The organism is Streptomyces sp. NPDC043685, assembly GCF_056436585.1.
Map to the genome: position 1 here is coordinate 635760 of NZ_JBWKCH010000004.1, position 54574 is coordinate 690333.

The 54574-nt window shown below is 72.3% G+C and carries 58 protein-coding genes, 5 tRNA genes and 1 other RNA gene (2 of these 64 only partly in view); 31 read left to right on the top strand and 33 right to left on the bottom strand.

Annotation, left to right across the window (positions count from 1 at the left end; all coding sequences use genetic code 11):
- The 3 genes from AC0665_RS16390 to AC0665_RS16400 form a co-directional block, all read left to right on the top strand.
- Positions 1-103, top strand: the final stretch of a protein-coding gene (locus AC0665_RS16390; protein WP_478705219.1) for a mannosyltransferase YkcB-related protein. Its footprint begins 2063 nt before the window's first position; the window shows 103 of its 2166 coding nt (coding positions 2064-2166); its start codon lies off the left edge, out of view; the stop codon is at positions 101-103.
- Between the two features lie 106 nt (positions 104-209).
- Positions 210-1706 (top strand): MFS transporter, encoded by a 1497-nt coding sequence (locus tag AC0665_RS16395; RefSeq protein ID WP_478508495.1) that lies wholly within the window; start codon positions 210-212, stop codon positions 1704-1706.
- 120 nt (positions 1707-1826) lie between these two features.
- A complete protein-coding gene (locus tag AC0665_RS16400; protein WP_478705220.1) occupies positions 1827-2651 on the top strand; it encodes a TetR/AcrR family transcriptional regulator in 825 nt (274 codons plus the stop codon).
- A 1-nt stretch (position 2652) separates the two neighbouring features.
- Here AC0665_RS16400 and AC0665_RS16405 read toward each other — a convergent pair whose 3' ends face one another.
- Entirely contained in the window at positions 2653-3123 is a 471-nt protein-coding gene (locus AC0665_RS16405; protein WP_363121290.1) for a PPOX class F420-dependent oxidoreductase, read from the bottom strand.
- A 10-nt stretch (positions 3124-3133) separates the two neighbouring features.
- Positions 3134-3496, bottom strand: coding sequence for an STAS domain-containing protein (locus tag AC0665_RS16410; protein ID WP_468407847.1), 363 nt, complete (start codon positions 3494-3496; stop codon positions 3134-3136).
- A gap of 208 nt (positions 3497-3704) precedes the next feature.
- Between AC0665_RS16410 and AC0665_RS16415 the strand changes: the two genes are divergently transcribed.
- Positions 3705-4427, top strand: a complete 723-nt coding sequence (locus tag AC0665_RS16415) for an ANTAR domain-containing protein (protein ID WP_468407845.1) — start codon at positions 3705-3707, stop codon at positions 4425-4427.
- Between the two features lie 56 nt (positions 4428-4483).
- Positions 4484-5185: a GAF and ANTAR domain-containing protein gene (locus tag AC0665_RS16420; protein WP_478705221.1), complete on the top strand. Its 702-nt coding sequence runs from the start codon at positions 4484-4486 to the stop codon at positions 5183-5185.
- On the opposite strand, the gene AC0665_RS16425 is transcribed toward AC0665_RS16420, so the two are convergent.
- From AC0665_RS16425 to AC0665_RS16435, 3 genes are all read right to left on the bottom strand, one after another.
- Positions 5168-5989, bottom strand: coding sequence for a YceI family protein (locus AC0665_RS16425; RefSeq protein WP_478705222.1), 822 nt, complete (start codon positions 5987-5989; stop codon positions 5168-5170). The two genes, AC0665_RS16420 and AC0665_RS16425, sit on opposite strands and share 18 nt — an antisense overlap.
- 90 nt (positions 5990-6079) lie before the next feature.
- Positions 6080-8539, bottom strand: a complete 2460-nt coding sequence (locus AC0665_RS16430; RefSeq protein WP_478705256.1) for an MFS transporter — start codon at positions 8537-8539, stop codon at positions 6080-6082.
- 97 nt (positions 8540-8636) lie between these two features.
- Entirely contained in the window at positions 8637-9125 is a 489-nt protein-coding gene (locus tag AC0665_RS16435; protein WP_468407839.1) for a MarR family winged helix-turn-helix transcriptional regulator, read from the bottom strand.
- A 214-nt stretch (positions 9126-9339) separates the two neighbouring features.
- Here AC0665_RS16435 and AC0665_RS16440 point away from each other — a divergent pair, with 214 nt between their 5' ends.
- Positions 9340-9537 (top strand): hypothetical protein, encoded by a 198-nt coding sequence (locus AC0665_RS16440; protein ID WP_363121283.1) that lies wholly within the window; start codon positions 9340-9342, stop codon positions 9535-9537.
- 160 nt (positions 9538-9697) lie between these two features.
- Here AC0665_RS16440 and AC0665_RS16445 read toward each other — a convergent pair whose 3' ends face one another.
- The 8 genes from AC0665_RS16445 to AC0665_RS16480 form a co-directional block, all read right to left on the bottom strand.
- Positions 9698-10600, bottom strand: a complete 903-nt coding sequence (locus tag AC0665_RS16445) for an RNA polymerase sigma factor SigF (RefSeq protein ID WP_352114340.1) — start codon at positions 10598-10600, stop codon at positions 9698-9700.
- A 268-nt stretch (positions 10601-10868) separates the two neighbouring features.
- On the bottom strand, positions 10869-11831 hold the full coding sequence (locus tag AC0665_RS16450; protein WP_478602908.1) for an RNA polymerase sigma factor SigF: 963 nt from the start codon (positions 11829-11831) through the stop codon (positions 10869-10871).
- 189 nt (positions 11832-12020) lie between these two features.
- The gene (locus AC0665_RS16455) at positions 12021-12314 is read right to left on the bottom strand and encodes a Dabb family protein (protein WP_234848528.1); all 294 of its coding nucleotides are present in this window, start codon (positions 12312-12314) and stop codon (positions 12021-12023) included.
- Positions 12314-12490, bottom strand: a complete 177-nt coding sequence (locus AC0665_RS16460) for a hypothetical protein (RefSeq protein ID WP_363121281.1) — start codon at positions 12488-12490, stop codon at positions 12314-12316. The genes AC0665_RS16455 and AC0665_RS16460 overlap by 1 nt, the downstream gene beginning before the upstream one ends.
- 115 nt (positions 12491-12605) lie before the next feature.
- Positions 12606-12690 (bottom strand) — tRNA-Ser (locus AC0665_RS16465).
- 45 nt (positions 12691-12735) lie between these two features.
- On the bottom strand, positions 12736-13167 hold the full coding sequence (gene tadA, locus AC0665_RS16470; RefSeq protein ID WP_478602906.1) for a tRNA adenosine(34) deaminase TadA: 432 nt from the start codon (positions 13165-13167) through the stop codon (positions 12736-12738).
- 56 nt (positions 13168-13223) lie between these two features.
- Complete coding sequence (locus tag AC0665_RS16475; RefSeq protein WP_478603649.1) at positions 13224-13769, bottom strand: tRNA adenosine deaminase-associated protein; 546 nt, start codon at positions 13767-13769, stop codon at positions 13224-13226.
- Positions 13770-14045: 276 nt separating this feature from the next.
- Positions 14046-14279: a hypothetical protein gene (locus tag AC0665_RS16480; RefSeq protein ID WP_363121279.1), complete on the bottom strand. Its 234-nt coding sequence runs from the start codon at positions 14277-14279 to the stop codon at positions 14046-14048.
- Positions 14280-14408: 129 nt separating this feature from the next.
- Between AC0665_RS16480 and upp the strand changes: the two genes are divergently transcribed.
- Entirely contained in the window at positions 14409-15044 is a 636-nt protein-coding gene (gene upp / locus AC0665_RS16485) for a uracil phosphoribosyltransferase (protein WP_363121278.1), read from the top strand.
- A 22-nt stretch (positions 15045-15066) separates the two neighbouring features.
- Here upp and AC0665_RS16490 read toward each other — a convergent pair whose 3' ends face one another.
- From AC0665_RS16490 to AC0665_RS16515, 6 genes are all read right to left on the bottom strand, one after another.
- Positions 15067-15684, bottom strand: a complete 618-nt coding sequence (locus AC0665_RS16490; protein ID WP_468635127.1) for a LytR C-terminal domain-containing protein — start codon at positions 15682-15684, stop codon at positions 15067-15069.
- 123 nt (positions 15685-15807) lie between these two features.
- Complete coding sequence (locus AC0665_RS16495) at positions 15808-16104, bottom strand: type II toxin-antitoxin system VapB family antitoxin (protein ID WP_003999914.1); 297 nt, start codon at positions 16102-16104, stop codon at positions 15808-15810.
- Between the two features lie 293 nt (positions 16105-16397).
- The gene (locus tag AC0665_RS16500) at positions 16398-16538 is read right to left on the bottom strand and encodes a hypothetical protein (protein WP_468407832.1); all 141 of its coding nucleotides are present in this window, start codon (positions 16536-16538) and stop codon (positions 16398-16400) included.
- A 73-nt stretch (positions 16539-16611) separates the two neighbouring features.
- On the bottom strand, positions 16612-16950 hold the full coding sequence (locus tag AC0665_RS16505; protein ID WP_478602904.1) for a hypothetical protein: 339 nt from the start codon (positions 16948-16950) through the stop codon (positions 16612-16614).
- Between the two features lie 822 nt (positions 16951-17772).
- Positions 17773-18366, bottom strand: coding sequence for an HhH-GPD-type base excision DNA repair protein (locus AC0665_RS16510; protein WP_366049360.1), 594 nt, complete (start codon positions 18364-18366; stop codon positions 17773-17775).
- 59 nt (positions 18367-18425) lie between these two features.
- Positions 18426-19148: a siderophore-interacting protein gene (locus AC0665_RS16515; protein WP_478705223.1), complete on the bottom strand. Its 723-nt coding sequence runs from the start codon at positions 19146-19148 to the stop codon at positions 18426-18428.
- Positions 19149-19231: 83 nt separating this feature from the next.
- Here AC0665_RS16515 and AC0665_RS16520 point away from each other — a divergent pair, with 83 nt between their 5' ends.
- From AC0665_RS16520 to AC0665_RS16535, 4 genes are all read left to right on the top strand, one after another.
- On the top strand, positions 19232-21319 hold the full coding sequence (locus tag AC0665_RS16520; RefSeq protein WP_478705224.1) for a penicillin acylase family protein: 2088 nt from the start codon (positions 19232-19234) through the stop codon (positions 21317-21319).
- Positions 21312-21926 carry a GNAT family N-acetyltransferase gene (locus AC0665_RS16525; RefSeq protein ID WP_478705225.1) on the top strand — a complete coding sequence of 205 codons (615 nt, stop codon included), beginning with the start codon at positions 21312-21314 and terminating at the stop codon, positions 21924-21926. The genes AC0665_RS16520 and AC0665_RS16525 overlap by 8 nt, the downstream gene beginning before the upstream one ends.
- Positions 21916-22389 (top strand): cupin domain-containing protein, encoded by a 474-nt coding sequence (locus tag AC0665_RS16530; RefSeq protein WP_478705226.1) that lies wholly within the window; start codon positions 21916-21918, stop codon positions 22387-22389. The genes AC0665_RS16525 and AC0665_RS16530 overlap by 11 nt, the downstream gene beginning before the upstream one ends.
- A gap of 122 nt (positions 22390-22511) precedes the next feature.
- Entirely contained in the window at positions 22512-24395 is a 1884-nt protein-coding gene (locus tag AC0665_RS16535) for a copper resistance CopC/CopD family protein (protein WP_478705257.1), read from the top strand.
- Here AC0665_RS16535 and AC0665_RS16540 read toward each other — a convergent pair.
- Complete coding sequence (locus tag AC0665_RS16540) at positions 24295-25260, bottom strand: DUF72 domain-containing protein (protein WP_478705227.1); 966 nt, start codon at positions 25258-25260, stop codon at positions 24295-24297. The two genes, AC0665_RS16535 and AC0665_RS16540, sit on opposite strands and share 101 nt — an antisense overlap.
- Positions 25261-25407: 147 nt before the next feature.
- On the opposite strand from AC0665_RS16540, the gene AC0665_RS16545 reads away from it, so the two are divergent.
- Genes AC0665_RS16545 through AC0665_RS16555 form a run of 3 tightly spaced genes read left to right on the top strand, consistent with a single transcriptional unit; the run spans position 25408 to position 28854 of the window.
- Positions 25408-27885: a SpoIIE family protein phosphatase gene (locus AC0665_RS16545; protein WP_478705228.1), complete on the top strand. Its 2478-nt coding sequence runs from the start codon at positions 25408-25410 to the stop codon at positions 27883-27885.
- Between the two features lie 13 nt (positions 27886-27898).
- A complete protein-coding gene (locus AC0665_RS16550; RefSeq protein WP_468407815.1) occupies positions 27899-28351 on the top strand; it encodes a DUF4383 domain-containing protein in 453 nt (150 codons plus the stop codon).
- 17 nt (positions 28352-28368) lie between these two features.
- Positions 28369-28854 carry an MSMEG_6728 family protein gene (locus tag AC0665_RS16555; RefSeq protein WP_363121267.1) on the top strand — a complete coding sequence of 162 codons (486 nt, stop codon included), beginning with the start codon at positions 28369-28371 and terminating at the stop codon, positions 28852-28854.
- A gap of 12 nt (positions 28855-28866) precedes the next feature.
- Here the strand turns inward: AC0665_RS16555 and AC0665_RS16560 are convergent, their stop codons facing one another.
- Entirely contained in the window at positions 28867-29034 is a 168-nt protein-coding gene (locus AC0665_RS16560) for a hypothetical protein (protein WP_468407813.1), read from the bottom strand.
- A gap of 91 nt (positions 29035-29125) precedes the next feature.
- Positions 29126-29347, bottom strand: a complete 222-nt coding sequence (locus AC0665_RS16565; RefSeq protein ID WP_363121266.1) for a hypothetical protein — start codon at positions 29345-29347, stop codon at positions 29126-29128.
- Positions 29348-29469: 122 nt separating this feature from the next.
- On the opposite strand from AC0665_RS16565, the gene AC0665_RS16570 reads away from it, so the two are divergent.
- The 3 genes from AC0665_RS16570 (at position 29470) to AC0665_RS16580 (ending at position 30439) form a co-directional block, all read left to right on the top strand.
- A complete protein-coding gene (locus AC0665_RS16570) occupies positions 29470-29703 on the top strand; it encodes a hypothetical protein (RefSeq protein WP_468407811.1) in 234 nt (77 codons plus the stop codon).
- Positions 29704-29747: 44 nt separating this feature from the next.
- Positions 29748-29972, top strand: coding sequence for a hypothetical protein (locus AC0665_RS16575; protein ID WP_366049369.1), 225 nt, complete (start codon positions 29748-29750; stop codon positions 29970-29972).
- 65 nt (positions 29973-30037) lie between these two features.
- Positions 30038-30439 carry an amphi-Trp domain-containing protein gene (locus tag AC0665_RS16580; RefSeq protein ID WP_478602889.1) on the top strand — a complete coding sequence of 134 codons (402 nt, stop codon included), beginning with the start codon at positions 30038-30040 and terminating at the stop codon, positions 30437-30439.
- Positions 30440-30482: 43 nt separating this feature from the next.
- On the opposite strand, the gene AC0665_RS16585 is transcribed toward AC0665_RS16580, so the two are convergent.
- Both AC0665_RS16585 and AC0665_RS16590 read right to left on the bottom strand, forming a co-directional pair.
- A complete protein-coding gene (locus AC0665_RS16585; RefSeq protein ID WP_478705229.1) occupies positions 30483-31763 on the bottom strand; it encodes an MFS transporter in 1281 nt (426 codons plus the stop codon).
- A 17-nt stretch (positions 31764-31780) separates the two neighbouring features.
- Positions 31781-32320, bottom strand: coding sequence for an ArsR/SmtB family transcription factor (locus AC0665_RS16590; RefSeq protein ID WP_478602885.1), 540 nt, complete (start codon positions 32318-32320; stop codon positions 31781-31783).
- Between the two features lie 157 nt (positions 32321-32477).
- Here AC0665_RS16590 and AC0665_RS16595 point away from each other — a divergent pair, with 157 nt between their 5' ends.
- On the top strand, positions 32478-33080 hold the full coding sequence (locus AC0665_RS16595) for a hypothetical protein (RefSeq protein ID WP_468407803.1): 603 nt from the start codon (positions 32478-32480) through the stop codon (positions 33078-33080).
- 190 nt (positions 33081-33270) lie between these two features.
- Here AC0665_RS16595 and AC0665_RS16600 read toward each other — a convergent pair.
- A tRNA-Ser gene (locus AC0665_RS16600) sits at positions 33271-33358 on the bottom strand.
- Positions 33359-33431: 73 nt separating this feature from the next.
- Here AC0665_RS16600 and ffs point away from each other — a divergent pair.
- The 6 genes from ffs (at position 33432) to AC0665_RS16630 (ending at position 42357) form a co-directional block, all read left to right on the top strand.
- Positions 33432-33526, top strand: an RNA gene (gene ffs / locus AC0665_RS16605) — signal recognition particle sRNA small type.
- A gap of 62 nt (positions 33527-33588) precedes the next feature.
- Positions 33589-36012: a DNA polymerase III subunit gamma and tau gene (locus AC0665_RS16610; protein WP_478705230.1), complete on the top strand. Its 2424-nt coding sequence runs from the start codon at positions 33589-33591 to the stop codon at positions 36010-36012.
- A gap of 224 nt (positions 36013-36236) precedes the next feature.
- Positions 36237-37487: a phosphoribosylamine--glycine ligase gene (purD, locus tag AC0665_RS16615; protein WP_478705231.1), complete on the top strand. Its 1251-nt coding sequence runs from the start codon at positions 36237-36239 to the stop codon at positions 37485-37487.
- Between the two features lie 377 nt (positions 37488-37864).
- The gene (locus AC0665_RS16620) at positions 37865-39697 is read left to right on the top strand and encodes a hypothetical protein (RefSeq protein WP_478705258.1); all 1833 of its coding nucleotides are present in this window, start codon (positions 37865-37867) and stop codon (positions 39695-39697) included.
- Between the two features lie 215 nt (positions 39698-39912).
- A complete protein-coding gene (locus AC0665_RS16625) occupies positions 39913-41388 on the top strand; it encodes a N,N-dimethylformamidase beta subunit family domain-containing protein (protein ID WP_468407797.1) in 1476 nt (491 codons plus the stop codon).
- A 69-nt stretch (positions 41389-41457) separates the two neighbouring features.
- Positions 41458-42357, top strand: coding sequence for a phosphoribosylaminoimidazolesuccinocarboxamide synthase (locus AC0665_RS16630; RefSeq protein ID WP_478705232.1), 900 nt, complete (start codon positions 41458-41460; stop codon positions 42355-42357).
- Positions 42358-42399: 42 nt separating this feature from the next.
- Here the strand turns inward: AC0665_RS16630 and AC0665_RS16635 are convergent.
- The 8 genes from AC0665_RS16635 to AC0665_RS16670 form a co-directional block, all read right to left on the bottom strand.
- Positions 42400-42475: transfer RNA gene (locus tag AC0665_RS16635), tRNA-Gly, on the bottom strand.
- 22 nt (positions 42476-42497) lie between these two features.
- Positions 42498-43118: a response regulator transcription factor gene (locus tag AC0665_RS16640; protein ID WP_363121253.1), complete on the bottom strand. Its 621-nt coding sequence runs from the start codon at positions 43116-43118 to the stop codon at positions 42498-42500.
- Positions 43115-44392 (bottom strand): sensor histidine kinase, encoded by a 1278-nt coding sequence (locus AC0665_RS16645; protein WP_478602877.1) that lies wholly within the window; start codon positions 44390-44392, stop codon positions 43115-43117. The genes AC0665_RS16640 and AC0665_RS16645 overlap by 4 nt, the downstream gene beginning before the upstream one ends.
- A 24-nt stretch (positions 44393-44416) precedes the next feature.
- Positions 44417-45217: an ABC transporter permease gene (locus tag AC0665_RS16650; protein ID WP_478705233.1), complete on the bottom strand. Its 801-nt coding sequence runs from the start codon at positions 45215-45217 to the stop codon at positions 44417-44419.
- Positions 45214-46185, bottom strand: a complete 972-nt coding sequence (locus AC0665_RS16655; protein ID WP_468634342.1) for an ABC transporter ATP-binding protein — start codon at positions 46183-46185, stop codon at positions 45214-45216. Before AC0665_RS16655 ends, AC0665_RS16650 begins: the two co-directional genes overlap by 4 nt.
- Before the next feature lie 130 nt (positions 46186-46315).
- A tRNA-Gly gene (locus AC0665_RS16660) sits at positions 46316-46388 on the bottom strand.
- A gap of 109 nt (positions 46389-46497) precedes the next feature.
- Positions 46498-46569, bottom strand: a tRNA-Gly gene (locus AC0665_RS16665).
- A 134-nt stretch (positions 46570-46703) separates the two neighbouring features.
- Positions 46704-47021, bottom strand: coding sequence for a histone-like nucleoid-structuring protein Lsr2 (locus AC0665_RS16670; protein ID WP_478603641.1), 318 nt, complete (start codon positions 47019-47021; stop codon positions 46704-46706).
- 267 nt (positions 47022-47288) lie between these two features.
- Here AC0665_RS16670 and purS point away from each other — a divergent pair, with 267 nt between their 5' ends.
- From purS to purM, 7 genes are all read left to right on the top strand, one after another.
- On the top strand, positions 47289-47552 hold the full coding sequence (gene purS / locus AC0665_RS16675) for a phosphoribosylformylglycinamidine synthase subunit PurS (protein WP_359633082.1): 264 nt from the start codon (positions 47289-47291) through the stop codon (positions 47550-47552).
- The gene (purQ, locus tag AC0665_RS16680; protein ID WP_468407786.1) at positions 47549-48229 is read left to right on the top strand and encodes a phosphoribosylformylglycinamidine synthase subunit PurQ; all 681 of its coding nucleotides are present in this window, start codon (positions 47549-47551) and stop codon (positions 48227-48229) included. Before purS ends, purQ begins: the two co-directional genes overlap by 4 nt.
- Positions 48226-50484, top strand: coding sequence for a phosphoribosylformylglycinamidine synthase subunit PurL (gene purL, locus AC0665_RS16685; RefSeq protein WP_468634340.1), 2259 nt, complete (start codon positions 48226-48228; stop codon positions 50482-50484). Before purQ ends, purL begins: the two co-directional genes overlap by 4 nt.
- A 175-nt stretch (positions 50485-50659) precedes the next feature.
- Entirely contained in the window at positions 50660-51457 is a 798-nt protein-coding gene (locus tag AC0665_RS16690) for a maleylpyruvate isomerase family mycothiol-dependent enzyme (protein WP_478602872.1), read from the top strand.
- A 71-nt stretch (positions 51458-51528) separates the two neighbouring features.
- The gene (locus AC0665_RS16695; protein WP_468634336.1) at positions 51529-52302 is read left to right on the top strand and encodes an META domain-containing protein; all 774 of its coding nucleotides are present in this window, start codon (positions 51529-51531) and stop codon (positions 52300-52302) included.
- A gap of 63 nt (positions 52303-52365) precedes the next feature.
- A complete protein-coding gene (gene purF, locus AC0665_RS16700) occupies positions 52366-53895 on the top strand; it encodes an amidophosphoribosyltransferase (RefSeq protein ID WP_031108296.1) in 1530 nt (509 codons plus the stop codon).
- Positions 53896-53939: 44 nt separating this feature from the next.
- Positions 53940-54574, top strand: partial view of a phosphoribosylformylglycinamidine cyclo-ligase gene (gene purM / locus AC0665_RS16705; RefSeq protein ID WP_478508522.1) — the 5' portion only. The gene runs 445 nt beyond the window's last position; the window shows 635 of its 1080 coding nt (coding positions 1-635); its start codon is at positions 53940-53942; its stop codon lies off the right edge, out of view.

The window sequence follows — 54574 nt, forward strand, 5'->3', positions numbered from 1 at the left end:
CGGCGCCTCCTCCCGGATCACCTCCTGGGTCGAGGCCACCTTCAAGAAGGTCACGGTCGGTTCGAGCACCTTCTACGACCTCACGCAGAAGGCGAGCAGCTGACACGTCTCCGAGCGGACGCAGGGCGGTGGCCGAAAGCCACCGCCCTGCGCCGTGTCCGCCGAAACTCCGTTGTACGCCGTACAGGAACTGTTCTACGGTGTACAGCATGACGACGTCCTCCCAGGAACAGGCCCCGCCGCACACCGTTCGGGGCGGCCACCCCCAGCGCTGGCTGATCCTCGGTGTCATCTGCCTCGCGCAGCTCACCGTGCTGCTCGACAACACGATCCTCAACGTGGCCATCCCCTCGCTCACCCGCGAGATGGACGCCTCGACCGCCGACGTCCAGTGGATGATGAACGCCTACTCCCTGGTGCAGTCCGGCCTGCTCCTCACCGCGGGCAACTCCGCCGACCGCTACGGCCGCAAGCTGATGCTGATGTCGGGCCTGGCGATCTTCGGGGTGGGCTCGCTGGCGGCCGGCCTGTCCCAGAGCCCGGCCCAGCTGATCGCGGCCCGCGCGGGCATGGGCGTCGGCGGCGCGCTGCTGATGACCACGACCCTCGCCGTCGTCGTGCAGATCTTCGACGACCAGGAGCGCGTGAAGGCCATCGCGCTCTGGTCGACGGTCAGTTCGCTCGGGTTCGCGGCCGGGCCGCTGATCGGCGGCGTGATGCTGAACCACTTCTGGTGGGGCGCCATCTTCCTGATCAACATCCCGGTCGCCGTGCTCGGCCTGGTCGCGGTCGCCGCGCTCGTACCGGAGTCGAAGCACAAGGCGGGCGATCGGCCCGACCTGGTCGGCGCGGTCCTGTCGACCATCGGCATGACCTCCGTGGTGTACGCGATCATCACAGGCCCCGAACACGGCTGGACCTCCGCGCAGGTGCTGGTCTCCGCGCTGATCGGCGCGGCCGTCCTCGCCCTCTTCGTGACCTGGGAACTGCGCGCCGAGCACCCGATGCTCGACATGCACTTCTTCCGCAACCAGAAGTTCGTGGGCGCGGTCGCGGGCGCGATCCTCGTGGCGTTCGGCATGACGGGCTCGCTGTTCCTGCTCACCCAGCACCTCCAGTTCGTCCTCGGGTACGAGCCGCTGGACGCCGGGCTGCGGACGGCGCCGCTGGCGCTGACCGTCGTCGCGCTCAACTTCACGGGAGTCGGGGCGAAGCTGGTGCTGAAGGCCGGTACACCGGCGGCCATCGCGCTCGGCATGACCCTGGTGTCCGCGGGGCTTGCGGCGATCGCCCTGCTCGGTGGACACGGATACGGCGGGACACTGCTGGGGCTGGTCGTGATGGGCGCGGGTGTGGCGCTGTCCATGCCGGCGATGGCCAACGCGATCATGGGGGCGATCCCGCCGGAGAAGGCCGGGGTCGGAGCGGGGATCAACGGAACCCTCGCCGAGTTCGGCAACGGGCTGGGCGTCGCCGTGCTCGGTGCGGTGCTCAACGCCCGGTTCGCCTCGCTGGTCGCCGTCTCCGCGGCGTCGTTGCCCGCGGCGCTGGCGGCCGCCGGCTCGGCCGAGGAGAAGGCCAGGATCTCCGACGCGTTCGCCTCAGGTCTTGAGACCAGTCAGCTGGTGGGGGCGGTCGCCGTGCTGGCGGGCGGACTGGTCGCGGCCGGGTTGCTTCGGCGGGCTGAGCGGGCAGAGTCCGCCTAGGAGCCCGGGCGGCCGGGGCGAGGGGGCGGCTGCGGTCCGTCGCCGCTGGTCGCGCGGGTCCCCGCGCCCCTGACGGGGCGCTTAGCATGATCGGCGTCCAGGAGACGAGGAAGGTGCGCCATGGCGAAAGCCGCCCGGCAGGATCAGCCGCGGTCCAGTGTCTGGCTGGAGGGCAAGGCGCACCGGCGGCGCGGTGGCGGCCAGCCCTCGGGACTGGACCGGGCGCGCATCATCGACGTCACCGTACGGCTGCTGGACGCCGAGGGGCTGCCGAAGTTCTCCATGCGGCGGCTCGCCGGGGAGCTCGATGTCACCGCGATGTCCGTCTACTGGTACGTCGACACCAAGGACGACCTGCTCGAACTGGCCCTGGACCAGGTCATGGGCGAGGTGCGGCTGCCCGATCCGGACGCCGGTGAGGACTGGCGGGACCAGGTGCGGGCGCTCGCCCGGGAGTACCGGACGCTGCTGGTGCGCCACCCCTGGGTGTCCGCGCTGGTGGGGGTCTTCCTCAACATCGGCCCCAACAGCCTGGCGTTCTCACGGGTGGTGCAGCGCGTCGTCCGCAGGACGGGACTGCCCGCGAAGCGCATGACGAGCACGATCTCGGCCGTGTTCCAGTTCGTCTACGGCTACGGCACCCTGGAGGGCCATCTCGCCTCCAGGGCGGCCGCCGGCGGCATGAGCGTGGACGAGTACTTCCAGCAGGCCCTGGACACAGTGACCGCCGCCCCGCAGGCCGCCGAGGTGCTCCAGGAGTCCCGGGAGATCATGGCGGCGCGCGGCGGTGACACGGTCGCCGAGATGCTGGAGCGGGACTTCGAGTTCGCGCTGGAACTGCTGATCGCGGGCATCGAGGCGATGGTCGTCCGCGAGCGGCAGCCCTCCGGCGAGGAAGCAGCCCCCGAAGCCCCTGGAGCCCAGAAAGCCCCCGGGGAGAGCTGACCTACTCCCCCTCCACCAGCCGCGCCGGGAACCCCCCGGTCGCCACCGGCCCCCACCGCTCCGGCGTGATCCGGATGATCGACTTGCCCTGCTTGACCATGGCGGCGCGGTACTCGTCCCAGTCGGGGTGCTCCCCGGCGATGTTCCGGTAGTACTCCACGAGCGGTTCGACCGAGTCGGGGGAGTCGATGACCTCGGCCGTGCCGTCGATCTGGACCCAGGGGCCGTTCCAGTCGTCGCTGAGCACGAGCAGGCTCACCCGCGGGTCCCGCTTGGCGTTGCGGGTCTTGGCGCGCTCCGGGTACGTGGAGACCACGATCCGGCCGGAGTCGTCGACCCCGCAGGTCAGCGGGGAACTCTGGGGGCTGCCGTCGGCACGCCGGGTCAGCAGGACGGCGTGGTGCCGGGGCCGGACGAAGTCGAGCAACTCGTCGCGGGAGACGCGGGTGTTCGTCGCGATGTTCGGTGCCATGCCCGGCAGCCTACGACGCCATGGCTTCGTCGAGGTCGTCGTACACGGGCACGTCCCGGCGCAGGCCGGTCAGCTCCAGGACACGGCTCGTGATCCCCTCCGGGCGGGCCACCAGGCGCACTCGGGCCCCCGGGCGCAGCCGGTGCCGCACCTCGTTGATGAGGCGGATGCCCTGGGAGTCCATGAAGGAGGTCTCGCTCAGGTCCAGGACGAGGATCTCCAGCCCGTCACCCCGGGCCTCGGCCGCGGACATGACGAGCGGCAGCAGCTCCGCCGCGTTGCAGTAGTCGATCTCGGGGGGCAGGGCGAGATGGACGCGGCCGGGGAGGCCGCGGTGTTCTGTGGGATTCGTGAAGAAGGTCACGGCACTCACCTGGCAGACGTTCGTCCGGATTCCGGTAAGGCCGCTTCCTGACCCGTGGGGCCATTCCATCATGCGTGGGGCGGGTGGAGGAAGCGCGCCCGCGGCGGCGTCGGCCGGACGACACCTGGAAGCAACCGAGCAGTTAGAGTGCTGTCCGTCCTGTGCTCGCAGTCGGGAATGTGCTGCGGAGCTCTCCTGCGCACGGCCATGGCCGTGCATGCCGAAGAGGTTCGTGGTGGCTGCGTCCGAGTTTCCTGATTTGCCCCGTTATCCGGCTGGCGCCGAGCTGGCCGAAGCCCTGACGGTGGCGTCTCAGCAACTGCACGAAACCCCCACGCCGCACAGCACGCTCCGCACGGCGGTCCGGCTGGCCGTGCACCTGATGCCGGGCGCCGAGCACGCCGGCATCTCCGTGATCGAGCGCGGCACCACCCTCCACACCCTGGCCTGGACCGACGAGGTCGTGCGCGCCGCCGAGGCCCGGCACACGGGCCGCGAACAGCACGGCCTGTGGGACCGGTTGTGGCACAGCCCCGTGGCGCGGATGACGGACAGCGAGGCGGACGACGGCGGGGACGTGCTGGCGGACCTGGGACTGCGCTCGGCGCTGTCCCTGCGGCTGCGCTCCGACCGCCGCCGGCTGACCGTGCTCACGGCCTACGCGAGCAAGCCGGGCGCCTTCGACGAGGACGCGACCCGCATCGGCCGGCTGTTCACCGCGCACGTCAGCATCGCCCTGGACTCCGCGACCGTGCGCGAGCAGCTCACCGAGGCCATGCGCACCCGCGACCTGATCGGCCAGGCCACCGGCATCCTCATGGAACGCCAGGGCATCGACGCCACGGCGGCCTTCGAGAGCCTGGTGCGCGCCTCCCAGCGGGAGAACGTGAAGCTGCGCGACCTCGCCCGCCGGATCGTCGGCGCTCACAACACCCCCTGAGGTGCGTGAATTACGGAGAAGGCGTGTTCGGATGATGACGGGATACCCGTACGGTCATGAGTTCCGAGACGTCCGACACGCTGGACCAGGCAATGGTGCGCAGCAATGGGCTCGACACCCTGCTGCGTGATCTGACCGACCGCGCCGTGCAGGAGGTGCCCGGCGCCGTCGCGTGCAGCATCACCGTGCGCCGCGCCGGCCGGCTGCTCACCCTGGCCGGCAGCGACGGCATGCCCAGCGGCCTGGACCTGCGTCAGTACGAGAACGGCTCGGGGCCCTGCGTCGACGCGGCCGAGACCGGTGAGGAGCAGTACGCCCCCGATCTGGCGGCGGAGTCCCGCTGGCCGTCGTACACGGAGTACGCCCTGTCCACCGGAGTGCGCTGTGTGCTGGCGGTGCCGGTGGCCGTCGAGGGCGACAACTGCGCCGCGATCAACTTCTACGGGGAGCGCGCGCAGGAACTGGGCACGGGCCGGGAGGCGGCCCGTGCCTTCGCGGCCAGGGCGGGGGACGCGATCGCCATGGCCGTGCGCATCGAGAGCCGGCGGCAGTCCGCCGCCGATGTGCGCACCGCGCTGCTCTCCCGCAGCGTCATCGACCAGGCGATCGGCATCCTGATGGCCCGGGAGCGGATCGACGCCCGCAACGCGCTGGAGCGGCTGCGCCGGGTCTCGCAGGACCGCAACGTCAAACTGCGTGACCTGTGCGGCCAGTTGGTGGCCAGAGTGGCCACGGTGGAGTCACGCCGCCGGCAGTGACCCGCCCTGCACGGCCTGGATGTCCAGCTCCACCTTCAGCGTGGTGCCGATCGCGGCGATACCCGCCTGGAGGACCTGGTTGTAGTTCATCGCGAAGTCCTCGCGCCGCAGTTGGGTGGTGGCGCGGAACGCCGCGCGGGTGCCGCCCCACGGGTCCGGACCCGTGCCGAGGTAGGCCAGGTCGAGGTCCACGGTCCGTACGACCCCGTGCATGCCCAGCTCGCCGTGGACGGTCCAGCGGTCCGACCCGGTGGCCGTCAGCCCCGTCGACCGGAAGGTGATCTCCGGGAACCGCTCGACGTCCAGGAAGTCCGGCGACCTCAGGTGCTCGTCGCGCATGTCGTTGCCGGTGTCGACGGACGCGGCCCGGATCACCGCCTGCACCCGCGACGCGGTGACGTCGTCCGGGGCGATCTCGATCGAGCCGGAGAACTCGGTGAACCGGCCGTGCACGCTGGAGATGCCCAGGTGCTGTGCCACGGCGGCCACGCTGGAGTGCACCGGGTCGATCGTCCACGGTCCCGGCGGCGGCAGTTCGGTGCCGCCCTGGCGGGCCAGCGTCACCGAACCGACCTCGGCCCGCCCGCTCGCCGTGACGATCACACTGGAGGCCGCGGGCGCGTACCCGACGGCCGTGACGATGACGGTGTACGCCCCCGGCTCCATCGGCGTGGCGTCCCGTACGGCGCCCTCCGCGTCGGCCTCGGCCCGCAGCACCTGCGCGCCGGTCATGTCCGCCACCGTGACGACCGCGTGCGACACGGCCCATCCGTCCCGGGTACGGATCCTCGCGGTCAGTCCCATCTCAGCTGCTCCTCAGAAAGAAAACCGGCCCGCGACAGGGGGCGCACCTCCGCTCGGAGCGCGCCCACCCGTCGCGGGCCGGGGTCCGTACTACTCGCCGGGGTGGGCGAGTTCGATGTCGTGGGCGTCGGCGCCGCGGCCGGTCACCGTCAGGGCGGTGGCCACCGGCGGGTAGCCGGTCGCGATGACGGTGTACTCGCCGCCGTCCAGGTCGGTGAAGGCGTACGCCCCGTCCGTCCCGGTCGTGGCCGAGCCGACGACGTTGCCCGCCTGGTCGACCAGCGTCACCCGGGCATCGGCCAGCGGGCCGTGCGGGGCGCGGACGACACCCTGGACACGGGCGCCGGCGTCCAGGTCGATCTCGACCCGGGTGACCCCGGTGCCGCCCACCTCGACGGGCAGGGCACGCGGCCGGTATCCGGCGGCGTTCACCGCGACGGTCACCGCCCCGGGCACCAGCTCGGCGAAGGAGAACTCGCCCTGCTCACCCGTGGTCGCGTTGGCCAGCAGGTCTCCGCGCACGTCGGTCACGATGACCATGGCGTCCCGCACGGGCTGCCCGTCCCCGGCGGCCCGCACCAGGCCGGTCAGCCCGCTGGTGCCGCTGAGCAGGATGTCGTAGGCGACCGGCTCGCCGTTCACCACGATCGTGGACGCCTGCGGCTGGAAGCCGTCGGCCGAGGCGATCAGGACGTACGAGCCGGAGCCCGGGGCGTCCACCGCGTACGAGCCGTCGGCCTGCGCCACGGACCGGCCCAGCTGGCGTCCGGTCAGCGAGATCAGCGTGACGGCGGCCTGCGGCACGGGCGCGGACTCGGCGCCGCGGACGAAACCGCGGACCGGGACACCGCCCCCACCGGACGCGGACTCCCCGGCCGGAGCCGCCGTGGCGACGGCGGCGAGCCGCTGCGTCCCCTCGGGTCCGGTCCCGTCCTGCGCGGTCTCGGCCGCGGCCCAGCTCGGTGCGGTCTTCTCGGCCGTGGGAGCCTCGGCGGCCGATACGGCCGGAGTCACGGCGGGCGCCTGCGCCTCGGCGGCCTGCGCCAGTCCGCCCCTGGTCTTCAACGGGACCTCCTTGATGAACAGCGCCACCAGCAGCGCGACCAGCGCCATCGGCGCCGAGTAGAGGAACACGTCCGCGACACCGTGGCCGTAGGCGCTCTCCACGACCGTGCGGATCGGCGCGGGCATCGTGCTCAGGTCGGGGATGCCGCCGCCGCCCGTGCCGGCGTGACCGAGGGCCGCGCCCTTGGGGCCGAGGTCGGTCAGGCCGTCCTTGACGTAGTCGGTGATCCGGTTGCCCAGCACCGCGCCCAGGGCGGAGACGCCCACCGCACCGCCGAGGGAGCGGAAGAAGGTCACCGTGGAGCTGGCGGCACCCAGGTCGCCCGGCTCCACCTGGTTCTGCGTGCACAGCACCAGGTTCTGCATCATCATGCCGATGCCGAGACCCAGCAGCGCCATGAAGATCGCTATGTGCCAGTACTCGGTGTCGTACCGGATCGTGCCCAGCAGGCCCAGGCCCGCCGTCACCAGCACGCCACCGGCGATCAGCCACGCCTTCCAGCGGCCGGTCCGGGTGATGACCTGCCCGGAGACGGTGGAGGAGACGAACAGGCCCGCGATCATCGGGATCGTCATGACGCCCGACATCGTCGGCGACTTGTCCCGGGCCAGCTGGAAGTACTGGCTGAAGAAGACGGTCCCGGCGAACATCGCGACACCGACGAACAGGGAGGCCACGGAGGCCAGCGTGATGGTGCGGTTGCGGAACAGCCGCAGCGGGATGATCGGCTCGCTCGCCTTCGCCTCGACGAGGACGAACAGCGCGAGCAGCGCCACCGAACCGCCGACCATGGCGTACGTCTGCCACGAGACCCAGTCGTACTTGTCACCGGCGAAGGTGACCCAGACCAGCAGCAGGCTGACGGCCGCCGTGATGAAGAAGGCGCCGGCCCAGTCGACCTTGACCTTCCGCTTGACCACGGGCAGGTGCAGGGTCTTCTGCAGCACGATCAGGGCGATCACGGCGAAGGGCACGCCGACGTAGAAGCACCAGCGCCAGCCGAGCCAGTCGGTGTCGGTGATGACACCGCCGACCAGCGGGCCGCCGACCATGGCGGTGGCGAAGGTGGCGCCGAGGTAGCCGTTGTACCGGCCGCGCTCACGGGGCGAGATCATCGCCGCCATGATGATCTGGGCCAGCGCGGACAGACCGCCCATGCCGATGCCCTGGACCGCGCGGAAGGTGATGAGCATGCCCGGGTTCTGGGACATGCCGGCCGCCGCCGACCCCAGCACGAAGACGACCAGCGCGAACTGGATCAGCAGCTTCTTCGAGAACAGGTCGGCGAGCTTGCCCCACAGCGGGGTGGACGCGGTCATCGTCAGCAGGGACGCGGTGACGACCCAGGTGTAGGCGCTCTGGCCGCCACCGAGGTCGCTGATGATCCGGGGCAGGGCGTTGGAGACGATCGTCGACGACAGGATCGCGACGAACATGCCGAGCAGAAGGCCGGTGAGGGCCTCCATGATCTGCCGGTGCGTCATCGGAGCGCCGTCGCCGGAGGGGCCGTGGGAGCCTCCCCCGTGCTTGGCATGAGCCCGCACACCGGCTGGTGTGGTCGTTGCCATGGGCTTCCTTTTCTTACGTGCTTGCGGGTGTACGGGTGGTCTGGTCGAAAGCGGCCGGGGCGGCCCGGGTCCCGGGCCGGCAGTCGAAGCTCTCGCGCAGCCGCGCCATGAGGTCCGTGAGCTGGCCGACCTCTTCGTCGGTCCAGTCGCTCAGGCGCTCGGCGAGGACCTCGGTGGTCCGCCGGGACAGCTCGTCGAGCTGTGTGTGGCCCGCGGGGGTGAGGCGCAGGATGCGTGAGCGTTTGTCGGCGGGGTCGGGGGAGCGTTCGATCCAGCCCCGGTCCACGACGTGCGCGACATGGCGGCTGGTGACCGACATGTCCACCGCGAGCAGCTCGGCGAGCTTGCTCATGCGCATGTCGCCGTGACGGCCCAGCAGGGTCAGAACGGCCGCCGACCCGCCGGGGCACTCGGCGGGCATGATCCGCCCGAGCTCCCGCTTCACGGCGCCGAAGGCGCTGAACTGGCGTACCAGCTCTTCGTATTGCGCCCTGTCGGCCATGACACCTCCGCTTTCGTTGCTTAAGGCAACCATAGGAGCTGTTGGTTGCTACAGGCAAATAAAAAGGCGCGGTCCGGCATAAAAAGTTGGCAAAGGCAAGTATTGCGGGAGTAAATGTGCTGGTGGCGAGCCCGGTGACACGGGTCGGCCCGGGCCAAACGGAACGCCAACCCCCACTTGGGGAGCACCGCCGTTTTCGCTAGGGTCTCGGGCCATGGCTAACAACCAGGCCCCGCAGGGCAATCACGACCCCGCCGGCAGCACCCAGATGTTCCGCGCGTTCGTCGACGAGGCCCCGCAGGGCCGTCAGGCGGCGGCCCCTTCCAGCAGCGGCCCGCGCATCGGCCTCATCCTCGGAGTGGTCGTCGCTGTGGCGGTCGTCGCGGCGGTGGCTTGGCTGGCGCTGGCGTAACAGGGGACCCCCTCGCCCACCCGTGCCGCCCTTGGCGGGGCGGGTGGCAGCCATGCGCGTACGCGAGCGTCAGACGGAACGGACACAGGACTGCGGCGCGGCCGGTCTCGACGACCGTGCCGCGCCCCAGCTTCTGCCGAAGGAATCCGTCAGGACTCCGTCAGTCCGAGATCAGGCCTTCCCGGAGCTGTGCCAGCGTCCGGGTCAGCAGCCGGGAGACGTGCATCTGCGAGATGCCGACCTCCTCGCCGATCTGCGACTGCGTCATGTTCGCGAAGAACCGCAGCATGATGATCCGCCGCTCCCGGGGCGGGAGCTTGGCCAGCAGCGGCTTCAGGGACTCCCGGTACTCCACGCCCTCCAGCGCGGTGTCCTCGTACCCCAGCCGGTCCGCCAGCGACCCCTCGCCGCCGTCGTCCTCTGGCGCCGGCGAGTCCAGCGAGGACGCCGTGTAGGCGTTCCCCACCGCCAGCCCGTCGACGACGTCCTCCTCGGACACCCCGAGCACGGAGGCGAGTTCGGTGACCGTCGGCGACCGGTCCAGCTTCTGCGAGAGCTCGTCACTGGCCTTGGTCAGCGCGAGCCGCAGCTCCTGAAGCCGGCGCGGCACCCGCACCGACCACGAGGTGTCCCGGAAGAACCGCTTGATCTCCCCGACCACCGTCGGCATCGCGAACGTCGGGAACTCCACGCCCCGTTCGCAGTCGAACCGGTCGATCGCCTTGATCAGCCCGATCGTGCCGACCTGGACGATGTCCTCCATCGGCTCGTTCCGGGACCGGAACCGCGCGGCGGCGTACCGCACGAGCGGGAGGTTGAGCTCGATGAGCGTGTCACGCACGTACGCACGCTCGGGGCTGTCCTCGTCGAGCGCGGCCAGCCGCAGGAACAGGGAGCGGGACAGGGTGCGGGTGTCGATGGCGCCCGCGGTCGGAAGGACCGGGACGGGCTCGGCCACGAGGGCCGGAGCCTCATCGATGGGGCCGAGTGAGTCGAGAGCATGGGGAGCTGACTCGCTCTCCGCGAGCGTGAGCACCTTCGAGCTGCCCTGTTCTGCGGACATGCCACCCCCTTTGGGTCGCGGGACGGTCGCGGCGGACGCTCCCGTCGGAGGAACGCAGCCTTCACCTGAATACCGGAGCCGAAGCTCCGGCAAACGCGCTTCACGCAGAATGTCACATGTCGGCAACACGCTGTAGTGACATGTCGACATCTGAGACGCGAATCCGCCCTGCAAACAAGGAGCCTGACGGTCTGTCGGCTTTCAACTGTCGGCAACCGCCCTGATGAGGGATTCCCTCCCCGCGGTGACCTGTCGCTTACGTTTGCGATTACGCGTCGATGCGGTTCGCAGACCGCAACCGCTGGAAGCTGCGAGCCAGCAATCGCGACACGTGCATCTGCGAAACACCGAGCTCCGCGCTGATCTGGGACTGCGTCAGATTGCTGTAGTAGCGCAGCAGCAGGATCCGCTGCTCCCGCTCGGGCAGCTGGACGAGCAGGTGCCGTACGAGGTCCCGGTGCTCCACGCCGTCCAGCGCGGGATCCTCGTAGCCGAGGCGGTCCAGCAGCCCCGGCAGCCCGTCGCCCTCCTGCGCGGCCTCCAGGGAGGTCGCGTGGTACGACCGCCCGGCCTCGATGCAGGACAGCACCTCGTCCTCGGTGATGCGCAGCCGCTCGGCGATCTCCGAGGTGGTGGGGGTCCGCCCGAAGGAGGTCGTCAGGTCCTCGGTCGCGCTGTTCACCTGCACCCACAGCTCGTGCAGCCGGCGCGGTACGTGGACCGTGCGGACGTTGTCGCGGAAGTACCGCTTGATCTCGCCCACGACCGTGGGCATCGCGAAGGTCGGGAACTGCACGCCCCGGTCCGGGTCGAAGCGGTCGATGGCGTTGATCAGCCCGATCGTGCCGACCTGGACGACGTCCTCCATCGGCTCGTTGCGGGAGCGGAACCGGGCGGCCGCGTAGCGCACGAGCGGGAGGTTGGCCTCGATGAGCGCCCCGCGCACGCGGTCGTGCTCCGGAGTGCCCGGCTGGAGGTCCTTGAGCTGTGCGAAGAGGACCTGTGTGAGCGCCCGGGTGTCGGCACCTCGGCTGCTCCGCTGGGGAGCGGCCGGCCCGGCTTCCACGGGCGTGGCCTGCGCGGGCGTGACCTGGGCCGGCGCGGCCTGTGCGGGGGCGGCCTGCGCGGGCCCTGTCTGTGGAGACGGCGGCTGCGGAGACGGCGGCTGCGGGGACGGGGCCTGGGGGGACGGTGCCTGAGGTGCGGTACTGGCCAGCACGGTCAACTCCACCTCGTCATCGTCAACTCATCCGTCAACTCTTCCATCAAAAGCGGTCATAGCATCACAAGACATGTGCACTGTGTGCAAGCACCCCATAACTACGTGTTGAGGGATGAAAGCCGCACAAATCGGCCTGCGCAACGAAAGGGCCCCCTGTCGAAGCGACAGGGGGCCGTGGCGGCAGGCCGATGGCCGGTCTCAGAACTCGTAGTCCGCGATCACCCACGTGGCGAACTCCCGCCACAGCGCGACGCCCGCCTGGTGGTCCGGGTGCTCCACATACCGCCGCAGCGCGTCCGCGTCGTCGCAGGCCGAGTTGATGGCGAAGTCGTACGCGATGGGACGGTCGCTGACGTTCCAGCCGAGCTCCCAGTGGCGCAGCTCCGGGATGGTGTCGCCGAGCGCGCGGAAGGCCTCGACGCCCTTCACGACCCGGGGGTCGTCGCGCTCGACGCCCTCGTTGAGCTTGAAGAGCACCAGGTGGCGGATCATCACTTACCTCCGTTGGCGACCCACGTGGCGAAGTCGCCGAGGGCCTGGGCGGCGTCCGAAATGCCCTGGAAGCCTATCTGGACGTAGTCGGCCGCCTTGGCCGGGTCCGTGATGATCACGTACAGCGCGAAGACCACGAGGGCGTAGACGGCGACCTTCTTGGCGTTCACCGCCATCGCGGCCTCCCCTGTCACTGGTGTCCCATGCAGCGCACATGATCGCATGAAGGATCGAGCACACGAAGAGGCGGACGCACGAAGGGCCCCGTCTGACGACGGGGCCCTTCTCAAGCGGTAGCGGAGGGATTTGAACCCTCGGTGACTTGCGCCACACTCGCTTTCGAGGCGAGCTCCTTCGGCCGCTCGGACACGCTACCGAGGGAGACCTTACAGCAAGGAGCCGCGTGCTTTGAAATCGGTATTCAGCGGCCGCGGAAGAACTCGGTGAGCAGCCCGGCGCACTCCTCGGCGAGCACTCCCTCGATCACCTCGGGCCGGTGGTTGAGCCGCCGGTCGCGCACCAGGTCCCAGAGGGAACCGGCCGCGCCGGCCTTCTCGTCGCGGGCGCCGTAGACGAGCCGGTCGACGCGGGACTGCTGGATCGCGCCCGCGCACATCGTGCAGGGCTCCAGGGTCACCACGAGGGTGCAGCCGGCGAGCCGCCACGCGCCGAGCGCGGCGGCGGCCCGCCGCAGGGCGAGGACCTCCGCGTGGGCCGTCGGATCGCCGCCGGCCTCGCGTTCGTTGTGCCCGGCCGCGAGCACGGTCGTGCCGTCCGGGGCCAGTACGACGGCGCCGACCGGGACGTCCCCGCCCAGGACCGCCCCGGCGGCCTCCTCCAGGGCGAGTCGCATCGCGGGCCGCCAGGGGTCCCGGACCGGGTCCGGCGGTGCCGGGGCGGCCTGAGCGGTCAGCGGACGGTCTCCAGGGTCTCGGAGGCGCCCAGGGACTCGGCGATCTCGGTGACGGCGTCCGTCGACATCAGGCGCAGTTCCTTCTCGCTCACGCCGAGGTCGTCCAGGATCAGGGCGTCGCCGACCGGGCCGTGCGGCACGGACTCGGCGGAGGCGGCGGGCCCGGCGGTGTCGTCGGCATCGTCCTCCTCGTCGTCGGCGTCACCGTCCTCGCTGCCGTCGAGGTCGAGGGCGGCGAGGACGGCGTCGTCGTCACCCGGGTCCCGGCCGAGCAGCTCGTCGGTGAGCAGGATCTCGCCGTAGCTGCTGCGGGCAGCGGCTGCGGCGTCCGAGACGTAGATGCGAGGGTCTTCCTCGCCGTCCACACGGACCACGCCGAACCAGGCGTCCTCCTGCTCGATGAGCACGAGCACCGTGTCCTCGTCGGGGGAGGCTTCACGGGCCAGGTCGGCCAGATCCGACAGGGTTTCCACATCGTCGAGCTCTGTGTCGCTCGCTTCCCACCCGTCTTCGGTGCGCGCGAGCAGTGCGGCGAAGTACACCGTGACTCTCCCACTGGTCATAGGTGTGCCGGTTGGGGGTCCCCCCGGCGGAGGTTACGGGCGGGGAGTGCTCGTCCGAGCCCCACCCACTCGGAATCGTGGCAGAAACAAGGCGTTCAGGGGACGTCTTCGGTTCCCTGTGTCCGGCACTTCTGCTCGCACGCTCGTTGCCGCCACCTGCGGATCGTACGCGGGTTTACCCCGCCGCACGCACGGTCACCCGCGACAATCTCCGCGCGGTTCGTGATCTTTGCCGGAGGTTTCCACAGCCGTTCCCTACCAGCGGAACGTGCGCATGCGCATCGCGTGGCGCAACCGGGCCGTCTTGGCGCGGCGCGGCTGGACGCGGTCGCGCAGCTCCCGGGCCTCGGCCAGATCGCGCAGGAACCGGGCGCGACGCCGGCGGCGCTCGGCGTCGGACTCCTCGGTCCCGTCCGCGTGGTCGGGCTCCACGCTGGTCCCCGGGCGTGTGCGCGGCGACAGATCGTCTCGGAATTTCCGGTCGGGCATCAGGTTCACCACCCCCAGTCCGTCCTTCCCACTTTCCCCGGACGGGCGGTTTGACGCCAGGGTCGTGCGACGGCCGTCCGGCGGGCCGGCCGTGCGGCCGCGGAAACCCGCCCGGTTAGTGTTGTCGACATGCGTCTCCACGTCGTCGACCACCCTCTGGTCGCTCACAAGCTCACCACGCTGCGCGACCAGCGCACCGACTCCGCGACCTTCCGCCGTCTCGCCGACGAGCTGGTCACCCTGCTCGCCTACGAGGCCACGCGTGATGTGCGCACCGAACAGGTCGACATCCAGACGCCGGTCGCGCGGACCACGGGCGTCAAGCTCTCGCACCCGCGGCCGCTGGTGGTGCCGATCCTGCGGGCCGGGCTCGGCATGCTGGACGGCATGGTCCGGCTGCTGCCGACCGCCGAGGTGGGCTTCCTCGGCATGATCCGCAACGAGGAGACGCTGGAGGCCTCCACGTACGCGACGCGTATGCCGGAGGACCTGTCGGGGCGTCAGGTCTATGTGCTCGACCCGATGCTCGCCACCGGCGGGACGCTGGTCGCGGCGATCCGGGAGCTGATCCGGCGCGGCGCCGACGACGTCACCGCCGTGGTGCTGCTGGCGGCCCCCGAGGGTGTCGAGATCATGGAGCGCGAGCTGGCGGGCACGCCGGTGACGGTCGTGACCGCCTCGGTCGACGAGCGGCTGAACGAGCACGGCTACATCGTGCCGGGCCTCGGGGACGCGGGGGACCGGATGTACGGGTCGGCCGAGTAGCACCCGAGGGCCGCGACAGGCCCTAGCAGCCCTTCTTCGTCGTCGGCGCCGGCTCGGGCGTGGCCAGCTCGGTCAGCGCCCGGTCGGCGTCGCGCTGTTTCGCCAGCTCCTTGAAGCCGTCCCCGATGACGAGGTCGACGGCGGCGCCCTTGCGGGCCGCCTCGGCACGTCGTTCGGCGCCCGGGAGCTGGGTGCCGAGCACGGGCAGTGTGGTGTCGAGGGCCGCGGCGGGGCCGAGCAGCAGCCCGGTGCCCTTGACCTTCTTGTCGTACTGCCGGGGCGCGTTGCCCACGTCGCCGATCTTGAAGCCGCGCTTCTTGAGTTCGTCGGCGGTCTTCTTCGCCAGACCGCCGCGCGTGGTGGCGTTGAGAACGTTGACGGTGATGGTGCGCGGCTCGGGCAGGGGCTTGGCGCTGGGCGAGGCGCTCGCCTTGGTGGTGACGCCGCAGCCCGTGCCGGAACCGGCCGCCGAAGCCTTCTCGCCGCCGCCGGTGAAGACGTCGATGAGCTGCCACGTGCCCCACCCGCCCACACCGAGGACGGTGACGGACGCGACGGTCAGGACGACGAGCCTGCCGCGCCGCCGGGGCCTTCGCATCTTGGGGTACTTGTTGCCCGTGATGCGGTATTTGCCGCCCATGCCGGGGGGAGTCAGCATGCTCATGAACGCAGCGTAGTGCGCCTGGGCGACGATGCCTACTAGATGATCATTCGACGTCGCCCAGCGGAACCCGAAAGGGCCAACCCGCGGCGGGCGGGGGGATCAGTCGAGCTCGAGCACGCGCGCGTGCAACACCTGGCGCTGCTGGAGCGCCGCCCGCACCGCGCGGTGCAGACCGTCCTCCAGGTACAGGTCGCCCTGCCACTTCACGACGTGCGCGAAGAGGTCGCCGTAGAACGTGGAGTCCTCGGCGAGCAGCGTTTCCAGATCGAGCTGACCCTTGGTCGTCACGAGCTGATCGAGGCGGACCGGGCGCGGCGCGACGTCCGCCCACTGCCGGGTGCTTTCCCGGCCGTGGTCGGGGTACGGCCGGCCGTTTCCGATGCGCTTGAAGATCACACGGAAAGCCTACCGGTCAAGACCTTCCGGGCGCAGCCATGGCGCCGAGGTGCGGCGCCGAAAAAACCCCCACAAGGCGGTACGAACCCGGAACAGAGGCGTGAACCAGGTGGACGGTGAGACCGTGCCGTCGGCCCGCCCGCCTGCGAGGCGCTGCCGGAGCCGATCACGCGGGCCGTGCGCCTGATTCGCTCGAAAGGGGTCGGGGCCTCCTACGGGACCCGGTCCCCGAAGGGGCATCCGGAGTCCCAAGGACGGCGGAGGCGCGGGTGCGCCTCCGCCGAACGCGTGATTCAACCGCGGTCCTGCCCGCCCTGTTCCTTCGGCGGCCGCTGCGGCTTCGGCGTGTCCGGCCGGGGGTGGGGCTTGGGGGCGTTGCGGGTGGCCTCGGCGCGCAGGAGGGCGCGCAGGACCGCGTACGGGTCTTGGAGCATGGCTGGGTACCTCGTCGTTCCTCGTCGTTCTGGTTCCGTGCGGGACGGACGGGCCGGTGGGCGGCCGGTCCTGTCAGCAGCGCAGGACTTCGGAACGCGGGGGGCGAGGGTCGTGCGGCGGGTTCTCCGGTACGGGTGCGGCGTGCTGTGCGGTGTACGCGGGCCCCGGTTCCCGGAGCGGGTCCGGGCTCAGCGGGACGTGGGTGCGGCGGGAGCTCCTGGCCGGTGGGCGCGGGGCGGTGTCCGGCACGTCGCACTCGACGGTGGTGTTCTCCCCGGAGAGGAGGGCCGGCGGCCCCGCCTGAGCCTCGGCGTGGGTGCCCGGCACGAGCAGGACCAGCAGCAGGACGAGCACCCGCAGCCAGGTGTTCCGGCGCGGGCGGCGGGGAACCGGCTGCGGTGCGGGGATCACGGGTGGTCACTCCCCGCCGTGCCGGGGCCGTTCATCCGGCCGACGGCCAGAACCGCCCGCTCGGCCCACGCCGGGCTCCGTGACGCGCGGCCGCGAGGGGCCCGTCGGTGACGGGCGGTGGCTCTCCGGGGGCGGGGGAGGCAGGGAGCCGGATGGCGTCTGGTGTCGCCCTTCGCGCGGGTCAGGGCGTGGGGGGCCGTCCGGGGCCGGGCTCTGCCGGGCTGGGCTCTTCCAGGCCGGGGGCTCCGGGGCGTGCGGGTGGGCCCGGTCTGGTGGTCCCGGCCCCCGGGGGAGCCGCTCGGTGGCTCGGCCATGGTTCATGCTCGGACCGGGCCGGAGGGGGTCGCCACCTGGGCGGGCCAGGTGGAGGACGGGTCCTATGAGCCTGGGTCTTCACCCGGGCGCGCCAACTGGGGGACGGGCCTCATGGGCCGGTTCGTCGCCTGGGCGGGCCAGGTGGGGGACGGGCCCGATGGGTCGGTTGGTCACCCGGCCGGGCCAGGTGGAGGGCGGGTCCTACGAGCCCGACTCGGGTCAGAGGGGCCCTATGAGCCCGACCCGGGCCGGAGAGACGGCCCCACGTGCCCGACCCAGGCCAGGCGGGGGGCGGGCCCGATGGGTCGGCTGGTCACCCGACCCGGGCCAGGCGGAGGGCGGGCCCTACGAGCCCGACTCCGGCCAGAGAGACGGCCCACGAGCCCGACTGGGCCAGGTGGAGGGCGGGTCCCACGAGCCCGGCCCGGGCCAGAGAGGCGGCCCTATGAGCCCGACTCGGGCCAGAGGCACAGCCCCACAAGCCCGACCCGGGCCCAAGAGACGGCCCTATGAGCCGGAGGCCTTGGCTGCCTTCGCCGCTGCCTTCATCTCCTGCTTGTGAGCCCGTACCTTCACCAGCGACTCCGGGCCGGTGATGTCGGCGACCGAACGGAAGGAGTCCGGCTCGCCGTAGGAGCCCGCCGCCTCCCGCCAGCCCGTCGGGCGCACGCCGAGCTGCTTGCCGAGCAGGGCGAGGAAGATCTGGGCCTTCTGCTTGCCGAAGCCCGGCAGTTCCGCGAGCCGCTTCAGCAGCTCCTTGCCGGTGCCGACGTCCTTCCAGACGGCCTCGGCGTCACCGTCGTAGTGCTCGACGAGGTACTGGCACAGCTGCTGGATCCGCTTGGCCATGGAGCCGGGGTAGCGGTGCACGGCCGGTTTCCGCGACAGCAGGGCGGCGAAGGCCTCCGGCTCGTGCGCGGCGATCTCGTGGGCGTCCAGGTCGTCGCCGCCGAGCCGCTGGGCGATCGTCGCCGGGCCCTTGAACGCCCACTCCATCGGCACCTGCTGGTCCAGCAGCATGCCGACCAGCGCGGCGAGCGGGCTGCGGCCGAGCAGCGCGTCGGCCTCGGGGTCCTGGGCGAGGTGCAGGGTGACGTCCATGCCCCGATCATCCCCCGGTGCGGGCCCCGCCGCGTCCGGAGCCGCCCCTCGCCCGGTGCCTAGCTCGCCCGCCAGTAGCCGAGCGCGTGCACCCGCTGCTTGGGCAGGCCCAGTTCCTTGCGGACGTACGCCGCGAGCGTCCGGGTCGTCGCCGTGTCGCAGGCGATCCAGACGTACGGGTCGGGGGTGGCCCGGAGCAGGGCGGGCAGGTCCGCCTTCACCCGGTCGGCCAGGTGGGCGCCCGCGTCCTGGCGCGGCACCCTGCGCAGCTCGTGCCGGGCCGGATCCGTGCGGTACGGCAGGTCGTCGTCGCCGCCCTCGAACCAGATGGTGGCCGGGGCGGAATCCAGGGCTTCCAGGAGGGAGTTGATCGCCGGGAGCGAGGCCGGGTCGCCGACGGCGAAGACGTGCGAGGGCGCGGGGCTCGGGTGCTCGAAGCCGGTGCCCTGGACGGTCGCCTCGATGGTGTCGCCCGGCTTCGCCGCCCTGGCCCAGTCGCTGGCGCACCCCTCGTGCAGGGCGAACTCCAGGGCGAAGGTGCCGGCCACCGGGTCCGGGTCGACCAGGGTGTAGGCCCGCTGGTGCGGCTTGCCGGCGTTGTCGAACCACAGCCGGACCCACATGGTGGGGTGCACCCCGGTCGCGGCCAGCAGACCGCCGTCGGTGAAGCGCAGCCGCCGGTAGTCCGGCGTGACGTCCTCGACGTCCGTCACCGTGAACTCGAAGTCCTTGGCGCGCATCAGCTTGAGGACCGCGCCCTCCCAACCCCGCCCCTGCCCCATCGCCTTTTCGCCCCTTCGCGTACGATTCCGGCCACAGACTGTGACTTAGGCAAGGCTAACCTAAAGGAAAGAGGGGGCGCAGCGTGGCCACCGAGATCTACCGTGACGCCTGGGGCATCCCGCATCTGCGCGCGGGCAGCGCGGCCGGACTCGCCCGTGCGCAGGGCCTCGTCACCGCCCGGGACCGCGCCTGGCAGCTGGAGGTCGAGCGGCACCGGGCGCAGGGCACCTCGGCGGCCTTCCTTGGCGACGGCGCCCTGGCCTGGGACCGGTTCGCGAGACGGGCCCGGCTCGACGACACCGCGAGGCGCTGCTTCGCGGATCTGGAGAGACAGGACCCCGAGACGGCGCGGTGGGTGCGCGCGTACGTCGACGGGGTGAACGAGGGACTCGCCGGCGGCACCGCGCCGGAATTCGCCCGCACCGGTCTCACCCCGGGCCGCTGGGAGCCCTGGACGCCGCTCGGCGTCTGGCTGGCCACGCACATCCTCTTCGCCGGGTTCCCGGCCAAGCTCTGGCGCGAGCAGGTCGCCACCCACCTGGGCGCGGACGCCATCGGCCTCTTCGCCACCGACGGCCCCGGCACCTCCGGCAGCAACGGCTGGCTGGTCGCCGGCGAGCGGACCGTCACCGGGCACGCGGTCATCGCCGGTGACCCCCACCGCTGGATCGAGGACCCGGGCGTCTACCAGCAGATCCACCTGTCCTGCCCGGAGTTCGACGTCGTGGGGCTGGCCGTCCCCGGCGTCCCCGGCATCGCCCACTTCGGACACACCGGCACGGTCGCCTGGGCCATCACCAACGCCATGGCCGACTACCAGGACCTCTACCGGGAGCGGCTGCGGCGCACCGGCGCCGGGGTGGAGGCCCTCGACCCGGACGGGGTCTGGCGGCGGGCGGCCCGGCATGTCGAGACCGTCGAGGTGGCCGGCGAGGAGGCGGTCGAGGTCGAGGTGATCGAGACCGCCCGGGGGCCGGTGATCATCGGCGGGCCCGACGGGCTGGACGGTGACCCGGCCGACCCCTCCGGCGCGCCCGTGGCGATGAGCCTGCGCTACCCGCCCCGCGTCACCGGCGACCTGGGCTTCGGCGCTCTGCTGCCGCTGCTGCGGGCCCGCCGGGTCGCCGACGTGGACCGGGCCTTCGACCGCTGGGCCGAGCCGGTCAACGTCGTCCAGGCCGCCGACACCGAGGGTGCGGTCCTGCACCGCGTGGCCGGGCGGGTGCCGCGTCGCGCCGCGGCCAACTCCCTTCGGACGGTGCCCGCCTGGGAGCCCGGCCACGAGTGGCGCGGCTGGCACGCGGCACCGCGCGCCGGGCTCACCGACGGCGTCGCCGTCATGGCCAACCAGCGCGGGCCGTCCGGGCCCCTCGGCGTCGAGTTCGCCCCGCCCCACCGCGCCGACCGCATCGCCGCCCTGCTCGCGCGCGAGGAGCGCTGGTCCGCCGCCGACATGCCCGCGATCCACACGGACACCCACCTGGCCTCCGCGTCCCCACTCCTGGACCACCTCGCCGCCCTCGACGGCCTCACCCCCGGGGCCGTCGCCCTCCGGGACCGGCTCCTCGGCTGGGACCGCCGTATGGACGCGGGCAGCACCGACGCGGCCCTCTACGCGGCCGTGCGCGCGGCGGTCGTACGGCGGCTCGCGGCGCACCCGGCGTTCGCCGCGCTCTGCGCGCCCCCGGCGTACCCCGACATCTTCCAGCCCTGGCTGGCCCTCCTCCCGCGGGTCGCCTTCGCCCTCGAACACCTGCTGCGGGCCGGGGACCTGTACGGGATCGACCGTCCGGCCGCCGTCCGCGCGGCGATCGAGGAGGTCGCGGAGCACCCCCCGGCCGGGGCCTGGGGCGACACCCACCGGCTCGCCCCCTGGCGGGCGCTCGAGGCGGAGCAGCCCTACGACGAGCCGGGGCTGTCCGGCGACCACGACTGCGTGCTGTGCACCTCGGGCGTGCCGGGCCTCACCGACCGCGCCGCGAGGGGCCCGGCCGCCCGGTACGTCTGGGACCTGGCCCGGCGTGAGGACAGCCGGTGGGTGGTCCCCTTCGGCGCCTCGGGCGTCCCCGGCTCACCCCACCACCGCGACCAGCTCCCCCTGTGGCTCGCGGGAGACCTCGTCCCGGTCGTCACCGACTGGACCCGGCTGGAGAAGGAAACCGATGTCTGACCCGTACGCCTCCCGCACCGCCGTCCACGAGCAGCCGATCGACGGCTTCGGCACCGTCCGCGTGCTGCCGCTGGACCCCGCCGCCGATGCCGCCGTGATCCACCGCTGGGTCGCCGAGGAACGGGCCGCCTTCTGGGGCATGACCGGGCTGACCCGGCAACAGGTCGCCGATGTCTACGCCCACATGGCCACGCTCGACACCCACCACGCTTACCTCGTCGTCCGGGACGGCGAGCCGGTCGCGCTCCTGCAGACCTACGAGCCGGACGCCGACCGGGTCAGCGAGTGCTACCCCGTCCGCCCCGGCGACATCGGCGTCCACCTGCTCCTCGCCCCCGCCGGCCCGGGCGGCGGGCAGCGCGGCTGGACGGCCCGGCTGGTGCGGGTCGTCGCCGCGTACGTGCTGTTCGGCCTGGACCGGCGTCGGGTGGTGGTCGACCCGGACGTGCGCAACGAGAAGGCGATCGCCCGCTTCCTGCGGATGGGCTTCACCCCCGGGCCGGTCGTGGTCCTGCCGGAGATCGACCTGCCGGACGTGTACCTGCCGGAGAAGAAGGCCCAGCTCGCCTTCCTGGACCGGGAGATACTGTTCCCGGGTGACGCCTGAGGACCTCATCGCCCACTACGGCCTGGAGCCGATCCCGCGCGAGGGCGGCCTGTTCCGCCAGACCTGGGCCGGACCCGGACGCCCCGACGGCAGGCCGGAGGGCACGGCGATCGTCGCGCTGCTGACGGCCGACGACTTCTCCGCCCTGCACCGCCTGCCGACGGACGAGATCTGGCACTTCTACCTGGGCGATCCCCTGGAGCTCCTCCTGCTCGCCCCCGACGGCGGCGCCCGGACGGTGGTCCTCGGACCGGACGTCCTGGGCGGCCAGCACGTCCAGTTCACGGTCCCGGCGGGCACGTGGATGGGCGGGAGGGTGCGGGGGGACGGGCGGTGGACGCTGTTCGGCTGCACGATGGCGCCCGGCTTCACGTTCGACGGCTATGAGCACGGGGACGCCGCCGAGCTGACGGCCCGCCACCCGGAAGCGGCCGACGAGATCGCGCGGCTGTGCGCCGGGTGAGCATTGCGGCGGCCCCGCCCGTACTCCTCTGGTAGCCGTACAGCCCGACCCCGGAGACCCACGTGGACCAACGGCCCGACGAGGATCGCGATGCCGGACGCCCCCGGCGGTTCCAGGCGCTGGTGCTGCTCGGCACCGTGCTGGTCCTGCTCCTCGCCGGAGCAGGCCCCGCCTCGGCCCACGCCGCCCTGCGCGGCACCGACCCGGACGACGGCTCCGTCGTCCGGCAGGCTCCCCGCCACGTCACCCTGACCTTCACCGAGTCCGTAGGCCTGCTCGACGACTCCTTCCGGGTGTTCGGCCCGGACCAGCGCCGGGTCCACACCGGCGAGGCCACACACGCCGACGGCCGCTCCGACACGGCCCGGGTCGGCCTGCCCCGCAGGCTCGCGCAGGGCACCTACACGGTGGCCTGGCGGGTCGTCTCCGCCGACAGCCACCCGGTCTCAGGCGCCTTCAGCTTCTCCGTGGGGAAGCCGTCCGCCACCACGGCCCTCGTCGACACGGGCCCGGCCGAGGATCCGCTCACCCGCGGCCTGCACGACGCCGCCCGCTACCTCGCCTACCTCGCCGCCGCCCTGCTCGTCGGCACGACGGCGTTCCTGCTGCTGTGCCGGCCCGCGCACACCGCCCCGCTGCGCCGGCCGCTGGTGACGGCCTGGTGGACGCTGCTGGGCTCGACGGTCGTCCTGCTCCTGCTGCGCGCCCCCTACGAGACGGGCACCGGCCCGGCCGCCGCCTTCGACGCCTCCGCCCTCGGCCGCACGCTGACCGGCCGCCCGGGCGAGGCGCTGCTCGCCCGCCTGGTCGTCCTGCTGCCGATCGCCGCCTTCCTGCCGCGGCTGTCCCGGCGCCGTGAGCCCGGGAGGCGGCCCGTGGCCTTGGCGGCGGGCACCGCACTGGCCGTCGCCCTGGCCCTGACCTGGGCGGCGGCCGAGCACGCCTCCGCCGGGATCCAGGTGCCGCTGGCGATGACGTCGTCCGTCCTGCACCTGCTGGCCACCGGCGTCTGGTTCGGCGGCCTGGTGGCGCTGCTGCTGACCCTGCGCCGCTCCCCGGGCGACGACCTGGTGGAGGTCGTGCCCCGCTTCTCGCGGATCGCCTTCGCCTCGGTGACCGTCCTGGCCGTCACGGGCGTCTACCAGTCCTGGCGCGGCCTCGGCTCCCTGTCCGCGCTGACCGGCACGTCGTACGGCCGGCTGCTGCTCGCCAAACTGGCCGGGGTCGCCGTGCTGTTGCTGGTCGCCGGGTACTCGCGGCGCTGGACGGAGCGGCTCGCCGCACCGGCGACGGCTGTCCGGGCAGCGGTTCCGGCCCGGGTCCCGCAACCCGTCGGCGCACCGGCCGGGCAGGGGAAGACCGAGGAGCCGGGGCCCGCGAAGAATCCCGGCGCACTGCCGGACAGGCCCCCCGCGTCCGACGCCGCCCGGGGCGACGACCGGGACCACCGGGACGACGACCCGAAGGACGGGCACGACGACGACCGGAAGGACCGGCACGACGGGCACGACGACCGGCGCCGCCGTCTGCGCCGCTCCGTCCTCGTCGAGGTCGTCGTCGCCGCCGTGGTGCTGATGATCACGACGGTGCTCACCGGCACCCTGCCCGGCCGTGCCCAGGCCGAGGCCGCGGGGCGGGCCCCGGCGGGCGCGCTGCCCCCCACGACCCTGGTGACCGTGCCCTTCGACACGGGCACCGGATCGGTGAGCGGACGCGGCACGGTGCAGGTCACCCTGGACCCCGCCCGCGTCGGCGAGAACGCCGTCCAGGCCGTCGTCTCCGGCGCCGACACCGGGCTGGTCGTCGTCCCCGAGGTCCGCGTCACCTTCACCCTGCCCTCCCGCAAGGTCGGCCCGATCGACGCCGAACTCGCCGACCGGGGCGGCTACTGGGGCACCAACTCCGTCAACCTGCCGCTCGCCGGGAACTGGACGATGAAGACGACCGTGCGGGTGTCGGACGTGGACCAGGTGTCGGTGGAGCGCCGGGTGCGGATCGCGCCCTAGGCAGCCGCGCCGCCGCCGGGGCGTCGTCGAGGAGCCGTGCCATGGCCTCGGCGGCGCGGACGGCGGCGTCGCCGCAGCAGTTGTTGAACAGCACATGGACCTGCTCGGTCCGCTCGGCCAGCCGGCGCACGCGCGGCACCCACTCGGCGAGTTCGTCCTCGTCGTAGGCGTACCGGAAGCGGTCCTCCTTGCTGCCGGTCCCCCAGGCGGTGCTGCGGCCGTGGAACCGGACGACGGACAGCCGGGGCGAGGTCACCGGGGTGACGGGCGGGACGGAGGAGGGCAGGGTCTGCGTCATGTCGACGGCGACCGCGGCCATGCCGTACCGGGTCAGCAGGGCCTGCGTCGCCTCGCCCCGGCCCGGCTCCCACCAGGACGGGTGCCGGAACTCCACGGCGAGCGGCCAGCCCTCGGCCCGCTCGGCGCACTCCCCGAGGAAGGCCTCCGCCCGCGGCCCCGGCCGGAACCAGGGCGGGAACTGGAACAGCACGCTCCCGAGCCGCCCGGCCTCCCGCAGCGGCTCGATCCCGGCCGTGAACCGGTCCCACACCGCGTCCAGCACCGCCGGGTCCCGGTGCTCGGCGGGCACCCCGTGCGGCATCACCGCCTGGCGGGTGGGATGCCCGGTGAGCAGCGAGAAGGCCTTCACGTCGAACACGAACCCGTCCGGTGTCCGCTCGGCCCAGAGCCGGCTGTTCCGCTCACTGGGCAGCGCGTAGTACGAGGCGTCGACCTCGACGACCGGGAACCGCTCGGCGTAGTGCCGTAACCGCCCCTCGGCGTCCCGCCGCCCCACGGGATACCAGCCACTGCCGACCAGGGCCCGGTCGGTCCAGGAACACGTGCCCACGCGGATCTCACCCATGGGGGAGCGGTTACCCGGGCCGGGCGGCGGCAGGCTCCGCTTCTCGGCCGGACGGCACGGTGAGACACGTGACAATCGGGGTAATCAGGTCATAACTGTGCATGTCCGGTGTCACGACTGATGCCACCGAGAGTGAGATGACCGATCATGGAGCAGCCCGTCACCGTCGGCCGGGCCACCCGGTCGTCCGGGGAAGGACCTGAAGCCCTCGACGCCCTCGTCGGCGCGGCTCTCACGGCCCGGGTCGCTCTCGACGAGCGCGGCCTGGTGACCGGCTGGAACGCGGGCGCCGAGCGGCTCCTCGGGTATCCGGCCGCCGAGGTGACCGGCCGCCGCGCGGCGGATCTGCTGGCCGAGCCGATCCCGGTGCGGGGCGGTCTGCCCACGCTCGCCGGGCTGCCGCGCTGGAACGGCGACGTCGCGCTGAGGCACCGGGACGGCCGGAAGCTCACGGTGGGGATCCTCGCCCACCACAGGCCGCCGGGCGCCGACGCCCCGGCGTGGCTCATCGTCTCCCCCCTGACCGGCCGGCAGACGGCGTCCGGCCTCGACGAGTCCCTCGTGAGCTGGAGCTTCGCCCAGTCCCCGTGCTGCGCCCAGGCGATCTACGACACCCGGCTCCGGCTGCGCCGGGCCAACACCGACATGGAGCGCTCCATGGCGCTCACCGAGGAGGAGATGCGGGGCCTGCGCGTGTCCGAGATCGTCGACGACGACGCCGGTCTGCGGGCGGAGCGCAGCATGGCCCGGGTCCTGCGGACCGGCGAGCCGGAGTACGTGGAGAACTACCTGCGCGCCCCGGGCGAGGCCCACGAGCACGCCTGGTCGGTCTTCATGTCCGCCCTGCGCGACCCCGAGGGCACCATTCGGGGCGTCTGCCTCTCGGCGCACGACATGACGGAGCAGTACCGGGCCCGCAAGCGCCTCCAGCTGATCGCCGACGCCGGCCGGCGCATCGGCGGCACGCTCGACGTGACGCGCACGGCCCAGGAGCTGGCGGACGTGACCGTCCCCGCCCTGGCCGACTTCGTCGGCGTGGATCTGCTGGCCGGGCTGGACGACGTGCCCGAGCCGCCCGCCCGTGCGGTTGCGGACGAGGGGCCGCTGCCGCTGTGCCGGGCCGCCCTGCGGTCGGTGACCCCGGGTGCCCCGGAGTCGGCGGTGGCGGCCGGCGCGGTGGACTCCTACCCGCCGGGTTCGCCGCACCACGAGAGCCTGCGCACCGGACGGCCCGTCCTGCACGAGGTGAGCGACCCGGCGTTCCGCGCCTGGCTCGCCCGCGACCCGGTCCGCGCCGCCCGGGCCAGGGCGTTCGGCATCCACTGCGTGCTGACCGTGCCGCTGACCGCCCGCGGCGCCACCCTGGGCGTCGCCTTCTTCGTCCGGCACCGCAACCAGGAGACCTTCCACCACGACGACGTGGTCCTGGCCGGGGAACTGGCCGCCCGGGCCGCCGTCAGCATCGACAACGCCCGCCGCTACACCCGCGAGCGGGCCACCGCCGTCACGCTCCAGCGCAGTCTGCTGCCGCAACGGCTGCCCCGGCAGGCGGCGGTCGAGGTCGCCTCCCGCTACCTCCCGGCCGGCGGGCACGCCGGTGTCGGCGGGGACTGGTTCGACGTCATCCCCCTGTCCGGCGCGCGGGTGGCCCTGGTTGTCGGCGACGTGGTCGGCCACGGGCTGCACGCCTCGGCGGCCATGGGGCGACTGCGCACGGCGGTCCGAACGCTGGCCGACATCGACCTGCCGTGCGACGAGCTGCTGACCCGCCTCGACGACCTGGTCGCCCGCCTGAACACCGAGGAGCAGCACGGCGAGCACGGCGGGGCGGACTCCGGCCGGACGCCGGGCGATCTCGGTGCCACCTGCCTGTACGCCGTCTACGACCCCGTGACGCGGCGCTGCTGCCTGGCCGGCGCCGGGCATCCGGTCCCGGTCGTCGTGAGCCCCGAGGGAGCCGTCGACCTCGTCGGAATCCCGGCCGCGCCCCCGCTCGGCGTGGGCGGACTGCCGTACGAGGCCACCGAGGTCGTCCTCCCCGAGGGCAGCCTGCTCGCGCTCTACACCAACGGCCTGATCGAGACGCCCGACCGGGATCCCGACACCGGCGTCCACCGGCTGCGCGAGGCCCTGGCCCGCCCGGCCGGGTCGCTGGACGCGCTGTGCGACGCGGTCCTCACCGACCTGCTGCCGCGGCGCCCGGCCGACGACGTGGCCCTGCTCCTCGCCCGGACCCGCGCGCTCGACGCCGACCAGGTCGCCACCTGGACGGTGCCGGCCGACCCGTCCGCGGTCGCCCAGACCCGCAAGGACGTGGTGGCGCAACTGGAGCGCTGGGGCCTTTCCGACGCCGTGTTCGTCACGGAACTGGTGGTCAGCGAGCTCGTCACCAACGCCATCCGGCACGCGGAGCCGCCGGTCCAGCTGCGCCTGATCCACGACACGACCCTGATCTGCGAGGTCTCCGACGGCGGCAACACCGCTCCCCACCTGCGGCGCGCCCGCACCTACGACGAGGGCGGCCGCGGCCTGCTCCTCGTCGCCCAGCTGACCGAGCGCTGGGGCACCCGCCAGGGCGCCACCGGCAAGACCATCTGGGCGGAACAGTCCCTGTCCCTTCCGTGAGGAGCCACCGGCCATGACCACACCCACGTCCCACCGGGCCGTCCGCGCCCCCGTCCAGCGGGCCGCCCTGCTGGTCGGCCTCGTCTTCCTGCTGGTCGGCGTGCTGGGCTTCATCCCCGGCATCACCACCGACTACGACTCGATGGAGTTCGCCTCCCACGACTCGGGCGCGGAACTGCTGGGCCTGTTCCAGGTGTCGATCCTGCACAACCTGGTGCACCTGGCCTACGGCCTCGCGGGTCTGGCCCTCGCCGGCACCGCGGCGCGGGCGTACTCGTACCTGCTGGTCGGCGGTGCCGTCTACCTGGTGCTGTGGGTGTACGGCCTGTCCGTCGGCCACGACAGCGACGCCAACTTCGTCCCGCTGAACACCGCGGACGACTGGCTGCACTTCGTCCTGGGCCTCGCCATGATCGGCCTGGCCCTCGCCCTCGGCCGGCGCCGCACGCACGCCGACGCACGGTGAGGAAGACCTACGACGGCATGCAGACCTTCCTGCCCTACCCCGACTTCCGCGCCACGGCCCTGGCCCTGGACCGTCGCCGGCTCGGCAAACAGCGGGTCGAGGCACTCCAGGTGCTGCGCGGCCTGGTCGTCCCCGGGTACGGGTGGCGCCGCCACCCGGCCGTGAAGATGTGGCTGGGCTACGAGGAGGCGCTGGTGCGCTACGGCCTGGAGATCTGCCGGGTCTGGCGGGAGCAGGGTCACCAGGACACCTGTGCGGCCACCCTGGTCGCCGACCTCGCGGCGACACGCCCGCACGCCCCGATCCGCGATCAGGAGCGGCTGGCCGCCGAGGGCGAACTCCCGCCCTGGCTCGGCGACGACTCGTTCCACGAGAGCCACCGCTCGGCCCTGGTCCGCAAGGACCCCGACACCTACGCGGACCTGTTCCCGGATGTCCCGGACGACCTGCCCTACGTCTGGCCCGCCTCGGACCGGACGGGTGAGCGGCCTTCCGTGAACTGACGGACCGCGGGGCTAGGCCGCCCTGCGGCGGGTGGCCGGACGTCGGTTGGTGGAGGGCTGCTCCGTCACGTCCACGTCCTCGAACGGGAAGGACTCGTCCTCCCCGAAGTCCGGGGCCTGGAAGGGGTTGGTCGCCGGGGTCGGTGACGACGTGCCGGAATGGCGAGGTTGCCCTTCCACGGCGGAGAACAGCGAAGTCGGTTCGATGAGAGGTCTCTTTTCCGTTACTGGCCCGGGAGGGCCAGGCGTGCCCTGACCGGGCACGAAGGTCCTACAGCTTGGTCATCTTGGCGTAGGGGCTCAGGATCCGCATCTGCGCCGGACCGAAGTCGACGAGCGCCGCGATTCCATCCTCCATGCCGATGACCCGGCCGAGCCCGTACATGTCGTGGGTGACCTGGTCACCCACGGCGAAGTGCTTGGGAGCGGGGGCGACCGGCGCCTTGAAGGGGCTGGTGGGCAAATGACGCTTGGGAGCAGCAGGCTTAGTCATTGCCTTCAGTATGCGCCTACTCGGGCCGGTTGCGCTGCGGCTGTCGGCGTACGGTGCCCGAACCGAGACCGACGGAGAGCCCGCGCTGGCCCAAAAAATCGAACACATGCTTGAATTTGGCCATGCGAACGTTTCCCGACGACCTCGTCCGGGCGCAGCGGGAGTGGACGGTCACCTACCGCCGGCTCGCCGAGCGGCCCGGCCGCACCGAGCTGCGCCGACGCCTGTACCGGCTGTCGGCCCAGACCTTCTTCCACCCCTGCTGGCAGCGGCGACGGCCGGCCCCTGCGGCCTGGTGGGAGCTGCGTGAGCTGGGAAGAGCGGCCCGGGACGCCGACGAGCGGCGCCACGGATGACGGGCCGAACTGCGGAGCCGTACATACCGGATGATCCTGAGGGCATGGCCGGATCGATTCGCGTGATCGTGCACCCGCCGTCGCCCTCGGGCGGCCGGCGCGTCCGCGTGGACGGCGAGATCCTCGGGCTCGCGCACAACGTGACCGACGTCGCGGAGTTCCTCCGCCGCGCCGGCCTGGAGATCGACCCGGCGGACGTGGCGGCGGTGCCGTGGATCGACTGGCGCGGCGTGGGGCCCGAACACTGGGGCCCGGAGACGGGCGACTGACCGCGCGTCCGCGTATCGGTCCAAAATGTGTTTATCCACTCTTCTGTGTCATAGCGGAGGGCCCCATGAAGGACCTCAAGTTCGAGCAGAAGCGCTCGCTGTCACGCCAGGAGGCCGCCGACCAGCTCACGGCCCTCGCGGACGCACTGAGAAAGGGCGGGGACGCGGAGCTGGACCTCGGTCCCGGCACGCTGGGCCTGCGGATCCCCGACGACCTCCACAGCGAGATGGAGATCGAGATCGGTGACGGGGAGATGGAGCTGGAGATCGAGCTGACGTGGCCCACCGCCCGGTCCGGCGGTGCCTCCGCGCGAACCGGGTCCGGCGCGGGAACCGGCGGAGGGGACACGGGAGGGGACGGGGAAAAGCCCAAGCGGAAGACCGCACCCAAGCGGAAGACCGCAGCGGCACCCGCGCCCACGGGCCGCGGCCGCAGCGCGAAACGCTCCGCTGCGAAAAGGCCGTGAGCGCGAGAGGCACCAGAGGGCCGGACCGCTCACGCGGCAGGCGTCACAACACCTCGGGTGCGCTCGCGCGGGTAGTTTCCTTCGATTCCTTGGACTCCTTGAATGCCGGGTGGTCAGGGGCGACGGCACGCAGCGCCGCTTCGACCCGGCGGTTGCTGGTCATGGACGCCGTAATGGCCGTCATCGCCAAGAGGAGGACGGCGGCGGCGTACAACGGGGTGCGGATGTCGTACGCGGTGGCCAGCCAGCCGCCGAGGAAGGCTCCGACGGGGGCGGCGCACATGGCCAGCATGCGGGAGGTGGAGGCGACGCGGCCCATGAGGCGGGCCGGGACGATCGCCTGCCGGAGAGAGGGCCCGAGCACCATCGTGGCGCCCATGCCGGCCCCGCAGACGGCGAGCGCCAGCCCGGCCGCGTACGGGTTCGGGGCAGCGGCCAAACCCAGGATGGCAAGCCCTTCGACGGCGGCCGTACAGGTCAGCGCGGTGCCGGTGCCGAGCCGTCGGCCGAGGCAGGAGGCGATGCCCGCACCCAGCAGACCGCCGGTGGCCTCCGCCGTGAGGAGCAGTCCGAAGCCGTAGGTGTCGATGCCGAGGCGGTCGTGCGCGAAGAGGGCCAGGACGGTCTCCACGGCGAGGAAGGCGACGTTCCCGACCGCCGGGCGGAGCGCGAGCCCGAGCAGCAACCGGTCCCGGAACACGTACGAGGCCCCGGCCCGCGCCTGCCGGAGCAGCGACTCGCGGACCTCCGGCACGGGCCGGGGCAGGGCGGGCAGCGTACGCACGAGCAGTGCGGAGAGCAGGAACGACACCGCGTCGGCGAGCAGCGGAACCGCCCGCCCGAGCGCGAGCAGCGCACTGCCCGCGGGCGGCCCCGCGAAGCCGGACATGGCGGTCTGGGCGCCGCGCAAGCGCGAGTTGGCGCGTTCCAGGAGCGCGGGGTCGCGGCCGAGCAGATCCGGCAGATAGGCCGTGGCGGCCGTGTCGAAGAAGAGCCCGCCGAGGCCGAGCAGGAAGGCGACGGCCGCGAGCAGCGGAATGCTCAGGCCGTCGAGCAAGGCCGCCGCCGCCGGTAACGCGAGCAGCGCCGCACGCGCCGCGTCCATGACCCACATCGTGCGCCGACGGTCCCAGCGGTCCACCAGCGCACCGCCGAGCACCCCGAACAGCAGCCACGGCAGCGTCCCGGCGGCCGTGACGACGGCGAGCGCCATCGGATCCCGCGTCAACGTCAACGCGAGCAGCGGCAACGCGGCATGGGACACCCCGTCACCGAGGGAGGACACCGTCTGCGCGGTCCACAACCGTCCGAACCCGGTCGGCAACTTCCCAGCTCCTGAGGTCACTTGGTACCTCCCTCGGTCTGCGCGCGCGGTGCCGGGTGGAACAGTGCGAAGACGAGCGACGCGTCCGGCAGCGACGGATCGGACAGCGCCCGGTACTCGTCCGCCAGTGCCTCCAGCCGGGCCCCCAGCTCCGCGAACTGCTCGTCGGTGAGCCGCAGATGAGCCATCCGTACGTGCCGCTCGCCATCCGCCGGAGAAGCCTCCAGGTCCGCCACCGCATGCCGCATCAGCACATCCGGCCCTCCCTCGCCCGGATCCGGCAGCGCGATCGACCGTGCGGCCATCGCGTAGTACCGCTCGGTGACACCCCGCACCTTCCGCGTCCGCACCACCTTCACCAGGCCGGCCCGCTCCAGCAGCCGCACGTGATAGCTGGAACTCCCCTTCGCGAGGCCCACCCGCTCGGCGATCTGCGTGATCGTCGCGGGCTCGAAGCGGAGCACGGCCATGATCCGGTGGCGCGTGAGACTGGAGACGGCGCGCAGCTGCTCGTCCGTGGTGACGTGAAACGTCTCGGGGAGATCCTCGGTAGGCATGCGAGCAATGGTCAACGTTTCTTGACCATTGGGCAAGGGGTTTTCGTTGCGGTGTCCGACATCCGCTGTCCGGCGGGGCTGAATGAGACGGAAACGGAAACGGAGCCCGCGCATAACTCGGGTGACGGTTGGATGCGCTCGGCGCTAGCGTGCGGCGGTGATCAGCAATGAGGGAGTACGCCTGGGTGCGGAGGCCGCACATCGCCTGGCACAGACGGGCCTCTATGAGTTCGAGGCGGGGCTGACGGAGGCCGAGTTCACGCGCATCGAGCGCGAGTACGGCTTCGAGTTCGCGGACGATCACCGAGCATTCCTTGCGGCCGGGCTCCCGATCAACGTCCCTCCCGAGGACGGGCAGACCTGGTCCAGGCCCTGGCCGGAGTGGCGCGGCGGCGATCTGGACAGCTTGCGCCGACAGCTCGACTGGCCGGTCGAGGGTGTCCTCCTCGACGTTGAGCGCAACGCGTTCTGGTACGACGGTTGGGGCGAGCGGCCGGCCGACGGAACGGCGGCACTGGATACGGCGCGGCGTCATCTGGCAGAGGCGCCGGTGATGGTGCCCGTGTATGCCCACCGATACCTGCCTGCCGGCCGGGGAAGCTTCGGGCATCCGGTGCTCTCGATGTGGCAGACCGACATCGTCTATTACGGCCTGGACCTGGCCGACTATATGCACCAGGAGTTCGACGAGGCGCGGGGCGAGGTCGACGACAGCTGGAACCCGCGAGCGACGGCCCCCTTCTGGCGGGACCTTCTCTGACTCTGAACTGTTCGTCGTCGCCCTGGCGCGCGGCCTGCGGCAAGGAGAGGTGCTCGGGCTCCACTGGGGATACGTCGACCGTGCTTCTGATCCTCGGCGTCCCGGATGTCGTGATCGACTCGATCATGGTTACGCCGAAGGGCCCCACCGCGAACGGTGGGGCCCTTCGACATCGTGCCCGGTGAGGCACTGGCGGAGGATACGAGATTCGAACTCGTGAGGGGTTGCCCCCAACACGCTTTCCAAGCGTGCGCCCTAGGCCTCTAGGCGAATCCTCCGCTCGGAACATTACATGACCGAGAAGGGTGCTCGCGAACTCGTTCCCCGCCCCCGACATCAGGTAGCCTTGGCGCAGCCCCTCACGCGGCGCTATCTGACTGAACTCCCCCAGGGCCGGAAGGCAGCAAGGGTAGGTCGGCTCTGGCGGGTGCGTGGGGGGCGTCTGCGTTCCCGGGCCGGATCCCGCCGCCGGAGCCCGTTGTCGGTGGGCGCCTATAACCTCGTATGCGTGTCGTCTCTCGCTCTGTACCGCCGCTACCGCCCGGAGACCTTCGCCGAGGTCATCGGGCAGGAGCATGTCACCGACCCGTTGCAGCAGGCGCTGCGCAACAACCGGGTCAACCACGCGTACCTGTTCAGCGGGCCGCGCGGCTGCGGCAAGACGACCAGTGCCCGCATCCTGGCCCGCTGCCTGAACTGCGAGCAGGGACCCACCCCGACACCCTGCGGCGAATGCCAGTCCTGTCAGGACCTCGCGCGCAACGGCCCCGGCTCCATCGACGTCATCGAGATCGACGCCGCTTCCCACGGTGGTGTGGACGACGCCCGTGACCTGCGCGAGAAGGCCTTCTTCGGGCCCGCCCGCAGCCGGTACAAGATCTACATCATCGACGAGGCCCACATGGTCACGTCGGCCGGCTTCAACGCGCTGCTGAAGGTCGTCGAGGAGCCGCCGGAGCACCTCAAGTTCATCTTCGCGACCACCGAGCCCGAGAAGGTCATCGGGACGATCCGGTCGCGGACCCACCACTACCCCTTCCGGCTCGTGCCCCCCGGCACCCTGCGGGACTACCTCGGGCAGGTCTGCGGGCAGGAGGCCATCCCCGTCGAGGACGGCGTGCTCCCGCTCGTGGTGCGGGCCGGCGGCGGGTCCGTGCGTGACTCCATGTCGGTCATGGACCAGCTCCTCGCGGGCGCCGCGGCGGATGGTGTGACGTACACCATGGCCACCGCCCTGCTCGGATACACCGAGAGCTCGCTCCTCGACTCCGTCGTCGAGGCCTTCGCCACCGGTGACGGGGCCGCGGCCTTCGAGGTCGTCGACCGCGTGATCGAGGGCGGCAACGACCCCCGTCGCTTCGTCGCGGACCTGCTGGAGCGCCTGCGCGACCTGGTGATCCTCGCCGCCGTGCCGGACGCGGCGGACAAGGGGCTGATCGACGCCCCCGCCGATGTGATCGAGCGGATGCAGGCCCAGGCCGCCACCTTCGGCCCGGCCGAGCTGAGCCGCGCCGCCGACCTCGTCAACGAGGGCCTGACCGAGATGCGCGGCGCCCACTCGCCCCGTCTCCAGCTCGAACTGATCTGCGCCCGCGTCCTGCTGCCCGCCGCGTACGGTGACGAGCGCTCGGTCATGGCCCGCCTCGACCGGATCGAGCGCGGTGTGCACCACTCCGCCGCCCCCGCCGGAATGCCCGCCATGGGCTACGTGCCCGGGCCGGAGGCCCACGGGGGAGCGGCGCCCGCCCCGGCCCAGGCGGGCGGCGGCGGTCCGGTGCCTCCGGGCAGCGGCCCGGCCGCGGCCCGTGCGGCGGTCCGGGGCGCCGGAGCAGCGGGCAACACCGGCGTCCCCGTCGGCAGCGGCAACACCGGAATCCCAGCCGGCGGCGGCAGCGGCACCGGTCCTGCGGGGGCTGAGGCCGGCTCCGCCCCCGTCGCGCCGGGCCCCGTCGCGCCGCAGCCGTCGTCCGGTCAGAGCCTGTCGCCGTCGGCACCGAGCGCGCCCCCGGTTCAGGCCCCTGCTCCCGCCGCACAGGCCGGACCCGGCGGCTCCGATGGTCCCGGCGCCCCCGCCGAGGCCCCGGCCGCCTCCTCGTCCCCCGCCCCGGGCGCATGGCCCACCGCCGCCTCCGCGGGCAGCGGCGGCCGACGCCCCGGCGGCTGGCCCACGGCCGCCCCGGGCGCGCCCGCCGCGCACACCCCACCGGCGAACGCTCCGGCCCCCAGTGGCCCCGCGCCGGTCCGGCAACCGGCTCCGGCCCCGGCCCAGGCCGCCCCGGCTCCCGCCCCCGCTCCCACGGGTGGCGGCAACCTCGACCCGCGGATGCTCTGGCCGAACATCCTGGAGGCGGTCAAGAACCGCCGTCGCTTCACCTGGATCCTGCTCAGCCAGAACGCCCAGGTGACCGGCTTCGACGGCACGACCCTGCAACTCGGGTTCGTCAACGCCGGAGCGCGGGACAACTTCCTGAGCAGCGGCAGCGAGGACGTGCTCCGGCAGGCCCTGGGCGAGCAGTTCAACGTCCAGTGGAAGATCGAGGCGATCGTCGACCCCTCGGGCGGTTCCGCGCCCCCGGCCCCGGGCGGTCCCTCCGGCTTCGGCGGCGGTGGCGGGTTCACCGCGGGCGGTGGCGGCGGGTTCCCGTCGGGCGGTGGTGGCGGCTACGACGCGGGCGGTGGCGGCACGGCGACCGCCCAGCGCCCCGCGCCCTCCCAGCCGTCCGCGCCGCCCGCCCCCGCCTCACGCGCCGGCACCTCTGCTCCCGCCCCGGCCGCCTCCCGCCCCTCCGCCCCGGCACCGCGGCATGTCTCGGCCGAGGAGGACATCCCCGAGGACGACGACCCCGACCTCGTCGAATCGGCCCTCTCGGGCCAGGAGCTGATCGTCCGGGAGCTGGGGGCGACGGTGGTCGAGGAGTTCACGAACGAGTAGCCGGGCGGGTCACCGGAAAGCACCCGAGCGGGAAACCGCCCCGAGCGGGCAAGCACCCAACCAGGTCACCGACGCGCACCCGGCCAGGCGCTTCACCCGCTGGGCAACCCGCCCCCGCAGGGAAGCCGCAGCGCCCCCTTTGGAGGAACCTCCAGCCCTCCGTCCCCCCTCCCTTCGGAAGCCCGCACAAGGGAAACCCGGCGTCTCCCGTTAGGCTGACCCCCGTGAAGGTCCTCGTCATCGGCAGCGGCGCCCGCGAACACGCCCTGTGCCACTCCCTGTCCCACGACCCCGATGTCACCGCGCTGCACTGCGCCCCCGGCAACGCCGGCATCGCCGAGGTCGCCGAGCTGCACCAGGTCGACGCCCTGGACGGCGCAGCCGTCACCGCGCTGGCCACACGGCTCGGCGCGGAGCTCGTCGTCGTCGGCCCGGAGGCGCCGCTGGTTGCCGGTGTCGCCGACGCCGTGCGCGACGCGGGCATCCCGGTCTTCGGCCCGTCCGGCCGGGCGGCGCAGCTCGAGGGCTCCAAGGCCTTCGCGAAGGACGTCATGGCGGCGGCCGAGGTGCCCACGGCCCGCTCGTACGTCTGCACGACCCCGGAGGAGGCCGACGCGGCCCTCGACGCCTTCGGCGCTCCGTACGTCGTGAAGGACGACGGGCTCGCCGCCGGCAAGGGCGTGGTCGTCACCGACGACATCGAGGCGGCCCGGGCGCACGCCGCCGCCTGTGAGCGCGTGGTCATCGAGGAGTACCTCGACGGCCCCGAGGTCTCCCTCTTCGCCGTCACCGACGGTGAGACGGTCGTGCCGCTCCAGCCCGCCCAGGACTTCAAGCGCGCCCTGGACGGCGACGAGGGCCCGAACACCGGCGGCATGGGCGCGTACTCCCCGCTGCCGTGGGCCGACCCGAAGCTGGTCGACGAGGTGCTGCAGACCGTGCTCCAGCCGACCGTGGACGAGATGCGGCGTCGGGGCACACCGTTCTCCGGCCTGCTCTACGCCGGTCTCGCCATCACCTCCCGGGGCGTGCGCGTGATCGAGTTCAACGCGCGGTTCGGCGACCCCGAGACCCAGGTCGTCCTGGCCCGGCTGAAGACGCCGCTGGCCGGTCTGCTGATGGCCGCCGCCACCGGCAACCTCGCCCACCTGGAGCCGCTGCGCTGGAGCGACGACGCGGCCGTGACCGTGGTCGTCGCCTCGCACAACTACCCCGGCACCCCGCGCACCGGTGACCCGATCACCGGTCTGGACGAGGTCGCCGCCCAGGACGCCCCGCACGCGTACGTGCTGCACGCGGGCACCCGCCGGGACGGCGACGCGGTCGTGAGCGCCGGCGGCCGCGTGCTGTCCGTCACGGCCACCGGCACGGACCTCACCGAGGCCCGCGAGCGCGCCTACACGGCCGTCGGCCGCATCCGCCTCGACGGCTCCCAGCACCGCACGGACATCGCCGCGAAGGCGGCCCAGGGGTAAGCGCCCCCCAGGGGAGTGGGAAATCCGCCGAAACCGCCCCCGCCGATGAACCCGACAGGCCCCGGATCCGTCTCAGGAACCGGGGCCTGACGCATGCGGGAAGCAGGCCCGACGCAGCGGTGAGGTGGCCCGACGCATACGGGAGGTGGGGTGCCTGACGCTCGCTTTCCGTCATCCACCTCTCCCCAAAGCCATTCCATCGAGTGACCGATGCCCTATCCGGCTGACGGGGGGCGGAGCCCCAACTAGGGTGCGGCGCAAGCGTTCCGGCACTTGGCCCACCGGCATTGCGATGTCAGAGGCGGGTGCCACAGTGGGGGAGTGAGCAAGGACAGCGTCGGGTCTACGGGGAGGGGGTGAGGTCGGTCGTGACCGGAATGGGTGTGGAGGCAGGCGCGCAGGTCGCGCGGGCACGGGCCCTTGCCGTGCTGCGTGTCCGCAGTCGCGCACTGGCCGTCGCCCTGCTGCCCGCGGCCGTCGCCGTGATCCTGCTGGCGGGCGCGGCGGGCAACCGCCTGGAGGGCCCCGCCTGGGACACGGCCCGCTGGGTCATGACGCCGGTCGCGGTCCTGGTGCTGCTGGCCGCCGCCGGGATCGCCCTGGTCGTGGCCCGGGCCCGGCCCGCGATGAGCCCGACCGTCCCGGTCGTCGAGGAGGCGGCCCCCGATCTGTACCGGATGGTGCGCGACCTCGCCGACCGGCTCGACGTCCCCGCGCCCTCCGCGATAGCGCTCACCCCGGACTGCGACAGCTGGCTGGAGGACCGCACCCACCCGGCCCACGCCCCACCCCCGGCCGAGGAGCACCACGACATAGCGGGTGCGGGGAAGCGGGCGCACCGCCAGAACCCCGTCGCGCCGGTCCTCGTCATCGGCTCCCCGTTCCTGTGGTGGATGCGGGTCGGCGAGCTGCGCGCCGTCCTCGCCCCGGTCATCGCCGGTACGGGCCCCTCGGCCCACCCGGACATAGCCGCCGCCCGGCGCTTCGTCCGGGGCCTGGACGCCGCGGTGGCCGTGGCGTCGGCGCCCCGCCGCGATCCGGTGTCGCGGGCGGTGCTCGCCGGGGTCGGCCGGATCGCCAGGCTGCTGCTGCGCGGCTGCCGCGGCCATGCCGCCGAGATGGAGCGGGGCGTGGCGGCAGCGGCGGCGGAGCGTGCACAGGCTGTGGATTACGGGCTGCGGATCGTCGCCCAGGAGCAGGTGGGCCTGGCCTACGCGGGCTGGGACCGGCTGCTGACCCGGGTCGCGCTGCCCGCCTGGCGGATGGGGCGCTGGCCGTCCCGGCTCGACGCCGGTGTGGTCGCGGCGCTCACGGAGCTGTCCCGGCGCGACCGCCTGGCCGAGGGCTTCGCGTCCCGGCTCGGCGAGCGGCCCGCCTGCGATCTGCTGGAGGAGCCGGGCGCGGTCGACGAAGCCGCTTCCCTCCTAGCCGCCCGCCTCTTCCACGGCGGCCCCGCGGGGCCCGGCCCGGACTGGTCGCCGGTGGACTGGAGCGAGTATCCCGAGGCGGTCGTCGACCGCAAGTGGCGCCTCGACGCGGCCCGTCTCCATCGCGTCCTGGACGCCATGGGCGTCCGCCCCGCCGGGGGCTCGGCGGCAATGGCGACCGGCGCCCCGACCCTGTCCCGCGTCCTCGACCACCTGACGGACCCGGGCGCGCCCGGGGCGGGCGGGAGCACCGGAGCGACCGGCCCGGCAGCGGTGTCCACCGGCCCCGGACCGGATCTCGCACCCCCCGAAGCCTCCGGCCGGCCCCCCGCCGCACCGGACCTCCTCGACGACGAGGACCTCTCCGGTACGACGGCCCCCAGCGCCACCCTGGCCGCCCGGCTCAGCGCCGAGCTGGCCCGCGAGGAGGCCACGCCCTCCCCGGCGGCCCCGACTCCCGCCGCCCCTTCCCCCACCCCGGACCCCGTCGCCCTCTGGGACGACCGGGCCCTTCCCCTCTTCCCCCTCCAGCCCCCGCGCACGGCCAGGGACCTGCTCGCCGACCACCTCACCGCGATGGTCTGCTGCGCCGCGATGGACACCGCCGGCGCGACCCCGGGCCTGGACTGGCTGGACGGCCCGACCCTCCTCGTCGACGGCGAGCGCACGGCCGACCTGGCACCCAAGGTCCTCACCCTCATCGAGGACGGCGACGCCGCGCCCCTGCGGGTCTGGCTCTCCCAGCTCGGCATACGCCCCGAGAAGCCGGTCCGTCTCGCCTGAAGCCCCGGAGCGTCCACTTCCGGTTCTGGCCAATTCGAAACGAACAGTGACGAAGCGCGCGCGTCATGTGATGTGCTTGGACCGTTCGGACGCATGGCAAGGGCGGGCGACATACGACAAACACATAGGCACGTGGGCGTCGCAGGCACCGCAGAACACCGCACACACCACACAGGGACGCACCACCACGGGGGTCAAGGGGAGGGGAAGCAACCATGGGTTCGGAGCAGATCCGCCGCTGGGAGTCGGGAGCGCTGGCGCACGCCGTGACGGATCCCTTCGGGCAGGGCCCCGTGCCATGGCTGCGCGGCAACGTGACGTACTTCGACGACTCGGGCCAGGTCGTCCCCTGGTACGTGGACCAGGACGCCTCCCACCCGTCGAGGAAGGGCGGCCGCTCGGGCGGCCCCCGCGCGGCCGATGACGTGCGGCGCCAGATCAAGGGCTTCACCTCCACCGGCGCGGTCGCGCCCGGCGGGGCCGTCGACTTCCACATCACCGTGGACCCGCCGCAGCAGTTCGCCGTCGACGTCTACCGCATCGGCCACTACGGCGGTGACGGCGCCGCGAAGATCACCACCAGCCCGCGCCTGTCCGGCATCGTCCAGCCCGCGCCGCTCACCGCGGACCGTACGGTCTCCTGCCATCACTGGTGGCTGTCCTGGCGGCTCCAGGTCCCGTCGTACTGGAACATCGGCGCGTACGTCGCCGTCCTGACCACCGCCGACGGCTACCGCTCCCACGTGCCCTTCACCGTCCGCCACGACCAGCCCGCCGACCTGCTGCTCGTGCTGCCGGACGTCACATGGCAGGCGTACAACCTCTACCCGGAGGACGGCCGCACCGGCGCCAGCCTCTACCACGCGTGGGACGAGCAGGGCCGTCTGCTCGGCGAGTCCGAGGCCGCCACGACGGTCTCCTTCGACCGCCCCTACGCCGGCGCCGGCCTCCCCCTGCACATCGGCCACGCCTACGACTTCATCCGCTGGGCCGAGCGCTACGGCTACGACGTGGCCTACGCCGACGCGAGCGACCTGCACGCGGGCCGCGTCGACCCCAGCCGCTACCGCGGCCTGGTCTTCCCGGGCCACGACGAGTACTGGTCGGCCCCGATGCGCGCCACCGTGGAACGCGCCCGGGACAGCGGCACCTCGCTGGTGTTCCTCTCCGCGAACTCCATGTACTGGCAGGTGGAGCTGGGCCCCTCCCCGTCCGGCGTCCCCGACCGGCTGCTGACCTGCCGCAAGCGCCGGGGCCCGGGCAAGCCGGTGCTGTGGCGGGAGGTCGACCGGGCGGAGCAGCAGGTCCTGGGCATCCAGTACGCCGGGGCCGTCCCCGAGCCGCACCCGCTGATCGTGCGCAACGCCGGGCACTGGCTGTGGGAGGCGACCGGGGCGCACGAGGGCGACGAGATCGAGAACCTGGTGGCGGGCGAGGCCGACCGCTACTTCCCGCGCACCGCGCTGCCGGAGCACGAGGAGCGGACGTTGCTCGCCCACTCCCCGTACACCGACAAGGAGGGCGCCCCGCGCCACCAGGAGACGTCCCTGTACCGCGCTCCCTCGGGCGCCTGGGTCTTCGCATCCGGAACGTTCGCCTGGTCCCCGGCCCTGGACCGCCCCGGCCACGTCGACGCCCGTGTCCAGCGCGCCACGGCCAATCTCCTGGACCGCATCTGCAAACGCGACTGACCCGCTGTCGGCGATCAGGCCCGGATACGGGAGAATCGAGCCACTCGTACAGAACCACGGGGAGGAACCGTGTCCGGATTCGTCGAAAAGCCCGAGCCGATCCAGGTTCCGGGCTTGGTACATCTGCACACCGGCAAGGTGCGCGAGCTGTACCGGAACGAGGCGGGCGACCTCGTGATGATCGCCAGCGACCGCATCTCCGCCTACGACTGGGTGCTGCCCACCGAGATCCCCGACAAGGGCCGGATCCTCACGCAGCTGTCCCTGTGGTGGTTCGAGCGGCTCGCCGACCTGGTCCCGAACCACGTCCTGAGCACGGACCTGCCCGAGGGCGCCCCCGCCGACTGGGAGGGGCGCACCCTGATCTGCAAGTCGCTGCGGATGGTCCCGGTGGAGTGCGTGGCCCGCGGCTACCTCACCGGCTCGGGCCTCGCCGAGTACAACGAGACCCGTACGGTCTGCGGTCTCGCCCTGCCGGAGGGCCTGACCGACGGCAGTGAACTGCCCGCCCCGATCTTCACCCCGGCCACCAAGGCCGAGGTCGGCGAGCACGACGAGAACGTCTCCTACGAGGAGGTCGCCCGCCAGGTCGGCGCCGACACCGCGGCCCGGCTGCGCCAGGTGACCCTGGCCGTCTACTCCCGGGGCCGGGACATCGCCCGGGAGCGGGGCATCATCCTCGCGGACACGAAGTTCGAGTTCGGCTTCGACGGCGACGACCTGGTCCTCGCGGACGAGGTCCTCACCGCCGACTCCTCCCGCTTCTGGCCGGCCGACCAGTGGGAGCCGGGCCGCGCGCAGCCGTCGTACGACAAGCAGTTCGTCCGCGACTGGCTGACCTCGCCGGAGTCCGGCTGGGACCGGGGCGGCGAGCAGCCGCCGCCGGCCCTGCCGCAGCAGGTCGTCGACGCCACCCGCGCCAAGTACGTGGAGGCGTACGAGCGTCTGACCGGAACGAGCTGGTCGTAGGACACGGAAAAGCCCCCCGGCCGGAACCGGGGGGCTTTTCGATGGAGCGAACGACGAGGTTCGAACTCGCGACCTCAACCTTGGCAAGGTTGCGCTCTACCAACTGAGCTACGTTCGCATGCGCCGTGGCGCGAGAACCACTATACCCAACCTCGCTCCCGTGCGAGCCGCACCGCCGCATGACGGTTCTCGGCGCCGAGTTTCGACACGGCGGACGACAGATAGTTCCGCACGGTCCCCTGGGACAGCGCGGCGCGCTCGGCGATCTCCGCGACCGGCGCCCCGTCGGCGGCGAGCTCCAGCACCTCGGCCTCCCGCGCGGTCAGCGGCGAGTCCCCGGAGGCGATCGCGTCGGCGGCCAACTCCGGGTCGACGTAACGGTTCCCGGCGTGCACCGTCCGGATGATCTCCGCGAGCCGCTGCGCGCTCACGGTCTTCGGCACGAACCCCCGCACCCCGGCCGCCAGCGCCCGTTTCAGATGCCCGGGCCGCCCGTGGCTGGTGACGATGAGGACCTTGCAGCCGGGCAGTTCGCCCCGCAGGGATGTGGCGACCTTCACACCGTCGGCCCCGGGCATCTGGAGATCCAGCACCGCGACATCGGGCCGGTGGGCCCGGGCCATCGCCATCGCCTCGGGCCCGGTGGCCGCCTCGGCGACGACCGTCAGGTCGTCCTCCAGTGACAGCAGCGCGGCGAGCGCCCCTCGGATGAGGTGCTCGTCGTCGGCGAGCAGGAGCCGGACCGGCGCCCGGGCCGTCATGAGGTGACCTCGCTGACCGCGCGCACCGGGGCGGAGGGCACGGCACCGGCAGGGGCGGGCACCGACGGCAGCGGGATCCGCGCCGTCAGCAGGAACGTCCCCCCGCCCGCGGGCCCGGCCTCCAGCGTCCCGTCGATCTCGGCCAGCCGCTCCCGCAGCCCGGCGAGCCCGGAGCCGCTCGACCCGGCCGAGTCGTCCTGCGCCTCGGTGACCCCGTCGTTCTCCACCGTCAACATCACGTGCCCCTCCGACACCCGCAGTCCCACAGCGCACCGCCGCGCGTCCCCGTGCCGCAGCACGTTCGTCGCCGCCTCCCGGACGACCCACCCCAGGGCCGACTGCACCGCCGCCGGCAGCCCGGCCACCGTCGCCCCGCTCACCGTGCACTCGATCCCCGCCGCGCTCAGCACCCCGCGCGCCCCGGCCAGTTCCGACCCGAGGTCGGCCTCCCGGTAACCGCGGACGACCTCCCGCACCTCCCGCTGCGACTCGTGCGCGAGCCGCTGCACCTCCACCATCTGCGACACGGCCTCGGGCCGCCCCCGCTGGGCCAGCTGCACGGCGAGCTCGCTCTTGAGCGCGATCACCGCGAGGTTGCGGCCCATGACGTCGTGCAGATCCCGCCCGAACCTCAGCCGTTCCTCGGCGACGGCGAGCCGGGCCCGGGTCTCGCGCGCCTCGTCGAGTTCGTAGACGGCGTTGAGCAGCCACAGGGAGAAGACGGCTGTGAAGGCGATGAACACACCGCCCAGCAGCACGATGAACGCCGAGAGGAACGCGGCCGCCGCGGACCCGCCGAGCGCGAAGGCCACGAGCCAGGACCCCAGGGCGAACACCCCGGCGACCGCGAAGGCCCGCCACCGGTCGCGCACGCCGAGCGCGATGATCCCCGGACCGAAGATCGAGACGACGCCGAAGACCCCGCCCGCCGCGGTGTCGACGTCCTCACCGGCCGGCCCGCGCTGGGCGATGCCGATCGCGGCGACGGAGATCGCGGCGGTGACGGCGGCCAGCGTCCACAGCAGGCCGACGGGCTGGGGCCGGCGGCCACGCGTCCAGTCGACGGCCCGGGACACGGTGGCGAAGCAGAGCGCGGCGTGCACACCCACCAGGGACAGCATCACAAGGCCGAGCCGCGACCCCAGCGGAGCGACGGAGGTGAGCCCGGCGGAGCAGAACTCCATCACGGCGAAGAAGTGGAACGAGCACCGTGTGTAGGTCTCGACCTTCGCCGGTGTCGTCTTGTGCCGCCACCACCTGCCCGGCCCGCGCATCGGCCCGTCACTCCCCCTCCGGTCTCAACGCCGCGGTTCCCAGCGGAACCTCCGCCGTACAGCAAACACGCCGACGGCGATCCAGGCCAGCGCGATGGCGGCGGCCCGCAGCGCCTCGGACGCCGGCAGATCACCGCTCCAGCCGCCGCGCACCAGGGTGATGACGGGCGTCAGCGGCAGCCATGCGCAGACGGAGGCCAGCCGGTCCGGCAGCATCTCCAGCGGGACGAACATGCCGGAGCCCATCATCGACACCAGCATCAGGGGCATGGGGGTGACCTGGGCGCTCTCGCCGGTCCGGGTGAAGCAGGCGGTGGCCGCGGCGAGGGCGGCGCTCATCACCAGCCCCAACAGCACGCCGAGGACGACCACATGGGGCGCGGAGGGTGCGGACAGATCCAGCCACACGGCGCAGCACACGGCCAGCAGCAGGCACTGCGCGAGCCCGGTGAGGACGGCGGGCAGGGCGGATCCGGCGAGGATCTCGGCGTCCCGCAGCTCGCCGGTGCGCAGCCGCTTGAGGACGAGTTCCTCGCGCCGGACGACGAGGGATCCGACGAGCACCGAGTAGACGGCGAAGAGCAGGGAGAAGCCGACCGCCGCGGGCAGCACCAGGGTGCCGGTGTTCAGCCCGGCCTCGGCGAGGTCCATGTCCTTGGCGGTGGCGCGCACGCTGAACGGCATGACCAGCGGTACGAACAGGGCGGCGACGAGGGCGCCCTTGGTGCGCCCGAGGAGGGTCAGTTCGGCCCGGGCCAGGGCCGTCATCCGGCTCAGCGCGGTGGTGGCCGGCGCCGGTCCGGGGGCGGTGCGGGTGGCACTCATGCCGCGTACTCCTTCGTCGTCGTGCCCGTGGTCCGTTCCTCGGAGGCGTGCCGGGCGATCCCGAGGAACGCCTCCTCCAGGGAGGCCGGGCGCATGTCGAGCCGGCGCAGCTCCAGCCGGGCCCGCGCGGCCCACATCAGCAGCTCGGTGGCCGTCCGCTGCGGTTCGTGGGTGCGCAGCCGGACGATCCGGCCGTCGGTCTCGTGCCCGGCCACGCCCAGCTCGGCCAGCGGCGGAAGGTCGCCGACGAAATAGCCGTCGGGCAGCTCGAAGGAGATCCGCGACGGCTCGGCGGCGGTCACCTCGGCCGGGGTGCCGGTGGTGGCGATGCGGCCCTCGTGCATGATCGCCAGCCGGTCGGCGAGGTTCTCGGCCTCCTCCAGGTAGTGCGTGGTGAGCAGCACGGTCGTGCCGCCGTCGCGCAGCGCGCCGACCAACTCCCAGGTGGCCCGGCGGCCTTCGGCGTCCAGCCCGGTGGACGGCTCGTCGAGGAAGAGCACCTCGGGGTCGCCGAGCAGGGCGAGCGCCAGGTCGAGGCGGCGGCGCTGGCCGCCGGAGAGCTGCTTGACGCGGATGCCGGTCTTCGTGTCCAGGCCGACCAGCGCGAGCACCTCCGCCGGCGGCCGGGCCCCGCTGACACATCCGGCCCACATCCGCGCGGTCTCCGCGACGGTGAGCTCGGAGGGGAAGCCGCCCTCCTGGAGCATGACGCCGGTGCGGGGCCGTACGGCGGCCCGCTCGGTGTACGGGTCGTGTCCGAGGACCCGCACGCTGCCGCCGGCCGGTTGCGCGAGTCCCTCCAGCAGTTCGACGGTCGACGTCTTGCCCGCGCCGTTGGTGCCGAGCAGCGCGAAGATCTCCCCGCGCCGTACGGAAAAGCTGATTCCGCGGACCGCCTCGAACCCGCCCCCGTACACACGCCGCAGGTCAGTGACCTCAATCACGTGTTCGTGTCCGTTGGATTCCATGCCTCAAGCGTCTGTGCCGTTCCCGCGCGGGAGCAGTGCGCGCTGTCATCACTCGGCATGACAAATGTCAGAAGCGGCGGCGGAACACGAAGAAGACCCCGGTCCTGGAGGACCGGGGTCTTCATTCCCGAGCGGACGACGAGGTTCGAACTCGCGACCTCAACCTTGGCAAGGTTGCGCTCTACCAACTGAGCTACGTCCGCATGTGCTCCCGATCAGCTTTCACTGACCGGTGCGAGCACCAGCCTACCTGATCCACCCCCGAGCTCTCGACAAGCTCGAGCAGGGGGTACGGCCGGTACGGCTGTGCAGAGCGGGTGACAGGAATCGCACACTGCGCCTTCCCCCTGGAAGGGGGATGTTCTACTACTGAACTACACCCGCATGACTCCGTGAGCCGGGCCTTTCGGCCTCGCCCCTCGGCGTGCTCCAGACTCTAGCTGATCAGCCGGGGTGCTGCGCAAGTCGGTTGCCGCGAGGGGCGGGTGGGCCGGCGTCGGTCCGGGCCCGACGGGCCGTCACTGCGCGGCGGTGAACGCCTCGTAGACCTTCTTGGGGATGCGCCCGCGCGCGGGGACGTCCATCTTGTTGGCCTGAGCCCAGGCGCGCACGGCCGACGGGTCGGGGGCGACCTCGGTCTGCCGGTACGCGTTGCCCGAGCGGGAGCGCTTGCGGCCGGCTTCCACGTAGGGCGCCAGCGCCTTGCGCAGTTCTCCGGCGTTGACTTCGCTCAGGTCGATCTCGTACGACCTGCCGTCCAGTCCGAAGGCGATCGTTTCCGTCGCTTCCGAGCCGTCGATGTCGTCAAAGAGAGTGACCACGACCTTCTGCGCCACGAATATCGGTCCCTTCATACGGCACTATGCCAATTTATTTGTACAGTGCCCTGCAATACATTGTGAAACCCGACTAAATCCTTCTGAGTGCCAGAAGGCAATAGGTGCCGGGTGTCGATCAGGAATCTTTCCCGAAAATTTCGCGTGTGGGCCCCTCGATGCCGGATCGTGATGACGGTCACGTAGATTCCTACAAGTCAACGCGCGTAGAAATTTTGTGCGGGTAGTCTGAAGGGACCTGCTCAGCACCACACACCGGGAGTGCCAGTGGCACGCGTCGTAGTCGACGTCATGCTCAAGCCGGAGATCCTCGACCCCCAGGGCCAGGCGGTGCAGCGCGCACTGCCGCGGCTGGGTTTCGAGGGGATCTCGGACGTCCGTCAGGGAAAGCGTTTCGAACTGGAAGTTGACGGGCCGGTCGACGAGGCCGCCCTCGCCCGCATTCATGATCTTGCGGAGTCCTTCCTCGCGAACACCGTGATCGAGGACTTCACGATCCGGGTCGAGGAAGTCGCGGAGGCCGTGAAGTGACCGCTCGTATTGGCGTCGTCACTTTCCCGGGTTCGCTCGACGACCGGGACACCCAGCGTGCGATCCGTCTCGCGGGCGCCGAGCCCGTCGCCCTCTGGCACAAGGACAAGGACCTCAAGCAGGTCGACGCCGTGGTGCTGTGCGGTGGATTCTCCTACGGCGACTATCTGCGGGCCGGTGCCATCGCGCGTTTCTCGCCGGTGATGGAGCCCCTGCTGGAGCAGGCGAAGTCCGGTCTGCCGGTGCTCGGCATCTGCAACGGCTTCCAGATCCTCACCGAGGCCCACCTGCTGCCCGGCACGATGCTGCGCAACGACCACCTGCACTTCATCTGCCGTGACCAGAAGCTGCGGGTGGAGAACGCCGAGACCGCCTGGACCACCGACTACACGGCCGGCCAGGAGATCCACATCCCGCTGAAGAACAACGACGGGCAGTACGTCGCCGACGCGTACACGCTCGACCGGCTGGAGGCCGAGGGCAGGGTCGCCTTCCGCTACGTGGACTTCAATCCCAACGGCTCGCAGCGGGACATCGCCGGCGTCACCAACGAGGCCGGAAACGTGGTCGGCCTCATGCCGCACCCCGAGCACGCCGTCGAGCCGCTGATCGGCACCGGCCGCACCGACGGCCTCCCGTTCTTCACCTCGATCCTCAAGAAGCTGGTCAACGCATGAGCCGGACGCCTCTGGACACGGTCGAGCACGCGGCCGCGACCCCCGACGTCGAGCTGCCCTGGGCCGAACTGGGCCTGAAGAAGGACGAGTACGAGCGCGTGGTCGAGATCCTCGGCCGCCGCCCCACCGGGGCCGAGCTCGCCATGTACTCGGTCATGTGGTCCGAGCACTGCTCGTACAAGTCCTCCAAGGTGCACCTGCGCCAGTTCGGCGAGAAGGCGCCCGAGAACGACGCCATGCTCGTCGGCATCGGCGAGAACGCCGGTGTCGTGGACGTCGGGCAGGGCTACGCGGTCACCTTCAAGGTCGAGTCGCACAACCACCCGTCGTACGTCGAGCCCTACCAGGGCGCGGCCACCGGTGTCGGCGGCATCGTCCGCGACATCATCGCCATGGGCGCCCGCCCGGTCGCGGTCGTCGACCCGCTGCGCTTCGGCGCCGCCGACCACCCCGACACCAAGCGCGTCCTGCCGGGCGTCGTCGCGGGCATCGGCGGCTACGGCAACTGCCTGGGCCTGCCCAACATCGGCGGCGAGGTCGTCTTCGACTCCTGCTACCAGGGCAACCCGCTGGTCAACGCCGGTGCCATCGGCGTCATGCGGCACGAGGACATCCACCTCGCCAAGGCCTCCGGCGCCGGCAACAAGGTCATCCTCTACGGGGCCCGCACCGGCGGCGACGGCATCGGCGGCGCCTCGATCCTGGCCTCCGAGACCTTCGACGACGCCAAGCCCTCCAAGCGCCCGGCCGTGCAGGTCGGCGACCCCTTCCAGGAGAAGCTCCTCATCGAGTGCACCCTGGAGGCGTTCAAGGAGAAGCTGGTCGTCGGCATCCAGGACCTCGGCGCGGCGGGCCTGTCCTGCGCGACGAGCGAGCTGGCGTCGAACGGCTCCGGCGGCATGCGCGTCACCCTGGACGACGTCCCGCTGCGCGACTCCACGCTCTCGCCCGAGGAAATCCTCATGAGCGAGTCGCAGGAGCGCATGTGCGCGGTCGTCGAGCCGGAGAAGGTTGACCGCTTCCTGGAGATCTGCGAGAAGTGGGACGTCATCGCCACCGTCATCGGTGAGGTGACCGACGGCGATCGCCTGGAGATCTACTGGCACGGTGGCAAGATCGTCGACGTCGACCCGCGCACGGTCGCGCACGAGGGCCCGGTCTACGAGCGCCCCTACGCCCGCCCGTCCTGGCAGGACGAGCTCCAGGCGGACGACGCGAACAAGCTGCCGCGGCCGGAGACGTCCGAGGAGCTGAAGGACCAGGTCCTGAAGCTGGTCGGCTCCCCCAACCAGGCGTCGAAGAAGTGGATCACCCAGCAGTACGACCACTTCGTGCAGGGCAACACCGTCCTCGCCCAGCCCGAGGACTCCGGCATGATCCGGATCGACGAGGAGACCGGCCTCGGCGTGGCCATCGCCACGGACGGCAACGGCCGGTACGCCAAGCTCGACCCGTACCACGGCGCCCAGCTCGCGCTGGCGGAGGCGTACCGCAACGTCGCCACCACCGGCGCCAAGCCGCTGGCCGTCTCCGACTGCCTGAACTTCGGCTCGCCCGAGGACCCGGCGGTGATGTGGCAGTTCGCGGAGGCCGTGCGCGGTCTGGCGGACGGCTGCCAGCAGCTCGGCACCCCGGTGACCGGCGGCAACGTCTCGCTCTACAACCAGACGGGCGAGGCGGCCATCCACCCGACCCCGGTGGTCGCGGTCCTGGGCGTCATCGACGACGTGGCCCGCCGCACGCCGGTCGCCTTCCAGGAGGAGGGCCAGCTGCTCTACCTCCTCGGCGACACCCGTGAGGAGTTCGGCGGCTCGGCCTGGTCGCAGGTCATCCACGACCACCTGGGCGGTCTGCCGCCCCAGGTCGACCTGGAGCGCGAGCGGCTGCTCGCCGAGATCCTGATCTCCGCCTCCCGCGACGGCATGATCGACTCCGCGCACGACCTGTCCGACGGCGGTCTGATCCAGGCCGTGGTCGAGTCGGCGCTGCTCGGGGAGAAGGGCGCCCGTCTGATCGTCCCGGACGGTCTGGACGCGTTCACCTTCCTGTTCTCCGAGTCGGCGGGCCGCGCTGTCGTGGCCGTGCCGCGTTCGGAGGAGCTGCGCTTCAACGACATGTGCGGTGCGCGGGGCCTGCCGGCCACCCGCATCGGTGTCGTGGACGGCGACACCGTGGAGGTCCAGGGCGAGTTCGCGCTCACCCTGTCCGAGCTGCGCGAGACGCACGAGGGCACGATTCCGGCCCTGCTGAAGTAGGCGACCCTCGCGTGGCCCCCGCCCGGACCGCCGGGCGGGGGCCACGCGGTGTCCGGCCCGGCCCGAGGGGAGGCCTCCAGCCCTCGCCTTCACCTGCCGGGGCCCCTGACCTCCGCACCGCGCGAGATCTCCGGAGCGCCCCCGACGGCCGTCCGCCACGCCTAGGCTGGCCCTCATGCCACCGGCCAGGAAGCGCACCCGCAGCTACGACCCCGCCAAGATCCGCACGGCGGTGTTCGCCCAGTTCGGGCACGTGCGGCAGGCCGTCCACACCCTCACGCCCGAACAGCTCGCGCTGCCGACGCGGCTCGGCGACTGGACCGTCCGGGAGCTCGCGGCCCACGTGACCATGGCCGTGGAGACCGTCAGCCGCAACCTCGACCGCGAGGCCCCGGCGAAACCGGAGCTCACCCTCCTCGACTGGCCCTTCGCGACCGCCGTTCGCGCCGCCGACATCGACGACGGCACCCGGCGCCTCGCCGAGGCCCACCCCGACCTCGACGCCCTGTACGCCGAGACGGAGGACCGCCTGGCCGCGAGGCTCGCGGACGCCCCCGGCACCCGTGTCCTCGCCGCGCGGACGGGCGCCATGACCCTGGCCGACTACCTGGTCACCCGCACCGTCGAACTCGTCGTCCACACCGACGACCTCAACGCCGCCGTCCCGGGCCTGGACATCCCCTACGACCGGCAGGCCCTGGCCGCCTGCACCCGGCTGCTGGCCGACGCGCTCGCCGCGAAGGCGCCCGGCGGCTCGACGGAGGTACGGGTGCCGCCGTACGCGGTGGTGCAGTGCGTGGAGGGGCCGAGGCACACCCGGGGCACCCCGCCCAACGTCGTCGAGACGGACCCGCTCACCTGGATCCGGCTGGCGACCGGGCGGCTGGCGTGGGCCGAGGCACTCCGGGACGCCGTCGTCGGTGCGAGCGGGGAACGCGCGGATCTGTCGGCCCACCTGCCGCTGATGGCCTGAATGCTCATGGCATCAGGAGGAATCCCCGCCGTAAGGGGAACCGATCCCCCCGCCTCGCCCGTCGAAGCGGCATGGACAGGCAGAAGCAGCGCATGACCCTGACGGCCGCCGCCATGCTCGTCCCGCTCCTGGCGGCCTGTGGCAGTGAGAAGGCGGACGGCGGCAGCGGCTCGGTCGGTGCCGGGAAACCGGTCACCGGGGTGCGGTGGACCGTGGACAGCGTCACCGCCGGCGGAAAGACCCAGAAGGCCCCCGGTGGCGCCCACGTAACCATCGACAAGGGCCGCGCCGAGGGCAGCTTCGGCTGCAACCACTTCAGCGCCGAGGCCACCGTCGACGGCGACCGCGTGCGGCTCGGCAGGACCATGGCCACCGAGATGGCCTGCGAGAACAAGCCCATGGCGTTCGAGACGACCCTCGCCCGGGCCTTCTCCGGCCAGGAGCTGAAGGCCGAGGTGGACGGCGACCGTCTCACCCTCACCACCGGCTCGGGCGACACCGTCCGCCTGAGCGAGGCGAAGGACGCCCCGCTGGCCGGCACCGAGTGGACCGTCACCGCCCCGAAGGCCGACGGCCGGGCCCACCTCACCTTCGACGCGAAGAAGGGCACCGTCGCGGGCAGCCTCGGCTGCAACAAGGTGAACGCCAAGGCCACGGTCCGCGACGGCCATATCACCCTCGGCCCTCCCGCCACGACCCGCATGATGTGCGAAGACTCACTCATGGCCGACGAGAAGGCCCTGCTGCGTCTTTTCGACGGACGGCTGACGTACGCGGTCGATCACCAAACCCTCACGCTGACCAGCGAAAACGGTACGCGTGTGCGAGCGGTCGCCGAGCGGTGATCCACCGGAAAGTCCGGTATCCCCAATTCGGACCAACGGTCGACCTCGCCTACACTCGGTGGCGTGCCACGTGGTGACGGACGACTCAACCACGACCTGCTCCCCGGTGAGAAGGGCCCCCAGGACGCTTGCGGCGTCTTCGGTGTCTGGGCTCCGGGCGAAGAGGTCGCCAAGCTCACGTACTTCGGGCTCTACGCCCTCCAGCATCGAGGCCAGGAATCCGCGGGAATCGCGGTCAGCAACGGCTCACAGATCCTCGTCTTCAAGGACATGGGCCTGGTCTCCCAAGTCTTCGACGAGACCTCCCTCGGTTCGCTCCAGGGTCACATCGCGGTCGGACACGCCCGCTACTCGACCACCGGTGCCTCCGTCTGGGAGAACGCCCAGCCGACGTTCCGTGCCACCGGGCACGGGTCCATCGCGCTCGGCCACAACGGCAACCTCGTCAACACCGCCCAGCTCGCGGAGATGGTCGCCGACCTGCCCAAGCAGGAAGGCGGCCGCACCCCGCGTGTCGCGGCGACCAACGACACCGACCTGCTCACCGCGCTCCTCGCGGCCCAGGTCGACGAGGAGGGCAAGCCGCTGACCATCGAGGAGGCCGCTCACACGGTCCTCCCGAAGGTCCGGGGCGCGTTCTCGCTCGTCTTCATGGACGAGCACACCCTGTACGCGGCCCGCGACCCGCAGGGCATCCGCCCGCTGGTCCTCGGCCGGCTGGAGCGCGGCTGGGTCGTCGCCTCCGAGTCCGCGGCCCTCGACATCTGCGGCGCCTCCTACGTCCGCGAGATCGAGCCGGGCGAGTTCGTCGCCATCGACGAGAACGGCCTGCGCACCTCCCGATTCGCGGACGCGAAGCCCAAGGGCTGTGTCTTCGAGTACGTGTACCTGGCCCGCCCGGACACCGACATCGCCGGCCGCAACGTGTACCTCTCCCGTGTGGAGATGGGCCGCAAGCTGGCGAAGGAGGCCCCGGTCGAGGCCGACCTGGTGATAGCGACCCCGGAATCGGGCACGCCCGCCGCCATCGGCTACGCGGAGGCCTCGGGCATCCCGTTCGGCGCCGGCCTGGTCAAGAACGCCTACGTCGGCCGGACGTTCATCCAGCCCTCGCAGACGATCCGCCAGCTGGGCATCCGCCTGAAGCTGAACCCGCTGAAGGAAGTCATCAAGGGCAAGCGCCTGGTCGTCGTCGACGACTCGATCGTGCGCGGCAACACCCAGCGGGCCCTGGTCCGCATGCTCCGCGAGGCGGGCGCCGCCGAGGTCCACATCCGGATCTCCTCGCCGCCCGTGAAGTGGCCCTGCTTCTTCGGCATCGACTTCGCCACCCGCGCCGAGCTCATCGCCAACGGCATGACGATCGACGAGATCGGCACCTCCCTGGGCGCCGACTCCCTGGCCTACATCTCCATCGACGGCATGATCGAGGCGACCACCATCGCCAAGCCGAACCTCTGCCGTGCCTGCTTCGACGGCGAGTACCCGATGGAGCTCCCGGACCCCGAGCTGCTCGGCAAGCAGCTGCTGGAGACGGAGCTGGCCGCCGGCCCGGCCGCCACGGCCGCCGCCGACGCGATCCGCCGCCCGTAGACGGCCCGTAACACCTGCCGTACGACACGAAGGTCTCCTTAGCCATGTCCGAGAAACCCCCTGCCGAGGGCGGCGCGAGCTACGCAGCCGCGGGCGTCGACATCGAAGCCGGCGATCGCGCCGTCGAACTGATGAAGGAGTGGGTGAAGAAGGCGCAGCGCCCCGAGGTCCTCGGCGGCCTCGGCGGCTTCGCCGGCCTCTTCGACGCCTCCGCCCTGAAGAACTACGAGCGCCCCCTGCTCGCCTCCGCCACGGACGGCGTCGGCACCAAGGTCGACATCGCCCGCCGGCTGGGCGTCTACGACACCATCGGCCACGACCTGGTCGCGATGGTCATGGACGACATCGTGGTGTGCGGCGCCGAGCCGCTGTTCATGACCGACTACATCTGCGTCGGCAAGGTCCACCCCGAGCGCGTCGCCGCCATCGTCAAGGGCATCGCCGAAGGCTGTGTGCTGGCCGGCTGCGCCCTGGTCGGCGGCGAGACGGCCGAGCACCCGGGCCTGCTGGGCGAGGACGACTTCGACGTCGCAGGCGCCGGCACGGGCGTCGTGGAGGCCGACCGGCTGCTCGGCGCTGATCGCATCCGTACGGGTGACGCGGTGATCGCCATGGCGTCCTCCGGTCTTCACTCCAACGGGTACTCCCTCGTCCGGCACGTCCTGCTGAACCAGGCAGG

What these genes read in the sequence shown, in the direction of transcription:
- AC0665_RS16395 (WP_478508495.1), top strand. Translation starts at nt 210, where the DNA reads ATGACGACGTCCTCCCAGGAACAGGCCCCGCCGCACACCGTTCGGGGC.
- AC0665_RS16400 (WP_478705220.1), top strand. Translation starts at nt 1,827, where the DNA reads ATGGCGAAAGCCGCCCGGCAGGATCAGCCGCGGTCCAGTGTCTGGCTG.
- AC0665_RS16405 (WP_363121290.1), bottom strand. Translation starts at nt 3,123, where the DNA reads ATGGCACCGAACATCGCGACGAACACCCGCGTCTCCCGCGACGAGTTG.
- AC0665_RS16415 (WP_468407845.1), top strand. Translation starts at nt 3,705, where the DNA reads ATGCCGAAGAGGTTCGTGGTGGCTGCGTCCGAGTTTCCTGATTTGCCC.
- AC0665_RS16420 (WP_478705221.1), top strand. Translation starts at nt 4,484, where the DNA reads ATGAGTTCCGAGACGTCCGACACGCTGGACCAGGCAATGGTGCGCAGC.
- AC0665_RS16425 (WP_478705222.1), bottom strand. Translation starts at nt 5,989, where the DNA reads ATGGGACTGACCGCGAGGATCCGTACCCGGGACGGATGGGCCGTGTCG.
- AC0665_RS16430 (WP_478705256.1), bottom strand. Translation starts at nt 8,539, where the DNA reads ATGACGCACCGGCAGATCATGGAGGCCCTCACCGGCCTTCTGCTCGGC.
- AC0665_RS16435 (WP_468407839.1), bottom strand. Translation starts at nt 9,125, where the DNA reads ATGGCCGACAGGGCGCAATACGAAGAGCTGGTACGCCAGTTCAGCGCC.
- AC0665_RS16440 (WP_363121283.1), top strand. Translation starts at nt 9,340, where the DNA reads ATGGCTAACAACCAGGCCCCGCAGGGCAATCACGACCCCGCCGGCAGC.
- AC0665_RS16445 (WP_352114340.1), bottom strand. Translation starts at nt 10,600, where the DNA reads ATGTCCGCAGAACAGGGCAGCTCGAAGGTGCTCACGCTCGCGGAGAGC.
- AC0665_RS16455 (WP_234848528.1), bottom strand. Translation starts at nt 12,314, where the DNA reads ATGATCCGCCACCTGGTGCTCTTCAAGCTCAACGAGGGCGTCGAGCGC.
- AC0665_RS16460 (WP_363121281.1), bottom strand. Translation starts at nt 12,490, where the DNA reads ATGGCGGTGAACGCCAAGAAGGTCGCCGTCTACGCCCTCGTGGTCTTC.
- tadA (WP_478602906.1), bottom strand. Translation starts at nt 13,167, where the DNA reads ATGCGACTCGCCCTGGAGGAGGCCGCCGGGGCGGTCCTGGGCGGGGAC.
- AC0665_RS16480 (WP_363121279.1), bottom strand. Translation starts at nt 14,279, where the DNA reads ATGCCCGACCGGAAATTCCGAGACGATCTGTCGCCGCGCACACGCCCG.
- upp (WP_363121278.1), top strand. Translation starts at nt 14,409, where the DNA reads ATGCGTCTCCACGTCGTCGACCACCCTCTGGTCGCTCACAAGCTCACC.
- AC0665_RS16490 (WP_468635127.1), bottom strand. Translation starts at nt 15,684, where the DNA reads ATGGGCGGCAAATACCGCATCACGGGCAACAAGTACCCCAAGATGCGA.
- AC0665_RS16500 (WP_468407832.1), bottom strand. Translation starts at nt 16,538, where the DNA reads ATGCTCCAAGACCCGTACGCGGTCCTGCGCGCCCTCCTGCGCGCCGAG.
- AC0665_RS16510 (WP_366049360.1), bottom strand. Translation starts at nt 18,366, where the DNA reads ATGGACGTCACCCTGCACCTCGCCCAGGACCCCGAGGCCGACGCGCTG.
- AC0665_RS16515 (WP_478705223.1), bottom strand. Translation starts at nt 19,148, where the DNA reads ATGGGGCAGGGGCGGGGTTGGGAGGGCGCGGTCCTCAAGCTGATGCGC.
- AC0665_RS16525 (WP_478705225.1), top strand. Translation starts at nt 21,312, where the DNA reads ATGTCTGACCCGTACGCCTCCCGCACCGCCGTCCACGAGCAGCCGATC.
- AC0665_RS16540 (WP_478705227.1), bottom strand. Translation starts at nt 25,260, where the DNA reads ATGGGTGAGATCCGCGTGGGCACGTGTTCCTGGACCGACCGGGCCCTG.
- AC0665_RS16545 (WP_478705228.1), top strand. Translation starts at nt 25,408, where the DNA reads ATGGAGCAGCCCGTCACCGTCGGCCGGGCCACCCGGTCGTCCGGGGAA.
- AC0665_RS16550 (WP_468407815.1), top strand. Translation starts at nt 27,899, where the DNA reads ATGACCACACCCACGTCCCACCGGGCCGTCCGCGCCCCCGTCCAGCGG.
- AC0665_RS16555 (WP_363121267.1), top strand. Translation starts at nt 28,369, where the DNA reads ATGCAGACCTTCCTGCCCTACCCCGACTTCCGCGCCACGGCCCTGGCC.
- AC0665_RS16565 (WP_363121266.1), bottom strand. Translation starts at nt 29,347, where the DNA reads ATGACTAAGCCTGCTGCTCCCAAGCGTCATTTGCCCACCAGCCCCTTC.
- AC0665_RS16570 (WP_468407811.1), top strand. Translation starts at nt 29,470, where the DNA reads ATGCGAACGTTTCCCGACGACCTCGTCCGGGCGCAGCGGGAGTGGACG.
- AC0665_RS16575 (WP_366049369.1), top strand. Translation starts at nt 29,748, where the DNA reads ATGGCCGGATCGATTCGCGTGATCGTGCACCCGCCGTCGCCCTCGGGC.
- AC0665_RS16580 (WP_478602889.1), top strand. Translation starts at nt 30,038, where the DNA reads ATGAAGGACCTCAAGTTCGAGCAGAAGCGCTCGCTGTCACGCCAGGAG.
- AC0665_RS16590 (WP_478602885.1), bottom strand. Translation starts at nt 32,320, where the DNA reads ATGCCTACCGAGGATCTCCCCGAGACGTTTCACGTCACCACGGACGAG.
- AC0665_RS16620 (WP_478705258.1), top strand. Translation starts at nt 37,865, where the DNA reads ATGGGTGTGGAGGCAGGCGCGCAGGTCGCGCGGGCACGGGCCCTTGCC.
- AC0665_RS16625 (WP_468407797.1), top strand. Translation starts at nt 39,913, where the DNA reads ATGGGTTCGGAGCAGATCCGCCGCTGGGAGTCGGGAGCGCTGGCGCAC.
- AC0665_RS16640 (WP_363121253.1), bottom strand. Translation starts at nt 43,118, where the DNA reads ATGACGGCCCGGGCGCCGGTCCGGCTCCTGCTCGCCGACGACGAGCAC.
- AC0665_RS16645 (WP_478602877.1), bottom strand. Translation starts at nt 44,392, where the DNA reads ATGCGCGGGCCGGGCAGGTGGTGGCGGCACAAGACGACACCGGCGAAG.
- AC0665_RS16650 (WP_478705233.1), bottom strand. Translation starts at nt 45,217, where the DNA reads ATGAGTGCCACCCGCACCGCCCCCGGACCGGCGCCGGCCACCACCGCG.
- AC0665_RS16655 (WP_468634342.1), bottom strand. Translation starts at nt 46,185, where the DNA reads ATGGAATCCAACGGACACGAACACGTGATTGAGGTCACTGACCTGCGG.
- purL (WP_468634340.1), top strand. Translation starts at nt 48,226, where the DNA reads ATGAGCCGGACGCCTCTGGACACGGTCGAGCACGCGGCCGCGACCCCC.
- AC0665_RS16690 (WP_478602872.1), top strand. Translation starts at nt 50,660, where the DNA reads ATGCCACCGGCCAGGAAGCGCACCCGCAGCTACGACCCCGCCAAGATC.
- AC0665_RS16695 (WP_468634336.1), top strand. Translation starts at nt 51,529, where the DNA reads ATGGACAGGCAGAAGCAGCGCATGACCCTGACGGCCGCCGCCATGCTC.